Annotated in this window: 57 protein-coding genes (1 of these 57 only partly in view); 16 read left to right on the forward strand and 41 right to left on the reverse strand. The window is 54.5% G+C overall.

The window, feature by feature from the left end; translation table 11 throughout:
* The 3 genes from L384_RS09605 to L384_RS09595 form a co-directional block, all read right to left on the reverse strand.
* Positions 1–456 carry the 5' portion of an IbrB-like domain-containing protein gene (locus tag L384_RS09605; RefSeq protein ID WP_022650584.1) on the reverse strand. The gene continues 171 nt to the left of window position 1, outside the view, so 456 of the gene's 627 nt are visible here — the first part of the coding sequence; the start codon lies at positions 454–456; its stop codon lies off the left edge, out of view.
* Positions 441–1,664 carry a phosphoadenosine phosphosulfate reductase gene (locus L384_RS09600; RefSeq protein ID WP_023324302.1) on the reverse strand — a complete coding sequence of 408 codons (1,224 nt, stop codon included), beginning with the start codon at positions 1,662–1,664 and terminating at the stop codon, positions 441–443. Before L384_RS09600 ends, L384_RS09605 begins: the two co-directional genes overlap by 16 nt.
* A gap of 128 nt (positions 1,665–1,792) precedes the next feature.
* Positions 1,793–2,713 carry a DNA-binding transcriptional repressor CitR gene (locus tag L384_RS09595; protein WP_022650586.1) on the reverse strand — a complete coding sequence of 307 codons (921 nt, stop codon included), beginning with the start codon at positions 2,711–2,713 and terminating at the stop codon, positions 1,793–1,795.
* 621 nt (positions 2,714–3,334) lie between these two features.
* Here L384_RS09595 and ahpC point away from each other — a divergent pair.
* Positions 3,335–3,898: an alkyl hydroperoxide reductase subunit C gene (gene ahpC / locus L384_RS09590; RefSeq protein WP_003858764.1), complete on the forward strand. Its 564-nt coding sequence runs from the start codon at positions 3,335–3,337 to the stop codon at positions 3,896–3,898.
* Positions 3,899–4,140: 242 nt separating this feature from the next.
* Positions 4,141–5,706 (forward strand): alkyl hydroperoxide reductase subunit F, encoded by a 1,566-nt coding sequence (ahpF, locus tag L384_RS09585; protein WP_022650587.1) that lies wholly within the window; start codon positions 4,141–4,143, stop codon positions 5,704–5,706.
* A gap of 59 nt (positions 5,707–5,765) precedes the next feature.
* Here the strand turns inward: ahpF and uspG are convergent, their stop codons facing one another.
* Positions 5,766–6,194, reverse strand: a complete 429-nt coding sequence (gene uspG / locus L384_RS09580) for a universal stress protein UspG (RefSeq protein ID WP_022650588.1) — start codon at positions 6,192–6,194, stop codon at positions 5,766–5,768.
* Positions 6,195–6,375: 181 nt separating this feature from the next.
* Between uspG and L384_RS09575 the strand changes: the two genes are divergently transcribed.
* A complete protein-coding gene (locus L384_RS09575; RefSeq protein ID WP_023324303.1) occupies positions 6,376–7,614 on the forward strand; it encodes a zinc-dependent alcohol dehydrogenase in 1,239 nt (412 codons plus the stop codon).
* A gap of 10 nt (positions 7,615–7,624) precedes the next feature.
* On the opposite strand, the gene yldA is transcribed toward L384_RS09575, so the two are convergent.
* The gene (gene yldA / locus L384_RS22865) at positions 7,625–7,714 is read right to left on the reverse strand and encodes a small membrane protein YldA (RefSeq protein WP_015571155.1); all 90 of its coding nucleotides are present in this window, start codon (positions 7,712–7,714) and stop codon (positions 7,625–7,627) included.
* A 137-nt stretch (positions 7,715–7,851) separates the two neighbouring features.
* Positions 7,852–8,262 (reverse strand): nucleoside diphosphate kinase regulator, encoded by a 411-nt coding sequence (gene rnk / locus L384_RS09570; RefSeq protein WP_006809650.1) that lies wholly within the window; start codon positions 8,260–8,262, stop codon positions 7,852–7,854.
* A 262-nt stretch (positions 8,263–8,524) separates the two neighbouring features.
* Here rnk and L384_RS09565 point away from each other — a divergent pair, with 262 nt between their 5' ends.
* Together L384_RS09565 and L384_RS09560 are read left to right on the forward strand one after the other, a co-directional pair.
* A complete protein-coding gene (locus L384_RS09565; protein ID WP_003858756.1) occupies positions 8,525–9,145 on the forward strand; it encodes a flavin reductase family protein in 621 nt (206 codons plus the stop codon).
* Position 9,146: 1 nt separating this feature from the next.
* A complete protein-coding gene (locus tag L384_RS09560) occupies positions 9,147–10,001 on the forward strand; it encodes a helix-turn-helix domain-containing protein (RefSeq protein WP_023324304.1) in 855 nt (284 codons plus the stop codon).
* A gap of 3 nt (positions 10,002–10,004) precedes the next feature.
* Here the strand turns inward: L384_RS09560 and ptsP are convergent, their stop codons facing one another.
* From ptsP to dcuC, 7 genes are all read right to left on the reverse strand, one after another.
* A complete protein-coding gene (gene ptsP, locus L384_RS09555; RefSeq protein ID WP_023324305.1) occupies positions 10,005–12,500 on the reverse strand; it encodes a phosphoenolpyruvate--protein phosphotransferase in 2,496 nt (831 codons plus the stop codon).
* 22 nt (positions 12,501–12,522) lie between these two features.
* Positions 12,523–13,563, reverse strand: coding sequence for an aminopeptidase (gene ypdE, locus L384_RS09550; protein WP_023324306.1), 1,041 nt, complete (start codon positions 13,561–13,563; stop codon positions 12,523–12,525).
* Between the two features lie 2 nt (positions 13,564–13,565).
* A complete protein-coding gene (gene ypdF / locus L384_RS09545; RefSeq protein ID WP_023324307.1) occupies positions 13,566–14,648 on the reverse strand; it encodes an aminopeptidase in 1,083 nt (360 codons plus the stop codon).
* 11 nt (positions 14,649–14,659) lie between these two features.
* Positions 14,660–15,910 (reverse strand): PTS fructose transporter subunit IIC, encoded by a 1,251-nt coding sequence (locus L384_RS09540; RefSeq protein ID WP_003858745.1) that lies wholly within the window; start codon positions 15,908–15,910, stop codon positions 14,660–14,662.
* Positions 15,911–15,937: 27 nt separating this feature from the next.
* Complete coding sequence (locus L384_RS09535) at positions 15,938–16,261, reverse strand: PTS fructose transporter subunit IIB (RefSeq protein WP_017382483.1); 324 nt, start codon at positions 16,259–16,261, stop codon at positions 15,938–15,940.
* A gap of 171 nt (positions 16,262–16,432) precedes the next feature.
* Complete coding sequence (gene rna, locus L384_RS09530) at positions 16,433–17,242, reverse strand: ribonuclease I (RefSeq protein ID WP_023324308.1); 810 nt, start codon at positions 17,240–17,242, stop codon at positions 16,433–16,435.
* A 94-nt stretch (positions 17,243–17,336) separates the two neighbouring features.
* Positions 17,337–18,704, reverse strand: a complete 1,368-nt coding sequence (dcuC, locus tag L384_RS09525) for an anaerobic C4-dicarboxylate transporter DcuC (protein WP_017382481.1) — start codon at positions 18,702–18,704, stop codon at positions 17,337–17,339.
* A gap of 339 nt (positions 18,705–19,043) precedes the next feature.
* Here dcuC and L384_RS09520 point away from each other — a divergent pair, with 339 nt between their 5' ends.
* The 7 genes from L384_RS09520 to cspE all read left to right on the forward strand — a co-directional run bounded on the left by L384_RS09520 (position 19,044) and on the right by cspE (position 26,506).
* Positions 19,044–19,445: a hypothetical protein gene (locus L384_RS09520; protein WP_023315616.1), complete on the forward strand. Its 402-nt coding sequence runs from the start codon at positions 19,044–19,046 to the stop codon at positions 19,443–19,445.
* 53 nt (positions 19,446–19,498) lie between these two features.
* Positions 19,499–19,792, forward strand: coding sequence for a copper-binding protein (locus L384_RS09515; RefSeq protein ID WP_023324309.1), 294 nt, complete (start codon positions 19,499–19,501; stop codon positions 19,790–19,792).
* 11 nt (positions 19,793–19,803) lie between these two features.
* Positions 19,804–21,060: a TolC family protein gene (locus L384_RS09510; RefSeq protein ID WP_023324310.1), complete on the forward strand. Its 1,257-nt coding sequence runs from the start codon at positions 19,804–19,806 to the stop codon at positions 21,058–21,060.
* Complete coding sequence (locus L384_RS09505) at positions 21,057–22,256, forward strand: efflux RND transporter periplasmic adaptor subunit (RefSeq protein ID WP_023324311.1); 1,200 nt, start codon at positions 21,057–21,059, stop codon at positions 22,254–22,256. Before L384_RS09510 ends, L384_RS09505 begins: the two co-directional genes overlap by 4 nt.
* Entirely contained in the window at positions 22,253–25,369 is a 3,117-nt protein-coding gene (locus L384_RS09500; RefSeq protein WP_023324312.1) for an efflux RND transporter permease subunit, read from the forward strand. The genes L384_RS09505 and L384_RS09500 overlap by 4 nt, the downstream gene beginning before the upstream one ends.
* 161 nt (positions 25,370–25,530) lie before the next feature.
* On the forward strand, positions 25,531–26,106 hold the full coding sequence (gene pagP, locus L384_RS09495; protein ID WP_017382475.1) for a lipid IV(A) palmitoyltransferase PagP: 576 nt from the start codon (positions 25,531–25,533) through the stop codon (positions 26,104–26,106).
* 190 nt (positions 26,107–26,296) lie between these two features.
* Complete coding sequence (gene cspE / locus L384_RS09490; protein ID WP_002439184.1) at positions 26,297–26,506, forward strand: transcription antiterminator/RNA stability regulator CspE; 210 nt, start codon at positions 26,297–26,299, stop codon at positions 26,504–26,506.
* 219 nt (positions 26,507–26,725) lie between these two features.
* Here the strand turns inward: cspE and crcB are convergent, their stop codons facing one another.
* Positions 26,726–27,109: a fluoride efflux transporter CrcB gene (crcB, locus tag L384_RS0121135; protein ID WP_017382474.1), complete on the reverse strand. Its 384-nt coding sequence runs from the start codon at positions 27,107–27,109 to the stop codon at positions 26,726–26,728.
* Positions 27,110–27,176: 67 nt separating this feature from the next.
* Between crcB and L384_RS09485 the strand changes: the two genes are divergently transcribed.
* Positions 27,177–27,965 carry a deaminated glutathione amidase gene (locus L384_RS09485; RefSeq protein WP_023324314.1) on the forward strand — a complete coding sequence of 263 codons (789 nt, stop codon included), beginning with the start codon at positions 27,177–27,179 and terminating at the stop codon, positions 27,963–27,965.
* A 125-nt stretch (positions 27,966–28,090) separates the two neighbouring features.
* Positions 28,091–28,294, forward strand: coding sequence for a twin-arginine translocase subunit TatE (tatE, locus tag L384_RS09480; RefSeq protein ID WP_003858723.1), 204 nt, complete (start codon positions 28,091–28,093; stop codon positions 28,292–28,294).
* An 80-nt stretch (positions 28,295–28,374) separates the two neighbouring features.
* On the opposite strand, the gene lipA is transcribed toward tatE, so the two are convergent.
* The 14 genes from lipA to leuS form a co-directional block, all read right to left on the reverse strand.
* On the reverse strand, positions 28,375–29,340 hold the full coding sequence (gene lipA, locus L384_RS09475) for a lipoyl synthase (RefSeq protein WP_006809637.1): 966 nt from the start codon (positions 29,338–29,340) through the stop codon (positions 28,375–28,377).
* Between the two features lie 207 nt (positions 29,341–29,547).
* Entirely contained in the window at positions 29,548–30,501 is a 954-nt protein-coding gene (locus tag L384_RS09470; RefSeq protein ID WP_023315623.1) for a YbeF family transcriptional regulator, read from the reverse strand.
* A 291-nt stretch (positions 30,502–30,792) separates the two neighbouring features.
* Positions 30,793–31,434 carry a lipoyl(octanoyl) transferase LipB gene (lipB, locus tag L384_RS09465; RefSeq protein ID WP_022650601.1) on the reverse strand — a complete coding sequence of 214 codons (642 nt, stop codon included), beginning with the start codon at positions 31,432–31,434 and terminating at the stop codon, positions 30,793–30,795.
* 94 nt (positions 31,435–31,528) lie between these two features.
* Positions 31,529–31,792 (reverse strand): DUF493 family protein YbeD, encoded by a 264-nt coding sequence (gene ybeD, locus L384_RS09460; protein WP_003858718.1) that lies wholly within the window; start codon positions 31,790–31,792, stop codon positions 31,529–31,531.
* Positions 31,793–31,899: 107 nt separating this feature from the next.
* The gene (gene dacA, locus L384_RS09455) at positions 31,900–33,111 is read right to left on the reverse strand and encodes a D-alanyl-D-alanine carboxypeptidase DacA (RefSeq protein WP_003858714.1); all 1,212 of its coding nucleotides are present in this window, start codon (positions 33,109–33,111) and stop codon (positions 31,900–31,902) included.
* A 139-nt stretch (positions 33,112–33,250) separates the two neighbouring features.
* Positions 33,251–34,357 carry an endolytic peptidoglycan transglycosylase RlpA gene (gene rlpA / locus L384_RS09450; protein WP_023324315.1) on the reverse strand — a complete coding sequence of 369 codons (1,107 nt, stop codon included), beginning with the start codon at positions 34,355–34,357 and terminating at the stop codon, positions 33,251–33,253.
* Positions 34,358–34,373: 16 nt separating this feature from the next.
* On the reverse strand, positions 34,374–35,486 hold the full coding sequence (gene mrdB, locus L384_RS09445; RefSeq protein WP_015571139.1) for a peptidoglycan glycosyltransferase MrdB: 1,113 nt from the start codon (positions 35,484–35,486) through the stop codon (positions 34,374–34,376).
* A gap of 2 nt (positions 35,487–35,488) precedes the next feature.
* Positions 35,489–37,390 (reverse strand): peptidoglycan DD-transpeptidase MrdA, encoded by a 1,902-nt coding sequence (gene mrdA, locus L384_RS09440; RefSeq protein ID WP_015571138.1) that lies wholly within the window; start codon positions 37,388–37,390, stop codon positions 35,489–35,491.
* A gap of 28 nt (positions 37,391–37,418) precedes the next feature.
* A complete protein-coding gene (rlmH, locus tag L384_RS09435) occupies positions 37,419–37,886 on the reverse strand; it encodes a 23S rRNA (pseudouridine(1915)-N(3))-methyltransferase RlmH (protein ID WP_003858701.1) in 468 nt (155 codons plus the stop codon).
* 3 nt (positions 37,887–37,889) lie between these two features.
* Positions 37,890–38,207 carry a ribosome silencing factor gene (rsfS, locus tag L384_RS09430; protein ID WP_003858696.1) on the reverse strand — a complete coding sequence of 106 codons (318 nt, stop codon included), beginning with the start codon at positions 38,205–38,207 and terminating at the stop codon, positions 37,890–37,892.
* Between the two features lie 268 nt (positions 38,208–38,475).
* Entirely contained in the window at positions 38,476–39,141 is a 666-nt protein-coding gene (gene nadD / locus L384_RS09425) for a nicotinate-nucleotide adenylyltransferase (RefSeq protein ID WP_003858694.1), read from the reverse strand.
* Complete coding sequence (gene holA / locus L384_RS09420; protein WP_022650603.1) at positions 39,134–40,165, reverse strand: DNA polymerase III subunit delta; 1,032 nt, start codon at positions 40,163–40,165, stop codon at positions 39,134–39,136. The genes nadD and holA overlap by 8 nt, the downstream gene beginning before the upstream one ends.
* The gene (lptE, locus tag L384_RS09415) at positions 40,165–40,734 is read right to left on the reverse strand and encodes an LPS assembly lipoprotein LptE (RefSeq protein WP_022650604.1); all 570 of its coding nucleotides are present in this window, start codon (positions 40,732–40,734) and stop codon (positions 40,165–40,167) included. The genes holA and lptE overlap by 1 nt, the downstream gene beginning before the upstream one ends.
* A 14-nt stretch (positions 40,735–40,748) precedes the next feature.
* Entirely contained in the window at positions 40,749–43,331 is a 2,583-nt protein-coding gene (gene leuS, locus L384_RS09410; RefSeq protein WP_022650605.1) for a leucine--tRNA ligase, read from the reverse strand.
* A 214-nt stretch (positions 43,332–43,545) separates the two neighbouring features.
* Here leuS and L384_RS09405 point away from each other — a divergent pair, with 214 nt between their 5' ends.
* Positions 43,546–44,028 carry a zinc ribbon-containing protein gene (locus L384_RS09405; RefSeq protein WP_003858689.1) on the forward strand — a complete coding sequence of 161 codons (483 nt, stop codon included), beginning with the start codon at positions 43,546–43,548 and terminating at the stop codon, positions 44,026–44,028.
* A gap of 130 nt (positions 44,029–44,158) precedes the next feature.
* Here L384_RS09405 and L384_RS09400 read toward each other — a convergent pair whose 3' ends face one another.
* From L384_RS09400 to miaB, 13 genes are all read right to left on the reverse strand, one after another.
* Positions 44,159–44,638: an Hcp family type VI secretion system effector gene (locus L384_RS09400; protein ID WP_023324317.1), complete on the reverse strand. Its 480-nt coding sequence runs from the start codon at positions 44,636–44,638 to the stop codon at positions 44,159–44,161.
* 234 nt (positions 44,639–44,872) lie between these two features.
* Positions 44,873–45,148, reverse strand: a complete 276-nt coding sequence (locus tag L384_RS22780) for a hypothetical protein (RefSeq protein WP_032628170.1) — start codon at positions 45,146–45,148, stop codon at positions 44,873–44,875.
* A 126-nt stretch (positions 45,149–45,274) separates the two neighbouring features.
* Positions 45,275–45,658, reverse strand: a complete 384-nt coding sequence (locus L384_RS22785; RefSeq protein ID WP_255343907.1) for a hypothetical protein — start codon at positions 45,656–45,658, stop codon at positions 45,275–45,277.
* A 218-nt stretch (positions 45,659–45,876) separates the two neighbouring features.
* Positions 45,877–46,812: a pyrimidine-specific ribonucleoside hydrolase RihA gene (gene rihA, locus L384_RS09395; protein ID WP_023324318.1), complete on the reverse strand. Its 936-nt coding sequence runs from the start codon at positions 46,810–46,812 to the stop codon at positions 45,877–45,879.
* 119 nt (positions 46,813–46,931) lie between these two features.
* On the reverse strand, positions 46,932–47,657 hold the full coding sequence (locus L384_RS09390; protein WP_006809622.1) for an amino acid ABC transporter ATP-binding protein: 726 nt from the start codon (positions 47,655–47,657) through the stop codon (positions 46,932–46,934).
* A complete protein-coding gene (gltK, locus tag L384_RS09385) occupies positions 47,657–48,331 on the reverse strand; it encodes a glutamate/aspartate ABC transporter permease GltK (protein WP_003858686.1) in 675 nt (224 codons plus the stop codon). Before gltK ends, L384_RS09390 begins: the two co-directional genes overlap by 1 nt.
* Positions 48,332–49,072 (reverse strand): glutamate/aspartate ABC transporter permease GltJ, encoded by a 741-nt coding sequence (gltJ, locus tag L384_RS09380; RefSeq protein WP_015571133.1) that lies wholly within the window; start codon positions 49,070–49,072, stop codon positions 48,332–48,334.
* 155 nt (positions 49,073–49,227) lie between these two features.
* Complete coding sequence (locus L384_RS09375; protein ID WP_003858681.1) at positions 49,228–50,133, reverse strand: amino acid ABC transporter substrate-binding protein; 906 nt, start codon at positions 50,131–50,133, stop codon at positions 49,228–49,230.
* Positions 50,134–50,516: 383 nt separating this feature from the next.
* Positions 50,517–52,055: an apolipoprotein N-acyltransferase gene (gene lnt / locus L384_RS09370; protein WP_023315631.1), complete on the reverse strand. Its 1,539-nt coding sequence runs from the start codon at positions 52,053–52,055 to the stop codon at positions 50,517–50,519.
* Between the two features lie 5 nt (positions 52,056–52,060).
* Positions 52,061–52,939, reverse strand: coding sequence for a CNNM family magnesium/cobalt transport protein CorC (gene corC, locus L384_RS09365; RefSeq protein WP_003858679.1), 879 nt, complete (start codon positions 52,937–52,939; stop codon positions 52,061–52,063).
* An 84-nt stretch (positions 52,940–53,023) separates the two neighbouring features.
* Positions 53,024–53,491, reverse strand: coding sequence for an rRNA maturation RNase YbeY (gene ybeY, locus L384_RS09360; RefSeq protein ID WP_003858677.1), 468 nt, complete (start codon positions 53,489–53,491; stop codon positions 53,024–53,026).
* The gene (locus L384_RS09355) at positions 53,488–54,534 is read right to left on the reverse strand and encodes a PhoH family protein (RefSeq protein WP_003858674.1); all 1,047 of its coding nucleotides are present in this window, start codon (positions 54,532–54,534) and stop codon (positions 53,488–53,490) included. The genes ybeY and L384_RS09355 overlap by 4 nt, the downstream gene beginning before the upstream one ends.
* 163 nt (positions 54,535–54,697) lie before the next feature.
* Positions 54,698–56,122 (reverse strand): tRNA (N6-isopentenyl adenosine(37)-C2)-methylthiotransferase MiaB, encoded by a 1,425-nt coding sequence (miaB, locus tag L384_RS09350; RefSeq protein ID WP_003858672.1) that lies wholly within the window; start codon positions 56,120–56,122, stop codon positions 54,698–54,700.
* Between the two features lie 135 nt (positions 56,123–56,257).
* Between miaB and ubiF the strand changes: the two genes are divergently transcribed.
* Positions 56,258–57,433: a 3-demethoxyubiquinol 3-hydroxylase gene (gene ubiF, locus L384_RS09345; RefSeq protein WP_003858670.1), complete on the forward strand. Its 1,176-nt coding sequence runs from the start codon at positions 56,258–56,260 to the stop codon at positions 57,431–57,433.
* Positions 57,434–57,494 lie beyond the last annotated feature (61 nt).

The following is a 57,494-nucleotide window of genomic DNA, read 5'->3' on the forward strand; positions in this document are numbered from 1 at the left end:
GATCTGGTGGCGTCCACGCGCGCGGTTGTGACGAATAGTTGCCGCCATGCGATCGAACTTTTCCTGGCGCGCTTTACGCAGGCAGGTAACAGGGAGGTAACCTTTAAGCTGGCGCTTCAGGATCGCCCGGTTACTGCCGATATCATGACGGTGAAAACCATCGACAATTTCGTAGTGCTGTGGCGCATTTTCCGTCACAACGATAGGTTGTGTGAATCCATCCAGCTCCAGTGACTTGCTGAGCAGCCGCTTTTCCGGCGGCGCGACGTTATTTGGGTTGTAATCGTTAGCGGTGATGTTTGTCTTTTTTATCCACAATACGCAATCGACGGGCTGATCGCGAAAAGGGCTGATTTCATGTAATGCCTGACGAAACGCATTAATAGCGGCTATTCGCTCTTCTTCTGAAAGTGCCTGAAGGTACGTTTCCATTTCGGTGATTATTCGTTGTTGCATAAAATCCCCCATTCCTTGCGTTTTGCTTTCACTCTGTCGCTGTAGCGCTGATAGTGTTTAGGCTTATTTGGGCTAAACGAAAGTGCCCGGCACCAATAGTCATTGTTGAGTAAAACCTTACAAATGCGTCGCCAGGAAGGGATATCTTTTGCACCAATGTCACCCTCCTGCGTGTCGGGAATATCGTTCATGCCTCGCTTTTGATACCAGTGGAGATAAACCGCGATTTTGTTGCGGTAATGTTCCGCCGTATTTTGCGGCATGCTGTCGAGTAACAGCATGGCGTATTCGCGCCAGCCGAGATGGTCTGGTTTCAGGATCTTCCGGTGGCCATAAAAATGGTTATCGTGCCCGGCATAAATACCTCCGCTTCGCACGCCGCAGGCGCGTTCACACATCGCCGCCCAGCGTTCGGGTTCAATGACATGATAGAGCCACAAGCCCTGACGCTGTTCCGGGCCAAACGGTTCGCAGATGCGCATATAACGCGGCGGCACCCCCGCCTTGTACATCAGGTCGTATAACGGGTTATAGCAACATTTTGATTTCGCGAACCACGTCCAGATGTCGGCGGTTTTCCAGTCGTACAAGGGGTAGATATACCAGGCGTGCCCACCCGGGGCGACGGTCGTCCAGGGTTTATCGTCAGAAAAGCGCTGCTTACGCGCCGACGCGATAGCCAGAAAGCGGTTGTAAGATTCATCGGCGCGGATCCCCACCATGACGGCGGCAGGACGTCTTTGTGCATACCATTCGGCAAACTCGCGCACGAAGGCTTCAAACGTCATTCCCTGCTGATAAAAATCGAAATAGTGGTAATCGGTAATGGCATCTTCCGGTGGCTGGCGAACCCAGTTTGTCCCGGGTTCCCAGCACTGCCATTCAGGTTGAAACTGTGACAGGGCGTTCTGGGTCGTGAGCGGAAGCGCTACCCACCAGAACTGATGGATAACATCCCGATACAGCGTTCTCATCGTGTCAACATGCTGAATGGTTGAGGAGAATTGCGCTTCCCAGTCCAGAAAGATGACATCTATTTTTCGCTTTAATTGCCGTGCTTTCTGGGCAACGAGATGCAGCATCACGGTAGAATCTTTTCCACCGGAAAAGGAAACGCAGACTCTGGAGAAATTGTTAAGCGTCCAGTCTATGCGTTCCGCAGAAGCGTCTAAAACATTTTCCTGTAAAGGGATTTTATAGATCGACATGATTAATCGCGTCCTGCGTGTTAAATGTCTGGAAAAAAACAAAACGATATTATGGAATTATTTGTCCTTAATTTCACGGGGGAATTTTCTTCGGGTTGCCTTATTTGCATTCACCATGCAAATGTATTTTACGCAGACGGCGGAGAAACGCAGAGCTTATGCATTTTTTCAATGAATGTTGAAAAAACAGTGCTATTCAGTGATGAACGGCTGTAGAGCATATAGATCTTTAATTCAGGCAGCTCAAACGGTGGCTCAAGCCTTTTTAATTTCAACGGTTCTTTATATGTTTCATAGATCGACACCGGGATGAAGCCTAACAGATCAGATGAACAGACCATGGAGATGAGAGAGCTAAGGGAGTCCGTACGAAAAGCAATATTTCTTTCCGGAAACGCGTCATTTGCGCGACTCTGAAACTCTTTTACACCCGGATGAGCACTCTGGTAAAAAGTGAATTTCTCCTGGTATAGCACTTCCAGCGTGACTGCGTCAGCGAGCCTTGGGTGGTCTGCTCTACAGATTAAGGCTATCGGCACCGTGGTGAAGTGGGTGCAGACCACAGAGCGATTGTGGATAGGTGCGATAGAGAAGATGAGATCGGCCTTACGATAGGCCAACAAATCTTCCGCTGATTCGGAGGAAATGAGCATGTCTCTTTGCTCTATCTCATAATTCTCTTCAGATATTAAAAGCTTCAACGGTTCGAGCATCGAACCAGGAGACACCATTTGAGAGCAATAGATAACGAACTTTTTTTTGATGTCCGAGTGATGCATCATGTTGATCGTCTGCTCAAGCTGATTGAGATTTTTTTCCAGATGATGATGCAGGTTGGTACCTACCGTGGTTGGCGTAATTCCCTTCCCTGAACGGATAAACAGGGGGTCATTAAGCTGACCGCGCAGGCGTTGCAGCGACTGGCTGACGGCGGATGGCGTGATATAAAGCGTCTCGGCAGCCCTACTGATACTGAGGTGTTGGTAAATGCATTCGAAGATGACTAACAGATTGAGATCGAATTTTTTTAGGTCGTAGAGGTTTGCCATGTTTCGTCCTGAGTGAGTTGAGTTTGCTGTCGTTATCACATCCTGGAGTACGACAGAGGGAAGTTACCCTTTACAATCCGTGTGAATAACTCGCTTAATTTAAAATTTAAGTGATCTTAATATATCACGGCTTTGGATTATTGAAACATAACTTCAAGACTAATTAAGATAATTTTATCTTTAAAGTTTGATTGAATTATTTGAATGAAAAGTGGTGTTTATATATAGCGTGAAACCCATAATGAAATTAAATTTATAATCTTTCAGAGACCTCTTCGATACTGCCTATCACAGCCATAGGCAGGACTATCCCTCTTATGCATTGCTCAATGCGCGCAGGGGTGCTGTAATCAAAGCGCTGTTACGGCCTTGATACAAGGTATGTAGAGCGCAACGCAACGCCAGCTTCGGCTGGCACTGAATGTACCTGCGGGGAATTCAGGTATCAGGGCCGCCCGTTGAGGCGGCCTTTTTACTTTCAGGCTTTCCTGTAAAAGGTTCACCTTGCTGTCTTGTTGCTGTTGTAAGGTTTGGCTGATTGATTTGATAAAGCATACGCATTAGCCCCGATGGATAAAGTTGGTTACCTTACATCTCAACGAAAACACGGAGGAAGTACAGATGTCTTTGATTAACACTAAAATTAAACCTTTCAAAAACCAGGCGTTCAAAAACGGTGAGTTCATCGAAGTAACCGAGAAAGATATCGAAGGCCGCTGGAGCGTGTTCTTCTTCTATCCGGCTGACTTCACCTTCGTTTGCCCGACCGAACTGGGCGACGTGGCAGACCACTACGAAGAACTGCAAAAGCTGGGCGTAGACGTTTACTCTGTTTCTACCGATACCCACTTCACCCACAAAGCGTGGCACAGCAGCTCTGAAACTATCGCGAAAATCAAATACGCGATGATCGGCGACCCGACTGGCGCCCTGACCCGTAACTTCGACAACATGCGTGAAGATGAAGGCCTGGCAGACCGCGCGACCTTCGTTGTTGACCCGCAGGGCATTATCCAGGCTATCGAAGTTACCGCTGAAGGTATCGGCCGTGATGCATCTGACCTGCTGCGCAAAGTGAAAGCGGCTCAGTACGTTGCTTCTCACCCAGGCGAAGTGTGCCCGGCGAAATGGAAAGAAGGCGAAGCGACGCTGGCGCCATCTCTGGACCTGGTCGGCAAGATCTAAATTTCCGTCGTTTTTCACGCCATAGCTGCGTTGGCGTCGCCTGCTCACCCCGGTCACTTACTTCAGTAAGCTCCCGGGGATTCTCAGGCTAGCCGCCTTGCTCTGACGCGAAATACTTTGGAAATTGTTTCAGTCATGGGCGCTCCCCGCGCCCATTTCATTCCAGCACCATGATGCAAGTTGCATTCAGGCAGCCCGTATAAGGCGGCTTGCATGATGACGTTTTAAGAGAGGGAAGAATAATGCTCGACACTAACATGAAAACCCAGCTCAAGGCCTACCTTGAGAAACTGACCAAACCTGTTGAGCTGATTGCCACGCTGGACGACAGCGCGAAATCGGCAGAAATCAAAGCACTGCTGACAGAGATTGCTGAGCTGTCGCCGAAAGTGACCTTCAAAGAAGACAACACGCTGGCAGTCCGTAAGCCTTCTTTCCTGATCGCCAACCCAGGGTCTGACCAGGGGCCGCGTTTCGCGGGCTCTCCGCTGGGGCACGAATTTACGTCCCTGGTGCTGGCGCTGCTGTGGACCGGTGGTCATCCGTCAAAAGAAGCGCAGGCGCTGCTGGAGCAGATCCGCGATATCGACGGTGATTTTGAGTTTGAAACCTATTACTCGCTCTCCTGCCACAACTGCCCGGACGTGGTGCAGGCGCTGAACCTGATGTCAGTCCTCAACCCACGCATTAAGCACACGGCGATTGACGGCGGTACGTTCCAGAACGAAATCACCGAGCGCAACGTGATGGGCGTTCCGGCGGTTTACCTGAATGGCCAGGAGTTCGGCCAGGGGCGCATGACGCTGACCGAAATCGTCGCCAAAGTGGATACCGGCGCAGAAAAACGCGCGGCGGAAGAGCTGAACCAACGCGATGCTTATGACGTGCTGATTGTTGGCTCAGGCCCGGCGGGCGCGGCGGCAGCGGTCTACTCCGCACGTAAAGGGATCCGTACCGGTCTGATGGGCGAGCGTTTCGGTGGTCAGGTTCTGGATACCGTAGACATTGAAAACTACATTTCCGTGCCGAAAACCGAAGGCCAGAAGCTGGCCGGTGCGTTGAAAGCGCACGTCAGCGACTACGACGTGGATGTCATTGACAGCCAGAGCGCCAGCAAACTGGTTCCGGCGGCGGTCGAGGGTGGTTTGCACCAGATTGAAACGGCGTCCGGCGCGGTGCTGAAGGCGCGCAGCGTGATCATTGCCACCGGCGCGAAATGGCGCAACATGAACGTCCCGGGCGAAGATCAGTATCGCACCAAAGGCGTGACCTATTGCCCCCACTGTGACGGCCCGCTGTTCAAAGGTAAACGCGTCGCGGTGATCGGCGGCGGTAACTCCGGCGTGGAAGCGGCTATCGATCTGGCGGGAATTGTGGAACACGTTACCCTGCTGGAGTTCGCTCCGGAGATGAAAGCGGACCAGGTGTTGCAGGATAAGGTGCGTAGCCTGAATAACGTCGACATTGTGCTCAATGCCCAGACGACAGAAGTGAAAGGCGACGGCAGCAAAGTGACTGGTCTGGAATACCGTGACCGCGTGAGCGGCGATATCCACAGCGTAGCGCTGGCAGGGATCTTTGTTCAGATTGGCCTGCTGCCAAACACCACCTGGCTGGAAGGCGCTATTGAGCGTAACCGCATGGGCGAGATCATCATCGATGCGAAATGCGAAACCAGCGTTAAGGGCGTATTTGCGGCGGGCGACTGCACCACCGTGCCGTACAAACAGATCATCATCGCTACCGGTGAAGGTGCGAAAGCGTCGCTGAGCTCGTTTGATTACCTGATCCGCACCAAAACTGCATAATAAAAGAAAGCAAGACGACACCTGCAATGCCAGAGGCCACCTAAAGGTGGCCTCTTTTTTTATCTGACGACCATCACCGGAATGTGGGTGTGGCGGATCACGCTGGAGGCGTTCGACCCCAGCAGGTGAGTGGTGATGGAAGGGTTACGTGAACCAATCACTACCACGTCGGCATTTAATTCCCCGGCAAGCTCATTAACGGCGTCGCGCACGCTACCGAACCGGACGTGGGTTTTGATGCGGGAAGGATCGATGCTGAAGTGCCCGACCATGGTTTGCAGGCGCGTCTCGGCTTCGTGCTGTAAATGCTCTTCAAAACGACGCACATCAGCAGCGAAACGATGCAGGCTCAGGCTGGCAGAGCCCGGCAAAACATGCAGAAGATGAATAATTCCGTCCTGCTGCGCGAGAAATTCCGCGTGACGTATAGCCTTATCACTCAGTTCCATTTCAAAAACATCAACCGGCATAATGATTGTTTGATACATAACCGTTTCTCCTTGTTAATAAACGCTGAAATCATTCAACCACAAAATATAAATGGTTTCTGTAATCCCGACAGCACTTTTTTATCTCGCCAGGATAAATCTCAAAACAGCCGGATTCCGGGGCAGATCCCGAGAGGTAGCTACCCTTTTATAAGCTTACCCACACCCTTTCGGAGGTTGCATGAAAGCTCTCACCTATCACGGTCCACATCATGTTCGGGTCGATAATGTCCCCGATCCGGGCATCGAACAGCCTGACGATATCATCCTGCGCGTAACGGCCACGGCGATCTGTGGTTCTGATTTGCATCTTTATCGCGGAAAAATTCCCAAGGTCCAGCACGGCGATATCTTTGGTCATGAATTTATGGGCGAGGTGGTGGAGTGCGGGAGCGAAGTGAAGAACGTGCAGAAAGGTGACCGGGTGGTGATCCCGTTTGTAATTGCCTGCGGTGACTGCTTCTTTTGCCAGATGCAACAGTACGCGGCCTGCGAAAACACGAATCGCGGGCAGGGCGCGGCGCTGAACAAAAAGCAAATTCCCGCCCCTGCCGCGCTGTTTGGCTACAGCCATCTTTACGGCGGCGTGCCGGGCGGACAGGCGGAGTATGTGCGCGTCCCGAAAGGCAACGTGGGGCCGTTTAAAGTGCCTCAGCTGCTGTCTGACGACAAAGCGCTTTTCCTGTCAGATATTCTGCCTACCGCCTGGCAGGCGGCGAAAAATGCGCAGATTAAGAAAGGCTCCAGCGTCGCCGTATTCGGGGCCGGGCCGGTGGGGTTACTGACCATTGCCTGCGCGCGGCTTCTCGGCGCAGAGCAGATTTTTGTGGTTGACCATCATCCCTATCGACTGCGGTTTGCCCAGGAGCGCTACGGCGCGATCCCGATTAACTTTGATGACGATAACGACGCGGCGGAGAAAATCATTGAGCAAACGGCCGGACAGCGCGGAGTGGATGCGGTGATTGATGCCGTCGGGTTTGAGGCCAAAGGCAGCACCACGGAAACGATCCTCAGTAACCTGAAAATTGAAGGCAGCAGCGGCAAAGCCCTGCGCCAGTGCATTGCTGCGGTGCGGCGCGGAGGCGTGGTCAGCGTGCCGGGCGTGTATGCCGGTTTTATACACGGCTTCCTGTTTGGCGATGCCTTCGATAAAGGGCTGAGCTTTAAGATGGGGCAGACCCACGTCCATGCCTGGCTGGGAGAGCTGCTGCCGCTTATCGAAAAAGGGCTGCTTACACCGGAAGATATTGTCACCCACTATCTTCCGCTGGCTGATGCGGAGCGCGCCTATAAAATCTTTGAAAAACGGGAGGAGGAGTGCCGCAAGGTGATCCTGGTGCCTGGTGCAGACACCCCGGAGGCAGCGCAGCAGAAAGTGAAGGGACTGGTGAATGCCTTCCCCGGCGGCGTTGTGTGAGGTTCCTCACTCACCAGTGGCGCTCAAGGTATAGCACCGCCACGACGAGGATCGCCAGGATGATGAGAAAAACCAGTGTGATAACAAGTATCTCACCCATGACCGTCCCCACGGCACCACAACAGAGTAAGCGTGGATTAAGCGGTTTTTGTCCGATATAACACAATCGGGTGAATTTGCGGAAAGAGGATGCGGGTGCATCCTCTGTGCAAAGCGGGGTCGCTTGTTCAGAAGGGATTAACGCAGGTAATCGCCAGCGGCTTCGGGCTGGTAGAGCAGCTCAAGCACTTCCAGGTGAGCTGAGGCACCGCCAGGGAGTTCCCAGTGGATAGTATCGCCTGTGCGCAGTCCAAGCAGCGCCGCGCCCACGGGTGCCAGCACCGACAGTTGCGTGCTGCTGTCGGTCATCTGCGCCGGATAGACCAGCGTACGGGTGAGCTCCTCGCCGGTGGTCAGGTTGCGGAACTTCACCTGGCTGTTCATGGTGACCACATCATGCGGCATGGTCTCAGGCGTACACATCTGCGCCCGGTCTAGCTCTTCGTTCAGCGCATCGGCTACCGGCAGCGAGGCGAATTCTGGTTTCTCCAACAGTCGGTCAATACGTTCTGCGTCGAGTTCATTGATGATAATCGTAGGTCTGGACATTTTTACTCCATGTCGTTAATGCTGCGTGTAACGCAGAAACCAATCCAAAAGAAAACCCTCGCCGTCTGGCAGCGAGGGTTTAACTTAGCTGATGATACTGTCTGAAACCGTAAGTTTGAAGTGATGAAGGTCACAATCATGCGCCATATGAATTTTTGGCAATAAACCCGGCGTCCCGATTCACGCTGAACGGAAATTTCGTTACGCTGGAAAGACTGAACCCGGGCAATGCGCGTTGCAGCCCCAGCGTAGAGAGAGCGATATGTACTTTTACCAACCTTCTCAGGGGCACGGCCTGCCGCACGACCCGCTGAACGCCATTATCGGTCCACGTCCGATTGGCTGGATCTCATCCTGTGATAAGGCCGGTCAACTGAACCTTGCCCCGTACAGCTTCTTTAACTGTTTTAACTATCGCCCACCGATCATTGGTTTTTCCAGCAATGGCTGGAAGGATAGCGTGCGGAATATTACCGAAACGGGGGAGTTTGTCTGGAACCTCGCAACGCGCGATCTGGCCGAGGCGATGAATGAAACCTCCGCCACGCTCCCTCATGGCGAGGATGAATTTACCTTTGCCGGCCTGACGCCCGTAGCCAGCCAGCTTGTGAGCTCGCCGCGCGTGGCGGAAAGCCCGGTGAATTTCGAGTGTCGATTGTCACAGTGCATTCAGCTTACCGGCGCGGATGGGACACCGATTGATACCTGGCTGGTGCTCGGCGAAGTCGTGGGCGTCCATATCGCCGAGAGTTTGCTGGAAGAGGGGATTTATCAGACCGCGAAAGCGCAGCCCATTCTGCGTGCGGGTGGACCGACGGCCTACTATGCCATCAGTGATAGCCATCGCTTCGACCTGGTACGCCCGGATGCGCGCAGGGGGTAATATGCGCGCAACCCTGTTGCCCGCCGATCAGCAGTTTTTTGCCGATCTGTTGAGCGGCCTGGTGCTCAACCCACAGCAGTTGGGGCGAGTCTGGTTTGCTCATCGTGGCGCGTCTGACGCTATCGGAAGCGTGAGCCGCGACTGGCCACGGCTTGACGTCGTTCTTCGCGGGGAATATGGCAACAGACTGGTTGCCGGGCAGCAGCCCCTCCACCAGGGGGAAATGCTGTTTCTTCCCGCCCAGGCCGCCAGCGTCCCGGTGTTTGAACGACCGGTCATGCTGCTGAGCATTCTTTTCGCGCCGTCGTGGCTGGGGCTGGTGTTTCATGATACCCGGCACGGGCGATCCGTGCCTGCGCAGCGACACGTGGAGCTTCCTCACCCTGAACGAGGTGAGTGTGCCGCGATGCTGATGGCCCTGACGCACCTGAGCGCTTCCCCGCAGGACCAGGCTATTATTCAACCACTGGTGCTGAGCCTGCTGCACTGGTGCCGTAAAGTGGTGTCGTCGCTGCCTGAACCGGGAGTGTCGCGCGGGGATTTCCTCTATCAGAGCATTTGTAACTGGGTGCAGGAAAACTATGCTGAACCCCTGTCGCGGGACAGCGTCGCTTCGCTGTTTAATATTTCGGCTAACCATCTGTCACGCCTGTTCTCTCAACAGGGGACGATGAGTTTTGTGGATTACGTTCGTTGGGTGCGTATGGCGAAGGCGAGAACCATCCTGCAAAAATACCACCTGCCGGTGGGGGAAGTGGCGAAGCGCTGCGGCTATGCCGATAGCGACTATTTTAGCCGTCTGTTCCGGCGCCAGTTTGGCCTGACGCCGGGGGAGTATCGCGCACGCTTTCAGTGACAGTCAGAACGTGATTTCTGCGTTCAACAGATCCAGGATACTTTGCGGCGTCGTTGCTGCAAACAGCGACTCGCGAAACGTTTTATTGACCAGCTTCCGCGCCAGCTGGGAAAAGACCTTCACGTGATTAATCCCTTCCTGAGCGCCGAGCGTCAGCATGATCACCAGCTCGACGTCGCCCAAATCCGACTCCCAGTCAATCGCCTTGTCCAGACGGGCAATGCTGATGCTGGAGTGGCGTATCCATTGCGATTTGGTGTGAGGGATCGCCACGCCAAACCCGACGGCGGTGGTGACAATCTCTTCGCGCTGCCAGAGATCTTCTTCAAGCTCGAGCGGGTTTTCGGTCCTGCCATGAATCGCAAGATTTCCGCATAAGAATTGAAGCACCTGCTCTTTTGAGGTCAGCGGCTCATTGACCACGATAGTCTCCAGCGCCAGCAATGGACGCGGCGGCGCTTCCGGTGTGAAATCCGCCAGCAGGGCTTCAATCTCCTCTGCGCTGCGGCTGTCGCAGGCCTTATCTGCCAGCGCCCGGCAGGTCGCCATGTCCAGCTGACGCAACTGGTTTTTTACCGCAGGGATGCGCGGCCCGCTCATGCTGAACTCATCTAAGCCCAGCCCAAGCAGAAGAGGGAGGTAGCGCTGCTCTCCGCCAAGTTCCCCGCAAATGCCGACCCATTTCCCGTGACGATGCGCTGCGGTGACGATCTGGCGAACCATGCGTAAAAAAGACGGTGTGATGGGGTTATACAGCCCCGAAACGCGCGGGTTGTTGCGATCGACAGCGTAGAGATACTGAGTCATATCGTTCGAGCCGATACTGAAGAAATCCACCTCTTCGCAGAAGTGATCGATGATAAAGCAGACTGAAGGCACTTCAACCATGATCCCCAGCGGCAGGCGCGCGGTGTGACGTAACCCCTGTGAGGCCAGGGCGTCACGAACGTTTTGCAGCTCCTGTTTGATCCATAAAATCTGATCGAGGCTGTGCACCATCGGGATCATCAACAGCGCATTGCCGCTTGCGCCTGCGCGTAAGATCGCGCGCAGTTGGGTGCGGAAGAGATCGGCAAATTCGGGATAAATGCGAACGGCGCGATAGCCGAGGAACGGGTTTTCTTCCTGGGGAATGTTCAGGTAAGGGATCTGCTTATCGCCGCCGATGTCCATTGTGCGAAAGATGACCGGCTTGCCCTGCGCGGAGAGCAGCACCTGCTGATAGGCTTCGAATTGCTCCTGCTCGTCCGGCGCGGTGTCTCTGTCCATATACAGCATTTCAGTGCGAAACAGCCCGATACCCTGCGCGCCGCAGGTAAACGCCCCGGGCGCTTCCAGCGCGCTGCCGATGTTGGCGGCAATCTCTACCGGTACGTTGTCGCGGGTGAGCGCTGGAAGACCCGCATCTTTGATCTGCTGCTGGTGGCGTCGGTCGGCAAGGCGCTGCGCCACGCTGTAGTAATCATTCACCGCGTCGTTGGGTTCAACGACCAGCACGCTACAGATGCCGTCCAGAATGACCTCTTTTCCCATCAACGGCGCCAGTGAGGCGACCGTTAAACCACTCAGCACAGGCACGGAGGCCGCGCGTGCCAGGATCAGCGTATGCGACGTCCGGCCTGTTTTTTCAAGCACCATGCCTTTCAGGTACTGCGTGTCGAGGCTGAGAAACTGGCTGGGCGTCAGATCTTCCGCCACCAGAATAGTGGGGGCGCTGAGGGTGAATGCGGAGGTTTGCTGCAACTCCGGCCAGGTAATGTTAAGAAGCTGCTCGCTGATGTCGCGAATATCGCTGACGCGTTCACGCAGGTAATCGCTGGCGGAGAGTGACAGCTTTTCGCAGATCAGCTCCATATTACGAATGATCGCCTCCGCAAGGCTTAGCCGCTCCTCGGCGATCAGTCGGCGTATGGTGCCGCCAAACTCCTCATCCTGGATCAGTGAAAGATGCGCGCTGAGAATGGTTTTACTCTCGCCGTCTAGCCCGCGCAAGCGGTGGTTGAGCCGTTCGGCCAGCGTCGCCAGGCTGTGTTCCAGGCGAGTAATATCTTCCGGCGAGGCGGGGATCTGACAATAACGTTTGAGGTTATCGCTCTGCCAGCCTCGCAGAGTGCCAGCCCCGATGCCACTGGCGAGCGTAATGCCGTGCTGAAGATGGGGAGCAAGCCTTACGAGCGAGCGGGGCAGTGGATGCGCAACGTGCGGCGCGTCGCCGGAGGGAATACTGTCGCTGTCGATAAACGCGCCGGTGAGATATGCCTCCAGCACGCGTCGGGCCTGCTCCTCGTCGCCGCCGTTAATTTCCAGCACGCAGCTGTCATTAAACAGCGTACCGGTACTGATCAGCGCCAGCGAGCTTTTGGCATCCGCATGAGTGTGAAGCCTTCTGTTGATAAAACGGATATCGCTGCGCCATGCGCTGCACTGCTCTTTTAACGCCCAGGCCGGACGCGCATGCAGGCCGTTGGGCAGTGGGCAGAAAAATTCAATTGAAAGCATACTTCCTCCTGGCCGCGTGAGATCAGCATCTGAAGTCCGTCAGATGATCCACGGTCTCACGGTTCATGCCTGCCACAAGCGCGACAAGCAGTTGTTGGGTGTGATGAATGTCTTTTTCGTCGGCAATGGATGCCGCGCAGTGCCCGTGTCGGGTAGGGGGACCAAGCACAAGAGTCGGCACGCCAGTGCCGAAGAGATGGATCGCCCCGCCGTCCGTTCCGCCGTTGCTGAACATGTCTTTTTGCAGCGGGATCCCCTGCGAGCGCGCGATTGTCTCAGCCAGCGCAATCAGTTTGGCTGGGGCGATGAGCGTTTTGTCGTACAGCACCAGCATCGGGCCCGCACCGATCTGGCGATGGTTGGCGCTGCCATAATCGAAATTTTTTGACCAGCAGGCGGTATCCAGCACCAGCGCGATATCAGGATGAATGGCGCGCGTGGCGGTCTGGCCGCCGCGCAGGCCGACCTCTTCACTTGAGCTGGCCACCAGCCAAAGCTCGCAGTCGAGCGGCGTCTGGTGCAGCTCGCGCAGCAGCGCGATCAGCAGGTAACAGCCGAGGCGATCGTCGAAGGCTTTACCCATCACCCGATTGTGGGGAAGGATTTGAAAGGGTGTATCGAACGTCACGCGGTCGCCTGCGTCGATACCGGCGGCGAACACCTCCTCCGCCGACGTCGCGCCAATGTCGACACGCAAATTGTCAACGTTTTCTCCTTTCAGATCCCCATCCAGCAGTCCCGGTATTTTTTTCCCGTTACGCGTGGTGATGCGCACCGGCTGAAGGGTACGGGCCATCATGCGCACGTTGCCGATGGGCAGGACATCAATGGCCCCTTCGCGCGAGACGCTGCGCACCATAAAACCGACTTCATCCATATGGGCGCAGACCATCACCTTCGGGCCCCGGCTCTGGTTGACGCGGATAAGCACGGAACCCAGCCCATCAAACTGAACCTCTTTATGGTACTTTTGCGCCTCACTGAGCAGGATGTCGCGCACCTCTTGCTCTGAGGCCGCAATGGCGTCTGCTTCGCTCAGGGCGCGCAGTAAATCTCTGTCCACTCTTATTCTCCCGTCAGCAATAGCCGTTTGTCGAAGGTATAAAGCACCTCGGCGCCCGTTTCCGTCACCAGCACCACATCTTCAATTCGTACCCCGCCCAGGTGTTCAAGGTAGATCCCCGGCTCAACGGTCAGCACCATGCCGGGCTGCAACGGGGTGCGGTCGGTAGGGGAAAAACGTGGATTTTCATGAACATCAATACCAATGGCATGGCCGGTGTTATGCCCGAACTGCGGACCGTAACCTGCACGTTCAATCACGGAACGTGCGGCGCTATCGATCTGATGACAGGAAACGCCGGGGCGGATGGCATCAATAGCTGCCTGTTGTGCCGCCAGAACGATCTGGTACACCGCATAGAGAGGGTGTTCCTCCGGCGGCGTGTTTTGCCCGGCGACAAGAAAGGTCCTTGTCATATCCGAGCAATACCCCTGGTGTTGGGCGCCGAAATCAAGGGTGATCATCTCGCCAGACATAATCACTTTGTCAGAGGCTTTGCCGTGGGGCAGCGCACCGCGCGGCCCGCTGGCGACAATGGTGTCGAAAGAGGGCTTGTCCGCGCCCTCCTGCTTCATAAACCACTCCAGCTCGGCAGCGACTTCACGTTCGCGCATACCGGGCTGAATGAAACGCCGGATGTGCTGTGCGGCGCGGTCGGCAATGCCGCATGCTGCACGGATACGGTCGATTTCGTCAGCGGTTTTTATCTGCCGCAGCGCGTCAAGCGAGGTGCTGCAAAGGGCGGTATTCAGCGTATCGCGCCACAGCACGCCTGTTTGCCAGCTCACGTATTCACCCTCAAAGCCAAGACGGTTGAGAGCTTCCTTCGCAATAATCTGGTTCACCGCCTGCGCAAACGGGTTCTCCGTGTTAAGCAGATGCATCTCATAGCCCGCCGCTCGTGAAGCGATATCGCTGTAGTAACGGAAATCCACCAGGATATGTGCCGCGGTTTGTGTCACCAGCACATATCCCGAACCGGTTGAAATGCCCAGGTGCGGCTGTTTATTCTGGCGCGAAGAGATGAGCACGCCGTCCAGTTTTTCCGCAGCCAGCCAGGTACGAAGCCTTCTCAGTAATTCCATGGTTCACCCCGTTACAGCGTGTCGATAGCGAGTTTCCCGCGCTTGTGCAGACTGTTACGAATAATCACTACCAACAGCGCGGTGATCGCCGCCCCGACCACAATACTGAGCATGTACGCTCCCAGATTGGTGACCAGTGGCCACGCCCAGATCGCCGATTCAGGGAACCACTGCACGGCACCGAGCGCGGTGGCAGTCATTGCACCGGCGATCGCGCCCGCCATATACGCCGGCAGCGTCGCAAGCGGATTTTCCAGCAGGAACGGGATGGCCCCTTCACTGATGCCCATAAAGGCGAGGAACATGGCCGTTTTGCCTTGCGGATAAAGCTGCGGACTAAACAGGCGTTTGCCGGTCAGACGATGGTCAATCAGCGTGGCCAGCCCCAGACCAATGGGCGGAATAACAATCGCCACGGCGCGGGAGGTGATGGGCAGGACATGATCGGTTGTCAGCCCCAGGCCAACAAATCCCGCCGCTTTGTTAATGGGGCCGCCAAGATCAATCGCCGTGGCCGCCGCCATCCCGATGGCGTACATCATGGAGCCCGCCTGACCCGCCGCCAGCAGTACGGTCCGCATACCTGCATTCAGCCAGCCGCCAATCGGCGTGATGATGTAATACATCGCCAGCATCACAAACAGCGCCGAGAGGATTGGGATCAGAAAGGTGCTTTTAAAGGCCAGCAGATACTGTGGAACGTTAATGCGGCTATTCAGCCATTTGACCAGATAGCCTGCGGCTATGGCGATAATCAGCGCGCCAATAAACGTGGAGGGCACGGGTTTGGTGGCAAGCCAGGTCAGTTTTTCCGCATCAAAGTTCAGCACCAGCGTCGGCTGCGTGGCGACAAGGCCACCGATAAACCCGGCCGGGAAGGCCAGTTTTCCGCCGATAGAGTTGGCGACAAAGGCGGCAAACATTGGGATGGCGAAGCTGAACAGCAGCCCGCCGAACGATTCAGTCAGATAGCCAAATTTCAATAGCGAGAGATTGAAACCGGTGAATTTGCCTGAGTTAAGCGCGTCGAGAATACCGGTGTCAGGCGGGATCTCCAGCCAGACGTAGGCGATAAGCTGTGAAATGGCGAGGATAACCCCGCCCATGATAAGTGTTGGCACCATGCGGGATATCCCCGACATAATGTGCTGTGGAAGCTCTTTCCAGAAAGACGCACCGGCGGCAACCGGTGCGGATTTGATGGCAAGTGTGTCACCCTCGTGACTGTCCGGGCGAACCGCGCTGCGTTTTTTAATAGCCATGACGAAAACCCCTGGATGTGAAGATTATTATTGTTCTGCTGCAATCATCTCTTCGATCTCTTTCAGGGTGCCTGCCGCGTTTTTAATGGCGTCCTGAAGCGTAATCTCATACACGTCGCGCGTTTCGAAGCGTTCATTGTCTTCCGGGGTGATCGCGATGGCGTGGATGATAATGTCAGCGTCGGCAATATCCTGCGGGGTCAGGCGATTCTGGATCCCGTCCGCGCCCTGGGTTTCAATTTTTACCTCATAACCGGCTTCCGTCGCCGCGTCTTCCAGCGCCTGGGCTGCCATGAAGGTATGTGCCAGGCCCATCGGGCAGGCGCACAGTGCAATCAGTTTTTTAGCCATGTGAAATTCCTCCTGTAGATAACGCCACGATTATGACAGGGAGGTTTCAGTGATGTTTACCGGATTAATAATGCTTTTGCTGGAAAAATGATGCGTGTGAGCGGAAGTGTGAGGTTAATCGTCATATCACGAAACCAATGAAAACCGGGCAAAAAGTTGCCCGGCGCAGCATCAGTAACCGGCTTTATCAATGACAAACTGTTTGCCGCAGTTGCCCGGATGCGGCTGTGGCGCAAAGGAGCCGGCAGAGAGTGGGTTGTTGATGGTGCTGGCGTTCAGCGAGATCTGCATTTCGGTCAGATAAGCCGGATTGCCGTGGCAGGTAAGCTTGAACGCTTTTACGCTCTGTTTTCCCCAGCTTTTGGCCACGGCTGCATCGAAGTCGCTGCGGCGGACGCTTTTGCCATAGTTTTCCGCCAGAAATTTTCCTGCCGCGCTGTGCTTCACTTCCTGGTTCATGCGCACCATGGTGCCGAAGTAAGCGTCGGGATCAAAACCAAAGCAGACGCCGTGTTTCGCGTATTCATAACGTTCAAGGCAGGAGTTGCCGCCCGCGCCGGGCATCACGCTGTTCAGCTTCGCCGCGCCCGTTAGCGATAGTCCGGTCTCTGCGGCGTCACATTTGCGGCTGGCTTTTGCTTCCGGCATATTCGGAACCGGACGAGTGGCGCAGCCGAAGCGCATCCAGCGGCGTTCATCCACTCCGCGAGCGGCAATCGATTTCGGCAATGCTGGCCATAAGCCGTGGACGGTCAGAAAATCGGTTTTGTTGCTGCTCTCTTTTTGCAGGCGACACTCTTCCGGTTCGTCACGGTTACGTTCGACCATGCTCTGGCAAAATCCGGTTTGCCAGGAAAGGGCCAGAACGTAGCGATCGAAATCGCCGTACTGGGTTGGCTTAAGCGGATCTGCCTGAATTGAGAAGACACAGAGTGCAAGCGCTACTGCGCCAGACGGGATAACGATATCCTTCCTGAACATTTGCTTTCCTGATTGGTTGGGCGCGATTAATTTCTGGGGGTTATTAAAGCACAAAAAGCGCCCGCAGGCGCTTTTTGGAAATCAGGAATTTCGCTTAGGCAGCGCCGGGAACCAGTACTTCGGTGGCGATAATAACGATAATCAGGCCAACCAGCACCGGCACTGACGTGCGTTTTACCACTTCAAACGGAGAGATTTTCGCCATCCCCGCAACCGCAACCACCACGCCCGATACCGGAGAAATGGTACGACCCAGGTTGGAGGCCTGAAGCATTGGAATGGACAGGTAAGCCGGGTTGATGCCGGAGGAGTGTGCCAGCTTAGGGATCATCTCAACAAAGGCGTAGAACGGCGCGTTACCGGAGCCGGTGGTCATCGCCGCCAGCATGGTCAGCACCACCAGCACCAGCATCAGGATAATGCTGGCCGAGCCGAACGAGGTGGCGATAGAGATCAGGCTCTGAATAAAGCCGATGGTGCTCAGCCCCTGGGCAAACACCCCCGCGGCAACCAGCAGCATCACCACGCCCGCGAAGGCATCCGCCATACCGCGGAAGGCTACTTCCAGACCCGTGAACACTTTCTGGGTGTTAAAACCACGAACGAACTCCAGGATGGCCGCCAGCAGCATACAGATCACCAGGATAGTGATGATGTGCAGCTGCGGGCCCCATTTGCCGTCGAAAATAAGCACGCCAATAATCGGCGTGAAGGGCAGGATGGAATAAAACGCCGGGGCGGTAGTGGTGATTTCGCTGACGTCCATCATTTCGTGGCTGACGTTCTCTTTCTTATCGAGATAGCGCTGCCAGAAGAAATGCGCCACGCCCATGCCGAGAATAGCGGTGATGGAGATCGGCAGTGTGGTTTTGAAGGCGAAGTCAATTAGCGACATTTCCGCGGCTTTCGCGGCCAGCACTACGTCACCGGAAGTAGGGGAGAGAATAATCGCCGCCGGAGAGGCGCAAATAGCCGCCGCTGCACCACGGCTGATCCCGACGTTAACCATTACCGGGAATAAAGTTGCCATTAACAGCACGCCAAGGCCCGTTGCTGAGGAAACGGCTAATGACATCAGACAGGCCAGGAAATAGGCCGCGACCATCAGCAGATAGGGGGAGTTAATATATTGCAGCGGCTTAGAAGCCAGCTTTACCACCATATCATTCGCGCCGATATGGGTCATATAGGCAGCAAATCCGCAGAGCATCATGATCATCATGCCCAGATCGCCGCCGCGGCTCATCAGCAGAATTTTTATATATTCCACAATATCGGTAGCGGTATATCCGGTACTGGCTTCGCTGGCGGGTAAAACCTGATGACCCATTAGCGCGCTAATGATCAGCAGCGTCAGGCCGCCGACAAATAGCACGCCGGTGGCTGAGTAACCTTTAATGATGTAGCGTGCTACACCGACAATGACCACGACTCCAATGAGGAGTTCGAGAAAAGTAAGCATGATTTCCCCTGTTTCCTTGCTGCCCGAGAGACAAATAATCAATAAAAAAGAAGCTGAAATGTGCCGAATAAATGTCCAGTCCTTGCTGATTAAAATCAAGAAAGAGACTACTAAAGGCACTGATGACGATATTTTTGCTAGCCCTGCGTCATTTATATTAAGACGTTATTGACCTGATGAATAGATATTATATGTCATTAAATTGATGGTGAAGTGTTAAGGTTTTGAGTATTACTTGCCGACAATCGATTTAAAACGTAAATCTCTTTAAAACCACTTCTCTTTCATTCTTTTGCCTGCTTATACTCGGTTCACTTTCTCCTGTCCGACGATCTCAATATGTACGCCAGCTGGACATATCGCCTGCGCTTTATCAAAAAACATCTGCTGATGTTTTTGCTGGCGTTTGGCTGGCTGTTGATCCAGACTCAGGTGGCCGTCGCCTCCCATCAATGTTCAATGGATTTGCGCGGTGAGGTGGCCACTATCCAGCACATGGAGATGATGGCGCAACCGGGGCCGCATTATGCTGCCGGTGCTTCACCGCTGTGTGAAAAACATTGTGTGCCGGATCAGGTACAAAAAGATCCTGCCCAGCCGCATCTGGTGGCGCTGCCTGCCGCCATGACCCTGACCTTAACGACCCCAGAGTGCTCGTCTGCAAGCCATTCTGCGTGGTCCGTTACCCCTCCTGCTGTGGGGCCGCCGGCAACGATCCGCTATTGCCGGTTTCGGGAGTAAAAACCTGTTAATTCGTTGATTTTATTTACTTAACGTTTAACAGGAGTTTTATCATGCGTACCGTATTCCTTTCCGCGCTGGTTGGCGCGTCCGTATCTTTCGCTTCTTATACCGCCCAGGCAAACCAGACCTGGCAGGGCCGCGGCGTGGTTCAGTCGATCTCTGACAGCGCCGTCATGCTCCGGCACGAGGCCATACCGGAACTAAAATGGCCAGCAATGACCATGCCGTTTACTTTATCTGCCGGCGCTACGCTGAATGGCGCCAAACCGGGGGATGAGGTGACCTTCACGCTTCAGCGTGCGGGTGACGGTTTCCAGATTATCTCGCTGACGCCAGCGCGCTAAGCGAGGTCACCATGAAACAACACACACTGAGCCTGTGGCTCGGTGGGGTGTTGTTCGGCCTGTTAACCTCCGCCGCGCAGGCGGAGCCGTGGACGCTCGAACACACCCTGACCGAAGCCCAGCGCTACTCGGCAGAACTCTCCGCCAGCCGTAACGAAGCGCAGGCGCTGGATGCAATGGCGGTTTCCGCCACGCAATTACCTGACCCAAAACTGAAATTCGGCATCGAAAACGTGCCGGTACAGGGCAGCAACGATCGGCGGCTGACGCGCGAAGGGATGACCATGCAGAAGGTTGGCATCATGCAAAGCTACGTCAGCTCAGAGAAGCGGGAACGTAAAGCGCAGACCTTGCAGGCGCAGGCGCGAAGCGTGCTGGCAAAATCCGAAGCCGTCCGCGCCGCGCTTCAGCGTGATACCGCCCAGGCCTGGCTGGATCTGGCGCTGGCCCAGCAGGCACTGAACACGGCCAGAACGCTGGTCCGTGAAACGGAACGTCAGCGCGGCGTGCAGAAGGCGAGCGTCGGGGCGGGAAGCGCAACGCCAGACAGCGTACTGGCCCTGCAAATGATCCTCAGCGCCATGCGCGACAAAGAGACGCTGGCGCAGCGGGATGTGCAGCTGGCGCAAAGCCGCCTGCTGGAGCTAACGGGGCACGCTATAACGGAGGTTCGCGGTCCGCTGCCGCGTTATCAGCGTCTTCCTGCCAATGAAAAAACGTTGCAGGAGGGGATCGTCAGGCACCCGGAAGTGGAGGCCGCGCGACGTGAAGCAGAGACCGCGAAAGCGCGTTCAGCGCAATCTGCCGTGGCGGCGATACCCGATGTGGATGTGGAGGTCTATTACGCCCACCGCGCTGAAGGCTATGACGATATGGCTGGCGTGATGTTCAGCGTGGATCTGCCACTGTTCCAGTCAAAACGTCAGGACAAGGATTACGCCGCCGATGTTTCCCGCTCTATGCAGGCGGTGGATCAACTGACGCTGCTCAAGCGCGAACACATTGCCCAGGTGCAAACGCTGGTGGCGCAGTATCAGGCTGCGCAAACGGTGTGGCAGCGACAGCGGGACGAGGTACTACCGTTGCAGCGTCAACGGCTGGCGGTACTGACGGCGCAATATCGCTCTGGACAGTCGGCGCTTCCGGCCCTGCTGGAGGCGCGTCGTGGCGTACTGGATACGGAACTGGCGGTGAACCAGGCGGAGCGCGAAATGGCGCGAACCTGGGCTGCCGTGAACTGGCTGATCCCGCAGGAGCTGGCGCAATGAAAAAAACAACGTTAATGGCGATTGCCATCGCGATAGCTGCCGCTGGCGGCTATTTTGTCGGACAGAAGCAGACGCATCAGCCGGCTGCGGCTGCACAACCCTCTGAACGTAAGGTGCTTTACTGGTACGACCCCATGGTACCCGGTCAGCGCTTCGATAAGCCGGGTAAATCCCCCTTTATGGATATGGATCTGGTCCCGCGCTACGCTGATGAAGCGCAGGCGGCGTCAGGCGTGGCCATCAGCACTCAACAGCAGCAAAACCTGGGGATGAAAACCGCCAACGTTGAGATGCGCCAGCTGGTTTCGCCGTTCTCGGCCTTTGCCACGGTTGCAACGGATGAACGTAACGTCTCGGTGGTGTCAGCTCCGGCCAATGGCGTGGTGTCAAAATTGTTTGTTAATGCACCGCAGCAGCAGGTGAAAGCCGGAGAGGCGCTGGCGCAACTGTGGATCCCGCAATGGACCACCGCCCAGCAGGAGTATCTCGCAGTTCGTCAGCTTGGCGATGCCGCATTGACCCGCGCCGCACGCGAGCGGCTGGCGTTGCAGTTTATGCCGGAAGAGGTCATTCGTTTGCTGGAGCGTAGCGGCAAGCCGCAGACCACGCTCATCCTGCGCGCTGACCGGGCCGGCTATGTGGTGAAGCTGGACGTGCGGGAAGGGGCGCAAATCACCGCAACGGCGCCGCTGTTTGAGATCGCCAGGCTCGATCCGGTCTGGCTGGTGGTCGATTACCCGCAAACGCAGGCGCAGTCTCTGGCAGTGGGCAGCAACGTGGTCGCAACGTCAGAAAGCTGGCCGGGGGAGCAATTCCACGGCACGGTCAGCGAATTGCTGCCGCAGATGGAGACGACCACGCGAACCCTGAAAGCCCGTATCGTGCTGGAAAATTCCGCACATAAGCTGAAGCCGGGTATGTACCTCTCCGTCAGGCGTGCGGAAGAGATGAAAGGCCCGCCGGTGCTGGCGGTGCCGGAAGAGGCGGTGATTAACAGCGGAGAGTCTGCGCGTCTGCTGCTGGCTACCGGGGACGGTTATTTCCGGCCTGTGACGGTGACAACCGGCCTGACGGCGCAGGGCTGGACGGCGATCCTGTCCGGGGTCAAACAGGGCGATAAGGTGGTGACGTCCGGGCAATTCCTCATTGATTCCGAAGCCAGCCTGCGTAGCGTGATGCCGGAGGTGACGCCATGATTGCCGCTGTGATTCGCGCCTCGTTGCGTAACCGCCTGCTGGTGATCCTGGCCGCACTGATGATGGCCAGCTGGGGCTGGTGGGCGGTGCAGCGCGCGCCGCTGGACGCGTTGCCCGATCTGTCTGATGTGCAGGTCATTATCAAAGCGAGTTACCCCGGGAAAGCGCCGCAGGTGATTGAAGATCAGGTGACCTGGCCGCTGACAACCTCCATGTTGTCTGTGCCGGGCGCCAAAACCGTGCGCGGTTTTTCAATGTTTGGTGACGCTTATGTGTATGTGCTGTTTGAGGATGGCACCGATCTCTACTGGGCGCGATCCCGGGTGCTGGAATATTTAAGCCAGGTACAGGCGCAGTTTCCGCCGGGCGTGAAGGTGTCGCTGGGGCCGGATGCGACGGGCGTCGGCTGGATCTACGAATATGCACTGATCGACCGTAGTGGAAAACACAGCCTGGCAGATCTGCGGGCCCTACAGGACTGGACGCTTAAGTTCGAGCTTAAGACGGTACCGAATGTATCTGAGGTGGCAAGTATTGGCGGAATGGTGCGTCAGTATCAGATCGTGGCGGACCCGGCGAAAATGCGCGCGCTGAATATTACCCACAGCCAGCTATCCGGCGCGGTGCAGGCCGCCAATAAGGAGAGCGGCGGCGCCCTGCTGGAGATGGGCGAAGCGGAGTATATGGTGCGGACAACGGGCTATTTGCGCTCGCTGGAGGATTTTCGCAATGTGGTGATCGCTACCCGCGATGGCGTACCTGTCCTGCTGAAAGATGTCGCCACCATTGGCATTGGCCCGGAGATCCGCCGGGGTGTGGCGGAGCTTAACGGTGAAGGGGAGGTCGCTGGCGGCGTGATCGTGATGCGCTACGGGCAGAACGCGCTGGAAACGCTTCATGCGGTAAAAGCGAAACTGAGCGAGCTGCAAAAAACGCTGCCGCAGGGCGTCGAGATTGTTCCGGTCTACGATCGTTCCACGCTGATTGAGGACTCGGTCAAAACGCTGACGCACAAGCTGCTCGAAGAGTTTGCCGTGGTGGTACTGGTGTGTGCGCTGTTCCTGTACCACCTGCGCTCCGCGCTGGTGGCGATGGTCTCTCTGCCGCTGGGGATCCTCGGGGCTTTTGTGGTGATGCACTATCAGGGCATTAACGCGAATATGATGTCGCTCGGCGGGATCGCCATTGCCATCGGGGCGATGGTGGATGCCGCAATTGTGATGATTGAAAACATGCACAAGATGCTGGAGCAGTGGCGGCATGATAATCCGGGCAAGGAGCCCGCGCCGGGGGAATACTGGCGTCTGGCGGAAAAGGCGGCGGTTGAAGTGGGACCGGCGCTGTTTTGCAGCCTGTTAATCATCACGCTGTCATTTATACCGGTTTTTTCGCTGGAAGCGCAGGAGGGGAGAATGTTCTCGCCGCTGGCGTTCACCAAAACCTGGTCGATGGCCGTGGCCGCCGGGCTTGGGATCACCCTGGTGCCGGTGCTAATGGGCTTTTTCATTCGCGGGAAAATCCCGGATGAGAAGGCAAACCCGATCAACCGCCTCCTGATCCGCCTGTATGAGCCGCTGCTGGACAAGGTACTGACCTTCCCGAAAACGACGCTGGCACTGGCATGTCTGCTGCTGATCGCCACGCTCTGGCCGCTGAGCCGCCTGGGAAGCGAATTTATGCCGCCGCTGGATGAAGGAGATTTACTCTATATGCCCTCCACGCTGCCGGGGATCTCTGCTCGCGAGGCATCACGGCTGCTTCAGCAGACGGACCGCTTGATCAAAAGCGTCCCGGAGGTGGCGAGCGTGTTTGGCAAAGCCGGTCGGGCAGAGTCGGCAACCGATCCCGCGCCATTAACCATGCTGGAAACAACCATCCACTTTAAGCCCCGCGAGCAGTGGCGGCCAGGAATGACGCCGCAAAAGCTGGTGGAGGAGCTCGATAAAACCGTGTCGCTGCCGGGCATTGCCAATGTGTGGGTGCCGCCTGTCCGTAACCGTCTGGACATGCTGGCAACCGGGATCAAAAGCCCGGTCGGCATTAAGGTGAACGGCAATAATATTGCCGACATTGAGCGTGTGGCCCGGCAGATTGAGCAGGTGGTGAAGGACGTTCCGGGCGTCTCCTCTGCGCTGGCGGAGCGTCTGGAAGGCGGGCGCTACGTGGATATTCGTATCGATCGGCAAAAATCCGCGCGCTACGGCGTTTCCGTCGATGAACTGCAAAGCCTGGTCTCCACGCTGGTCGGGGGCGATAACATTGGTGAGGTGATCCTGGGACGCGAGCGGTATCCCATCAACCTGCGTTATCCCCGCGATTTGCGTGATAACGTCGACGCGTTGCGGGTGTTGCCGGTAGTGACCGCCAGCGGTAGCCAGGTGGCGCTGGGGGAATTGGCCGATATCGTCGTGACGGAAGGCCCACCGATGCTAAAAAGTGAAAACGCGCGCCTTTCCAGCTGGATCTATGTTGACTTGCGCGGGCGCGATCTGAAGTCCGCCGTGGATGAAATGCAAAAACGGGTGGGAGAGAAGGTGGTATTGCCGCAGGGCGTGTCTCTCTCCTGGTCCGGGCAGTTTGAATATCTGGAACGGGCGACCGAGAGGCTCAAAATAGTTTTACCTGTCACGCTGATGATTATATTCGTCCTTTTATGGTTAACCTTCAGGCGGATATCAAATGTCCTGATAATAATGGGGACATTGCCGTTCGCGCTTATTGGGGGCGTGTGGTTATTGTGGCTGCTTGAATATAATTTGTCAGTGGCGGGGGGCGTTGGCTTTATCGCCCTCTCCGGGGTGGCGGCAGAATTCGGCGTAATTATGGTTCTTTATTTGAATCATGCGATCGATAAATATCACAGGCTGGAGCCAGAAGGGGGAAATACGGTGCTGATGCGGGCGATCCACGAAGGTGCCGTGCTGCGCGTGCGTCCGAAGGTGATGACGGTCGCCACTATTATGGCAGGACTGCTGCCCATCATGTGGGGGAGTGGGAGTGGCTCGGAGGTGATGCAACGTATTGCCGCGCCGATGATTGGTGGCATGGTAACGGCACCGTTATTGTCGATGTTAGTTATTCCCGCACTCTACAAATTGTTACATCAACGTTAAATATGTCAACTGCATGTGCTTATTCAGGCATGCAGTTTATGTATCCTCAGATTATTCCCAGGAACGGGATGGTAATTAGGAATAACACCCATGCTGTTAAGCGTTCATTCAAGTATTCTGTGTTAAGGTCTGCACCGAATACTAAATATGGTAATGGCATTGTGATTGTACGAATTAAATTCCCCCTGATTTTGTTGTTTATTATTGGGCAGTTATCGTTTGCGTCTGCTGTTAATGCAGACAGCAATACAGCGGATAAAGGCTGGTTCACCACCTTCACGGATAACGTCGCGCAAACATGGAATGAACCTGAGCATTACGATCTCTATATTCCGGCCATTACGTGGCATGCACGTTTCGCCTACGATAAAGAAAAAACAGACCGTTATAACGAACGTCCGTGGGGGGCCGGCTTCGGTCAGTCTCGCTGGGATGAAAAAGGTAACTGGCATGGCCTGTACCTGATGGCGTTTAAGGACTCCTACAATAAATGGGAGCCTATTGGCGGTTACGGCTGGGAAAAAACCTGGCGTCCGTTATCAGACGACAACTTCCGTCTCGGGCTGGGCTATACGGCAGGGTTTACGGCGCGTGATAACTGGAAATACATTCCTGTTCCGGTACTGCTGCCGCTTGCCTCCATTGGTTACGGTCCGGCGACGTTTCAGATGACCTACATACCGGGTACCTATAACAACGGTAACGTTTACTTTGCCTGGATGCGGTTTCAGTTTTAACTGAGTTTTTCTGCTAAATCGGCCAAAAAATGCACAGGCATGGAAATGTAAAGAATAAAAATCGGACAGCGAAAATTAACGCGACTTTTGTCACTTTTTATCAAAGATCCGCTGGACAAAACGCCTCACAATTGTTGTACTGATACCCGACACAGCATTTGTGTCGTTTTTTAATGTAAAGGTAATTTTGATGTCTAAGATTAAAGGTAACGTTAAGTGGTTTAATGAGTCCAAAGGATTCGGTTTCATTACTCCTGAAGATGGCAGCAAAGACGTGTTCGTACACTTCTCTGCAATCCAGTCTAATGGTTTCAAAACTCTGGCTGAAGGTCAGCGCGTAGAGTTCGAAATCACTAACGGTGCCAAAGGCCCTTCTGCTGCTAACGTAATCGCTCTGTAATTCAGACGCGTCAGCAAGAATTTCAAAACCCGCTCAATGAGCGGGTTTTTTTCGTTCTGAATCAACCGATAAGATAGATCTTCAGGAAGCTGGCGACGATCGCGACGCTTAGCAATACCATACCCACGCCTAAGAGATTTTCTTTCATGCTATCACCCTCGTTCAATATTGAGCCAAGAGTGACAGAGAAAAATTAAGCCAACATTAAGGTTGCAGTGCTTAATGTCCGCTGGCGGAGGAAAATAACCAGAATGCGATCGCAGTCATCGCAAACGAGCCAAGCATGTTAACGGCAATGTTCGTCAGCGCCCAGCCCATCCGGCCTTCCTGAAACAGAAACACCACCTCCGCAGAGAAGGTAGAAAACGTTGTTAAGCCGCCGCAGAAGCCGGTTGTAATCAGAACCTTCCACATAGGGTCGATGTTGGTCATGCGATTAAACCAGGCCAGCCCCATCCCAATAATAAACGCCCCGATCAGATTTGCCGCCAGTGTCCCCATCGGAATGGCCTGATGCAGAGGGTTAAACCGCATGCTTAAGAGCCACCGCGCAACGCTACCCGTGCCTCCACCAATAAAAACGGCTATAAGTAGTTGTAACACTGTCAATACCTGCTATTTGCTGTGTAAGTGCGTCGAGTGTAACGCTGTTTTTGACCGGGAGACAATTATGTATGTTGCAGTAGGGCAGTTCGCGGTGACGCCGGACTGGAATGAAAACGCGGATAAATGCGTCTCCCTGATGCATGCGGCGAAGCAAAAGGGGGCGTCGTTGCTGGTACTTCCCGAGGCGTTACTGGCCCGTGATGATGGCGATCCGGACCTGTCGGTAAAGTCTGCGCAAACGCTGGAAGGGGCGTTTCTGAAACGACTGCTGGCCGAAAGCGTTGGCAACACGCTCACCACCATATTGACGGTCCATATTCCGTCCTCGCCGGGGCGCGCGGTGAACACGCTGGTGGCGATACGTGAGGGTGCCATTGTCGCGAGCTACGCCAAACTTCATCTGTATGATGCGTTCAGCGTTCAGGAGTCGCGCCTGGTCGATCCGGGGAGTGTAATTCCGCCGCTGATTGAGGTGGAGGGTTTTAAGGTTGGCCTGATGACCTGCTACGATATCCGTTTTCCCGAGCTGGCGCTGAACCTGGCATTGCAGGGGGCGGAGGTGCTGGTTCTGCCCGCCGCGTGGGTCAAAGGACCGCTTAAGGAGCATCACTGGGCGACGCTGCTGGCAGCACGCGCGCTGGATACCACCTGTTACGTGGTAGCCGCGGGTGAATGTGGTAACAAAAATATTGGGCAGAGCAGGGTTGTCGATCCGCTGGGGGTGACGGTTGTTGCGGCAGCGGAGACGCCTGCGTTATTGCTGACGGAGATAATTTCAGCCCGAATAGCGCTTGCGCGGCAGCAATTACCTGTTCTGCGCAACCGCAGGTTTGCGCCACCGCAATTAATGTGATGTTTTTTTCAACAATGCTTGATTCACCTTGTTACAGATTGCTATTGTGTGCACGCGCCAAATGACCGTTAATACGTTCAGGTTTTTTGGCGGAATGCAGCCTGTTTCATGTAAAGAAGGTATTTATGGGTGAGATTAGTATTACCAAACTGCTGGTGGTTGCCGCACTGGTCGTCCTGCTGTTCGGTACCAAGAAGTTACGCACGCTGGGTGGAGACCTGGGTGCTGCCATTAAGGGCTTTAAGAAAGCAATGAACGATGACGACGCGGCAGCGAAGAAAAGTGCCGAAGATGACATCACTGCACAGAAGCTTTCACACAAAGAGTAATGGCAATGCTGCAAGGCTTGCATAAAAAAACCGGCTCACGAGGCCGGTTTTTTGTTTTACTGTAAATAAATTTTACAGCTTTATTTCACTTCTTCGCCCTTCGCCTGCATATCGGCGTGATAAGAGGAGCGAACAAACGGACCGCACGCGGCATGGGTAAAGCCCATCGCCATCGCTTCGGCTTTCATTTCATCGAACTCATCCGGGCTTACGTAACGCTGTACAGGCAGGTGGTGACGGCTTGGCTGGAGGTACTGGCCCAGCGTCAGCATGGTGACGCCGTGGCGGCGCAGATCGCGCATCACTTCAATGATCTCAGCGTTGGTTTCACCCAGGCCGACCATCAGACCAGACTTGGTTGGAATATGCGGATGGGCTTCTTTAAAGCGTTCCAGCAGCTTCAGCGACCAGTTGTAGTCTGCACCGGGACGTACCTGACGGTAGATACGCGGTACGTTCTCCAGGTTGTGGTTGAACACGTCTGGTGGCGTCGCGGTCAGGATATCGAGCGCGCGATCCATACGGCCACGGAAATCCGGCACCAGCGTCTCAATCTTAATGTTCGGGCTTTTTTCGCGGATGGCGGTAATACAGTCAGCAAAATGCTGAGCACCGCCATCGCGCAGATCGTCACGGTCAACGGAGGTAATAACAACATAACGCAGCGCCATATCGGCAATCGTCTGCGCCAGTTTTTGCGGTTCGTTAGCGTCTGGCGCAACGGGACGGCCATGGGCAACGTCACAGAACGGACAGCGGCGGGTGCAGATGGCACCCAGAATCATAAATGTCGCGGTACCGTGATTGAAACATTCAGCAAGGTTAGGGCACGAGGCCTCTTCACAGACAGAGTGAAGACCATTTTTGCGCATCGCCGCTTTGATCCCCTGGATACGCGAAGAGTCGGCCGGAAGTTTGATTTTCATCCATTCCGGTTTTCTTAACAGCGCCTCGCGCTCTGTAGCCACGTTTTTAACCGGGATAAGGGCCATTTTATCGGCATCGCGGTATTTAACACCGCGTTCCATCACAATGGGTTTACTCATAGCGTGCGTGTTCCAGTTGCGAATATCGAAGGAAAGCGTTTCAATTCAAGGGAATGTTGTAATTATCAACTATTTTTGAACGAACGACAGGCAGTATATCATTTAAAGGGGCGATAAAGCAGCCTGCCAGGTCGCCAATTTGTAAAATAGTTGTTGTTTTGTGCCTTTTGCCCCGCTTGCGGCAGGGGCTTGCGCTGAAAGGCGGGATCAGAAAGCCTGGCGGATCACGTTAATGACGTTTTCCAGCACCGGATCGCGCAGGCTTAGCTTGTTGTAATGCAGTGAGATTTCAACAGATTCCGTCGTAAGTTGACTCAATGGAATGCTCTCCAGCGGCCAGCATTTTTGAAGCAAAGCGAAGAGACGCACAGGCATAATACAGAGCAAATCGCTGCTGCCAATCAGGGCCGCGAGGGTAAACATATTGTAACTGCTGAAGCTGATCAGACGGTCCGGGAACAGTTCGTCAATACGCTGGCGCAGCGGATCCGGGCCCTGCCCCTCGGACATAAAGGTTGCATGTTCATAATGACGCAAATTTTCAGGCGTCAAAGGTGCGCTCAATACAGGATGATTCTGACGACAAACGAGCGCCAGAGAGTCGGTATAGAGAACGTTATGCCCTAATGCTCTGGCCGCGAAGCTGTTGCTGTCGATGATCAGGTCCGTCTGGAATTGCGCCAGCTGAGTTTCCGGATCGTTAACGGGCACGTTGCGGATCAGCAGCTGTGGCGCATGCTGTTTAACAGCCTGGTAAATAGCGGGCATGACCAGAACGCCCACAGAGGGAGAGGTGCCTATGGTGATGGTTCGTTGCTTATCGTAACTGCCGGTGAGATCCAGCGCGCCCAGAATCGATTCCAGACCCTGGCTGATGTACTCATGCAGATGGGTTGCGTACGCGGTGGGGGTTACGCCCTGGCCTTTACGAATAAATAAGGGATCGGGAAATATCGCGCGTAATTTTTGAATTGACTGGCTAATAGCAGAGGGTGTGAGATTAAGAATTTTCGCAGCATTAACGATACCTTTGTGGACATATACCGCCTCAAAAATAGTCAATAAATTGAGATCAATATTACGTAAAGTCCGGAAAATTTGCGGCTTATCTTCGCCGCTGGTTTCATTCAGGCGTTTGGCTGGTAAATTAGTAGGCTCCACGCTCTTACTCCGTATCCATTCACAATATGAATGATAGTTGAATTTATTTATTATGCTTGCAGAGATTCGTAAAGTGTTTCGTAAGTTTCCCTTGTTTATCGAAAACAAGCAGTTGGGTGATTATCACGCACGTTACACGATACCCGGTGATGGTACTATTAAGGTTCTAATTAATATGGGACGCTAATATATGGGCGACTCGAAAATATAGAATATGCGGTTTATTGTAAAGCGTAAATGCGGCAATTAAGCAGTGGTTGGTCAAATAACCGAACCACTGCCGGAAGTGTGTTAAGCAGCAATATATTCGTAGTCAGGATTGTTAAGCAGCGCTAAAAACTTCTTCAGAAGCACGGGGCGGATATTCTCAGGCGTGGCGGTAGCGACCCACTGGCGCATTTGCGTCATTTCCATACCCGCATACCCGCATGGGTTGATGCGCTGGAAAGGGGTCAGATCCATATTGATATTCAGCGCCAGCCCGTGGAACGAGCAGCCTTTACGGATACGCAGCCCCAGCGAACAGATTTTCTTTTCTCCCACGTAGACGCCCGGGGCATCGGCGCGAGGATGAGCGTCGATACCGTACTCAGCGAGCGTGTTCACCACGGTCTGTTCCAGTAAGGTCACGAGCTCACGTACGCCCAGCTTTCTGCGTTTCAGGTTAAGCAGGACATACATTACCTGCTGGCCCGGGCCGTGGTAGGTTACCTGTCCACCGCGATCGCTCTGGATCACCGGGATATCACCCGTCATCAATAAATGTTCGGCTTTTCCTGCCTGGCCCTGAGTAAACACCGGCATGTGTTCAACCAGCCAGATTTCATCAGGGGTGGTGTCATCGCGCATATCGGTAAAGTCATGCATAGCCTGAGAGACTGGCTCGTAAGGCTGTATCCCAAGATGGCGAACAAGAATTTTATCCTGGTACAAAAGGACGTCTCCGAAGACAAGGGAGAATAGGTAACGCGGAGTATATCACAGCGGGGAAGTGGGTTACCCGGCAAACCGGGTAACCGCAGAGGGACTACAGCACCATACGAACAATTTCGATATTGCCGAGCTCTTCGTACAGCGTCTCAACCTGCTCAATGTGTGTCGCAGTGATGGTGATTGAGACCGAGTGGTAATTACCTTTGCTGCTCGGTTTGACTGATGGAGAGTAGTCGCCCGGCGCATGGCGCTGTACCACTTCAACCACCTGATCAACCAGCTCAGGTTTCGCCAGACCCATTACTTTGTAAGTAAAAGGGGTAGGGAATTCAAGCAGTTCGTTAAGTTTGGTTTTCATGTCAGCTCCGGCGTGTGTGTAAAAAATAATAACTCCCGCCACGGGGCGGGAGTTTTACTGATACGTAGTATATGGGGATCAAAATCACACTTTCAAGTGTTCAATTTTTAACCAAACCAGTGATGGAACATCAGCTTAATGTAATCAATGATTTTGCCGAAGAAATTGCCTTCAGGAATCTCCTCCAGCACCACCAGCGGGCGTTGATCGATGGTTTTGCCATCCAGCTGGAAGTTGATAGTACCCACGACCTGATTCTTTTGCAGCGGGGCGTGCAGCTCGGTGGTATTCAGCACATAGCTGGCTTTCAGATCTTTCATACGACCGCGTGGGATAGTCAGATAGAGATCTTTGTCCACGCCCAGGGAAGCGCGGTCGTTATCGCCAAACCAGACAGGTTCAGAGGCAAATTCTTTACCGGCTTTCAGCGGGTTCACGGTTTCGAAGAAGCGGAAGCCCCAGGTCAGCAGTTTTTTGCTTTCCGTTTCGCGTCCTTTAAACGTACGCCCCCCCATCACGGCAGAGATCAGACGCATCTGGCCTTCAGTGGCGGAGGCCACCAGGTTATAGCCAGCTTTGTCGGTGTGGCCGGTTTTGATACCGTCGACGTTCAGGCTGTTGTCCCACAGCAGGCCGTTACGGTTGGTCTGACGAATGCCGTTGAAGGTGAACTCTTTCTCTTTGTAGATAGAGTACTCGTTTGGCACGTCGCGGATCAGCGCCTGACCGATCAGCGCCATGTCACGTGCGGAGCTGTACTGACCCTCGGCGTCCAGGCCGTGAACGGTCTGGAAGTGGCTGTTTTTCAGACCCAGCGCGGAGACGTAGCTGTTCATCAGGCCCACAAACGCGTCCTGGCTGCCCGCGGCAAAATCAGCCATGGCCACGCAGGCGTCGTTACCGGACTGCAAGTTGATGCCACGGATAAGCTGAGAGACCGGAACCTGCATGCCAGGTTTCAGGAACATCAGCGATGAACCTTTGAACACGGGGTTGCCGGTTGCCCACGCATCGTTACCGATAGTCACCAGGTCGGTTTCTTTGAATTTGCCTGCTTTCATAGCCTGGCCGATAACATAGCTGGTCATCATTTTGGTCAGGCTGGCCGGATCGCGGCGGGCATCGGCGTTCTGTTCTGCCAGAACTTTGCCGGAGTTGTAATCAATCAGGATGTAGGATTCCGCGTCGATCTGCGGAACGCCAGGGATCATGGTCTTGATGTTCAGGTCATCCGCGTGAGCTGCGGAGAACGCAGCAGCGCAAAGGGCCGTGGTCAGCGCCATGCGCTGCACAAAACGAGCAGAAAAAGTGGTCTTCATGGTCAGAACTACGACATCCGTGATGGAATTAAAAAAAGTGCCTTACTATAGCAAATGCTATACGGGCAGGCATCCGACTTTCATCATGAGAGTGTTAACGTGGTTTACACAAACTGACATTTCGGATACCACCGAATAATTATTTTGCAACAGCGATAAACGACTGGAGCTGCGCCTCGCTCTGCAAACGCTGTTGCAGGGATGCTGCCTGCGATTTGCTGGCAAACGGACCCATCTGGATACGCCATACCGCACCGTTTTGCTCAACGCGGCCTGGCACGCCAAACTGTTTGCTTAAACGCTGCTGATATTGCTCTGCACGGGTCCGATCGCTGACAGCGCCAACCTGAACCACGTAGCTGCCGCTCGCCGTCGCAGGCGCCGCAGTCTGCGTAGCAGCAGGCGCGGTCACCGGGGCGGGTTGTGCAGCGGGTGCAGCAACGACGGGCGCAGGCGCTGGGGCAGGTTCATTTGATTCAATCACGCCCGGCGCTAACGTGGTGGGTGCGCCAAGGAAACCACTGCTTTTCACCGGGGCGCCTGTCGCGTCTTCACTTTGCAGCGTATCGTTGCTGATGGCGCGCACTTCACCCTGCGGCTGCGCGGGCACTGCCGGCGTTGAAGCGCCCCCCATACCACCGCTCAGATCCGGGCGAGCGGGCAGGGCATAGGTCTGTTTCGCGACCGTGGTACAGGCCGTGCCCGGGCCAGACAGCGAACCATCCTGCGCCACGATAATTGGGTCGATACGCACTTTAGTATTGTTTGAGGTGTTCAGACGGTCGGCCGCCGCGCGGGACAGGGAGATGACGCGATCGCTGCCGTAAGGACCGCGATCGTTGATACGCACCACGATCATTCGGCCATTCGCCAGGTTAGTGATGCGTGCATAGCTCGGGACAGGCAGCGTCGGGTGTGCAGCCGTGATCTGCATCGGATCGAAGGTTTCACCCGACGCGGTCAGGTTGCTGCCGGGCTCAGCGTCATAGATGGCAGCAAAGCCAGCCTGGCTGAATCGGGAAGGATCCTGAACGATTTTATAGCTTTTACCGTCGCGCTGATAATCCTGATTCACGCTGGCGTTCAGCGGTTCATAAACGGGATCGGCACCGCTAATCTCGACAATCGGGCCATTACAGACCGCAGGCTGCGGCGGCGCGACGGTTGCCTGTTGCTGACCATCATCACTTGTACAGGCGGCAAGTAAACTTGCTGCGATGCAGATCCCCAGCCACTGCTTACGCATTGCGATCCCCTTATTTTTATACGCTTTTGGACAACATTTTCCTGTGGGTATGGATCGACATGACGATACCAAACCCGGCCATCAACACGATCAGTGCCGAGCCCCCGTAACTCACCAGCGGCAGCGGTACGCCGACAACCGGCAGAATCCCACTCACCATACCAATATTTACGAAGACATAAACGAACAAAATCAACATTAATCCGCCTGCCATCACGCGACCAAAGGTGGTTTGGGCGCGTGCGGCAATCCACAAACCTCGCATGATCAGCAGCACGTAGAGTGCAAGCAGAACCAGGATGCCAACCAGCCCTAACTCCTCAGCCAGAACGGCAAAGATAAAGTCGGTGTGGCGTTCCGGTAAAAATTCGAGCTGCGACTGCGTACCGTGCAGCCAGCCTTTGCCGCGCAGGCCGCCGGAGCCAATCGCAATCTTCGACTGAATAATATGATAGCCTGCGCCCAGCGGATCGGTCTCGGGATCGAGCAGCATCATAACGCGCTGACGCTGGTAATCATGCATCAGGAAGAACCAGAGGATAGGGATAAACGCGGCAACCAGCACCACGGCGATACCAATCAGACGCCAGCTCAGGCCGGACAGGAACAGGACGAACAGGCCGGAGAGGGCGATAAGAATCGAGGTACCGAGGTCCGGCTGTGCGGCCACGAGCAGCGTCGGCAGGAAAATCAGCACCAGCGCAATGGCGGTATTTTTCAACGACGGCGGGCAGACGTCGCGGTTAATAAAGCGCGCCACCATCAGCGGGACGGCGATTTTGGCGATTTCCGACGGCTGGAAGCGGACAATCCCCAGATCCAGCCAGCGCTGTGCCCCCTTCGAGATGGCGCCGAAAGCATCTACTGCCACCAACAAAATGATACAGAAAATATAGAGATAGGGCGCCCAGCCCTCGTACACGCGCGGCGGTATTTGCGCCATCACCACCATAATAACCAGACCCATGGCGATCTGGCCGATTTTACGCTCCATCATGCCGATATCCTGGCCGCTGGCGCTCCAGATAACGAGGGCGCTATAGACCAGCAGAGCCAGCAGAATCAGCAGCATGGCTGGGTCGATGTGGATCTTGTCCCACAGCGATTTTTTATTCGGATTATCCGTCATGATTATTGGTCCTCCGCCGCAGCGGCTGCCGGGTTTTCAGCTGGCAGTTCGGTGTTGTTGTCACCCAGCATGATGTGGTCGAGGATTTGACGCATGATGGTACCCACCGCCGGGCCTGCGCCGCCGTTCTCCAGAATCATCGCCACCGCAACCTGCGGGTTATCATAAGGGGCAAACGCCGTCATGAGCTTGTGGTCACGCAGACGTTCGGCAATTTTATGTGCGTTGTAAGTTTCATTCGCTTTAAGACCGAAGACCTGAGCCGTACCTGATTTCGCGGCTACCTTATACGGTGCGCCAGCGAAATATTTGTGCGCCGTCCCGTTAGGGCGGTTGGCTACACCGTACATGCCGTCTTTCGCGATTTCCCAGTATCCGGAATGAATGTCACCCACTGGCGGCTCGTGCGGCTGTATCCATGGCACTTTTTTGCCGTCTTCAACGGTGCTTTGCAGCAGGTGCGGCACTTTCACGACGCCATCGTTGATGAGGATCATCATCGCCTTGTTCATTTGCAGCGGCGTTGCCGTCCAGTAGCCCTGGCCGATCCCCACCGGAATGGTGTCACCCTGATACCAGGGTTTTTTAAAGCGCTTCAGCTTCCATTCGCGGGTTGGCATGTTGCCGGAACGCTCTTCCGCCAAATCTATACCGGTGTAATGCCCGTAGCCGAACTTGCTCATCCATTCAGACAGACGGTCAATACCCATGTCGTAGGCGACCTGATAGAAGAAGGTATCCGCCGACTCCTCCAGTGATTTGGTCACGTTCAGATGGCCGTGGCCCCATTTTTTCCAGTCGCGGTAGCGTTTCTCAGAGCCAGGCAACTGCCACCAGCCGGGGTCAAACAGACTGGTATTACGGGTGATGACGCCCGCGCTCAGCGCAGACACGGCGACATACGGTTTAACCGTTGAAGCTGGAGGATAAACCCCCTGCGTCGCGCGGTTTACCAGCGGCGTGTTTGGATCGTTGAGCAGGCCGGAGTAATCCTTGCTGGAGATGCCATCCACGAAGAGGTTCGGATCGTAGCTTGGCATCGAAACCATCGCCAGAATGCCGCCGGTACGCGGGTCGGTCACAATAACCGCAGCACGGCTACCCGCCAGCAGCGTCTCGATATACTGCTGTAGCTTCAGGTCGAGCGTCAGATAGACGTCATGCCCCGCCTGCGGGGGCACCTCTTTCAGTTGCCGGATCACGCGGCCACGGTTGTTAACTTCAACCTCTTCATACCCGGTCTGACCGTGCAGTACATCTTCGTAATAACGTTCGATCCCCAGCTTGCCAATATCATGGGTTGCGGCGTAGTTAGCCAGCTTGCCGTCTTTATCAAGGCGTTCGACGTCTTTATCGTTGATTTTGGAGACGTAACCAATGACGTGCGTCAGCGCGGAGCCGTAAGGATAGTAGCGGCGTTTATAGCCTTTGACTTCCACTCCGGGGAAACGGTACTGGTTAACGGCAAAACGGGCGACCTGCACTTCCGTCAGGTTGGTTTTTACCGGAATGGAGGTGAAGCGGTGAGAACGTGCGCGCTCTTTTTTGAACGCAGCGATATCGTCATCAGTCAGGTCGACAACGCTTCTCAGCGCGTTCAGGGTATCCTGCACGTTATCCACTTTCTCGGGCATCATCTCTATCTGGTAGATGGTGCGATTAAGCGCCAGCGGCGTGCCGTTACGATCGTAGATAATGCCGCGGCTGGGCGCGATGGGCACCAGCTTGATACGGTTTTCGTTTGAGCGGGTCTGGTAATCGGTATAGCGGACAATTTGCAGATTATAGAGGTTGGCGATCAGCACGCCGGTAAGCAGCAAAATCCCCGTAAAGGCGACCAGCGCCCGGCGCACAAACAGCGCGGACTCAGCCGTATAGTCGCGAAAAGAATTCTGTAGTTTCATCCGCTGCTTAAATTACCCTGGTCAGTCATTACTCGCGGTGATAAGGGTGGTTGGTAGTGATGCTCCATGCGCGATACAAACTTTCTGCCACGAGAACCCGTACAAGCGGGTGGGGCAGCGTCAGCGCCGAGAGTGACCAACTTTGTTCTGCTGCCGCTTTGCAGGCGGGAGATAACCCCTCTGGTCCGCCAATCAACAGACTGACGTCCCGACCATCCTGCTTCCAGCGCTCCAGTTCGTGCGCCAGCTGCGGCGTATCCCAGGGTTTGCCCGGGATATCGAGGGTCACGATGCGGTTTTTGCCTGCGGCAGCCAGCATCAGCTCTCCCTCTTTATCGAGAATACGTTTGATATCTGCGTTCTTGCCGCGCTTTCCTGCTGGGATCTCCACCAGTTCGAACGGCATATCTTTTGGGAAACGACGCAGATACTCAGTAAAACCGGTTTGTACCCAGTCCGGCATTTTGGTGCCGACGGCGACCAGTTGCAACTTCACGCATTAACCCCAGAGTTTTTCCAGCTCATACAGGCGACGGCTCTCTTCCTGCATGACGTGGACAATCACATCGCCGAGATCGACAACCACCCAGTCAGCGGTCGCTTCACCTTCAACGCCCAGCGGAAGCAGCCCTGCCGCGCGCGATTCCTGAACAACATGGTCAGCAATCGAAACAACGTGACGAGTTGAGGTGCCGGTGCAGATGATCATGCAGTCGGTGATGCTGGATTTACCCTTAACGTCGATAGCGATGATGTCCTGACCTTTCAGGTCATCAATTTTGTCGATAACAAAATCCTGGAGTGCTTTACCCTGCAAGTTTTCCCCCTGGGTGAATGAGATTGTACAACTATGAATTCGTGGCCAGTCAGTATACCTGAACTGACGCCAGTCGCGGGACAAATGTCACCGCCCGGCTTTTGAAGGCGGGTATCATCCCACCCTCCGCCTGAGATTGCATCGCCATTTTTGTAAAACAATTTCTGTAAAGCAGCGATCGGCGGGAAAGTCTGGCAGCGGAGGATATCAGTATGGCTTAGCCTGTCAAGGCAGGATAATCATTAACGGACAATTTCGCCGGCGATGCTCAGACATCTGTACTTTTCTGATACAGACCGTGCGCATGGATATAGGCCAGCACGGGCGAGGGGAGGAGATCGTCACAGTCTAAACCCTGCTGGAGACGCTCGCGGATGAGGGTCGCGGAAATATCAAACCACGGCGTTTCAGCGAGGTAAATTTTCCCGGCGGGGAGACTGTGCAGGTCTTCTATATTGTCCGTCAGATGTGCGTCAAGCCACTGCTGATGCTGCGCGTCGCGCATGGTCAGCGGGTAGCCCGGACGGCGGCAGACCAGCAGATGACTGTTTTCCAGAATGGTTTCGTACTGGTACCAGCTGGGAAAGTTGAGCAAGGAATCCTGGCCGATGATAAACGCCAACGGTTTCATGGGCCCCTGCTCAGCGCGCCACTCCCGCAGCGTTTGCGATGTCCAGGAAGGGGTATCTCTACGCAGTTCACGCTCATCCAGTGTGAAGAGAGGCTTATCGGCGATAGCCAGCGCGAGCATCGCTTTACGCTGCTCGCTGGTTGCTTCTGGCTGAGGACGGTGCGGCGGAACATTGTTGGGCATGATGATCACCCGCTGCAAGCCAATCAAATTCGCGAGGATTTCTACCGGCTTAAGATGCCCATAGTGCACCGGGTCGAAGGTCCCGCCATACATTGCCTGTAAAGAATGCATATCACCCATCGATAAATACGTCTGCCAGCGCCTTATGGCAGAGCAGCAAAGAGAGACTCTCCAGCTCCGCCCAGACAGACTGACCGTAATCCTGTTTTAACGTCAGTTCGGCGCGCATCAGAAGTTGCACTGCCTGACGCAACTGCTCCTGGCTCAGGCGGTTTATCGCCTCCGTGGTCATCGCCCGACGGTTTTGCCAGACGCGATGTTTGTCGAATAAGGCGCGCAGGGGCGTGTGTGCTGACTGGCGTTTAAGGTTGTTCAGCAGCAGTAATTCGCGCTGGAGCGTACGGAGAAGGATGACCGGCTCACTCCCTTCCAGGCGCAGCTGTTGCAGGATGTGCAGAGCACGTTTACTTTTCGCCGACAGCAGCGCATCAACCCAGTGGAAGGGGGTAAAGTGCGCGGCATCATTCACCGCCTGTTCCACGCGCGGCAGCGTCAGCTTGCCATCGGGCCACAGCAGGGCGAGCCTGTCCAGCGCCTGCGCCAGTGCCAGAAGGTTGCCTTCGTAGCAGTAGCACAGGAGCTGACTGGCGGCCTCATCCAGCTGCAAATTGTGCTGCTTTGCTCGCGCGGCAACCCATTTTGGCAGATGCGCCTGCTCTGGAGTCTGGCAGGAGACAAGCACCGCACTGGGGGTTAGCCGGGTAAACCAGGCAGCGTTTTCCTGCGCTTTTGTGAGTTTGTTGCCGCGTACGATAAGCAGCAGATCGCCGTGTAACAAACTCACCAGCATAGCCAGCTGTTCATTGATGGCAGCGTTAGGACCATTCTCAGGCAGCAGGATCTGGATTGTCTGACGAGAGGCAAACAGGCTCATGGCCTGACAAAGCGAGAAGATAGCGTTCCAGTCGGTACTGTTATCGATCTGGAACGTATGATGCTCATCGAAACCCTGCGCGGCTGCCGCATGGCGAACCGCATCAAGGCTTTCCTGTAGTAACAGGGGGTCGTTGCCGAGTAGCAGATAGGCCGCGCGCAGCCCTTCGTTGAGCTGCGCGCGGAGTTGTTCAGGATACAACCTGATCATCAGTTACCCAGAGACGTTGGCATATCCGGCGTGCTGGCATCCGGTGTTTCGATAACGTCAGCGCCTTTTTTCGTCGACGCGGCAATGGCAGGCAGCCTGCGGATCAGCTGTTCCGCGGCCTTATCATACATTTCCTTGATGATAATCTGCTGTTCGGCGTCTTTTGCCAGCGCCGTCTGCGGGTTATCGAAGAACGAGCGGTAGACTTTGGTATTGATAGGGTAAATATCTTTACCTGGCATCAAGACGGCCGCATCAACGGTTAGCACCATCTGATATTCCGCCGTCCGCCCATCCTGGAAGATCGAGGCCGTATCTTGTGACAGCGTTGATTTCAGGACACGGAGCGAAGGAACATCCTGACGTAGGGTTCCCTTCTCGATCAGCTTAACATCGTTCAAACGCAGCTGGTTACGAATGGCCCGGCTCAGCGGTCCGTTCGGATCGGATGAGTCGAAGATCATCGTTTTCATCTGCGCAGGCACTGCCGTGGTGTTGCGCAGGTGCCAGCCGCAGCCAGCGGTGACAAGCACCGCCAGAGATAAGAGTATTGTTGCCAGTTGTCGCACGTTTCCTCCCGCGCTTAGCCAACGACCAGATTCAGCAGTTTACCAGGTACGTAGATCACTTTACGTACGGTAACGCCCTCAAGGTATTTAGCGACCAGATGCTCCTGGCCTGCGCGCTCGCGAACCTGTTCTTCGGTTGCGTCGACCGCGACGGTAATTTTACCGCGCACTTTACCGTTAACCTGCACCACCACCAGCGTGGTGTTTTCCACCATAGCGGATTCATCCGCCACTGGCCACGGCGCATTGTCGATATCGCCTTCGCCTTTCAGTTCCTGCCACAGGGTAAAGCTAACGTGCGGCGTGAACGGGTTCAGCATGCGAACGACCGCCAGCAGCGCTTCACGCATTAACGCGCGATCCTGCTCGCCATCCTGCGGGGCTTTCGCCAGCTTGTTCATCAGTTCCATAATAGCCGCAATTGCGGTATTGAAGGTCTGACGACGACCAATATCATCGGTGACTTTCGCAATAGTTTTATGAACATCACGACGCAGCGCCTGTTGATCTTCAGTCAGTGCAGCTACGTTCAGCGCTGGCGCATCGCCCTGAGAGGTGTGCTCGTAAACCAGTTTCCAGACGCGCTTCAGGAAGCGGTTGGCCCCTTCAACGCCGGATTCCTGCCACTCAAGGGTCATATCTGCCGGGGAGGCGAACATCATGAACAGACGCACGGTATCCGCACCATAACGCTCAACCATCACCTGCGGGTCGATGCCGTTATTTTTAGACTTGGACATCTTGCTCATGCCGGTATAAACCAGTTCATGACCTTCAGCGTCTTTCGCCTTCACGATACGGCCTTTCTCGTCGCGCTCGACAATCGCATCAACCGGAGAAACCCAGTTACGCTCGCCGTTCGCGCCAACGTAGTAGAACGCATCTGCCAGCACCATACCCTGACACAGCAGCTGTTTTGCCGGCTCGTCGGAGTTGACCAGGCCTGCGTCACGCATCAGTTTGTGGAAGAAGCGGAAGTAGAGCAGGTGCATGATGGCGTGTTCAATGCCACCGATGTAAATGTCTACCGGCAGCCAGTAGTTTGCTGCATCAGAATCCAGCATGCCTTCTTTGTACTGCGGGCAGGTGTAGCGCGCATAGTACCAGGAGGATTCCATAAAGGTGTCAAAGGTGTCGGTTTCACGCAGCGCTGGCTGACCGTTGACGGTGGTTTTCGCCCACTCAGGATCGGCTTTGATCGGGCTGGTGATGCCGTCCATGACCACGTCTTCCGGCAGGATCACCGGCAGCTGATCTTCTGGCGTTGGCATCACGGTACCATCTTCCAGCGTCACCATTGGGATTGGCGCACCCCAGTAACGCTGACGGGAAACGCCCCAGTCGCGCAGACGGTAGTTCACTTTACGCTCGCCCACGCCCAGGGAGGCCAGCTTGTCGGCGATGGCGTTGAAGCCCTCTTCAAAGCTCAGGCCGCTGAACTCACCGGAGTTAAACAGGGTGCCTTTTTCAGTCAGCGCTTGCTCAGAGAGATCGGGTTCAGAGCCGTCAGCAGCAAGAATAACAGGCTTGATGGTCAGGCCGTATTTGGTGGCAAATTCGTAGTCGCGCTGGTCGTGACCCGGCACGGCCATCACGGCGCCTGTGCCGTATTCCATCAGTACGAAGTTGGCGGCCCAGACAGGGATCGCTTCGCCCGTCAGCGGGTGGATCGCTTTGAAGCCGGTATCAACGCCTTTTTTCTCCATCGTCGCCATGTCGGCTTCGGCCACTTTCGTGTTGCGGCATTCGTCGATAAAGGTCGCCAGTTCTGGATTGTTTTCTGCCGCTTTCTGCGCCAGCGGGTGACCTGCGGCCACGGCCAGGTAGGTCGCGCCCATGAAGGTGTCCGGGCGGGTGGTGTAGACGGTCAGGGTCTGATCGTAGTTCTCAACGTTGAAGGTAATTTCCACACCTTCGGAACGGCCGATCCAGTTGCGCTGCATGGTCTTAACGGTATCTGGCCAGTGGTCCAGATTGTCCAGATCGTTCAGCAGTTCGTCAGCGTAGGCGGTGATTTTGATAAACCACTGCGGGATCTCTTTACGCTCTACTTTGGTGTCGCAGCGCCAGCAGCAGCCATCGATAACCTGTTCGTTCGCGAGAACGGTCTGGTCATTTGGGCACCAGTTAACGGCAGAGGTCTTCTTGTACACCAGGCCTTTTTTATACAGCTCGGTGAAGAACTTCTGCTCCCAGCGGTAGTATTCCGGGGTACAGGTTGCCAGCTCGCGGCTCCAGTCATAGCCGAAGCCCAGCATTTTCAGCTGGTTTTTCATGTACGCGATGTTGTCGTACGTCCACGGAGCCGGTGCCGTGTTGTTTTTCACCGCCGCGCCTTCAGCAGGCAGGCCGAACGCATCCCAGCCGATAGGCTGAAGAACGTTTTTGCCCAGCATGCGCTGGTAGCGTGCAATCACGTCACCGATGGTGTAGTTACGCACGTGGCCCATGTGTAGTCGACCAGAAGGATAGGGAAGCATCGACAGGCAGTAATACTTCTCTTTGCTCTCGTCTTCGGTTACTTCAAAGGTGCGCTTCTCATCCCAGTGTTGCTGGACTTTTGATTCTATCTCTTCCGGGCGGTATTGCTCTTGCATGGCAGCCAGTGGTCCTGTGTTCAATACAGCTACAAATGTAGCCAATGGATGTGGTAATTCAGATCCGCATAGCATAGCCCAAACGCCCGCGTCAAAACAGCCTTTCACGCAAATGCACTTTGCAGGAATTTACCGGGTCTGTGCTTCACCTGACAAAGCGGCGACGAAATAAGGTCTATTATTAGAGACAGTTACTTACCCGGGAGGCAAAATGATGAACAAGGTTGCTCAATTTTACCGTGAACTGGTAGCGACTCTGACGGAACGGCTGCGTAACGGCGAGCGTGATATCGACGCGCTGGTCGAACAGGCACGCGCACGCGTGACGCAAACGGGTGAGTTAACGCGAACCGAAGTGGAAGAGGTAACGCGCGCCGTGCGCCGCGACCTGGAGGAGTTCGCGCGAAGCTATGAAGAGAGCCAGGACGAGATCGCCGACAGTGTTTTTATGCGGGTCATTAAAGAGAGCCTGTGGCAGGAGCTGGCGGATATTACCGATAAAACTCAACTGGAGTGGCGCGAGGTGTTCCAGGATTTAAACCACCACGGTGTCTATCACAGCGGCGAAGTAGTGGGGCTGGGGAACCTGGTGTGTGAGAAGTGCCACCACCATATCGCCGTTTATACGCCGGAGGTGTTGTCGCTGTGTCCGAAGTGCGGGCACGACCAGTTCCAGCGTCGGCCGTTTGAGCCGTAGGTAAAAGCAAAACTGTTTGCACCCTCTCCCTGTGGGAGAGGGTCGGGGTGAGGGCATCAGGCCGCAGAATAATAAGCCAGCCGCTCCGCCAGTAAATATCCAAACGTTTCACGAAAGATTTCCACCCTCTTTAGGCTGTGACCCTTTCATTCCACGAGTCTTTGTACATTATGTTTCCTTCAGTGTACTTCCATTCTATAGACTCATAGCGAATTTCAACTTCTTCCATATGCTTACTTGCAATACCTACTGGAAATAGAACGGGGGAGATTTGAGTTATCTTTACATTTTCCAGCTTTATATTGAAATATTCCAGTTCTATTCCTGCATCATTAATTTTATACATTTTTATTAAAGCTTCTTTCAGTATTCTTCCTTCGCATACGGCTCTGAATAGATAGGGTGTGAGCCGGTCTATCTCTTTTTTAAATCTAATCGGTACATGAAGACGTGTTCCAGTCAGTTTCCCTGTATTATGGTCTGTAGGAATCCATACCGAATGATTAAAGGACTTAAGCTCAGTGGAACCCAATCGTGATGGCATTAAACACTCTCCTGTCAAAGGTGAGCCATTGTCATCGATGAGCCAAATATGTGCCGGGATAGTCATTTCATTCTTTTCCGTTGTAAAAAAATATTAGTGAAAATGTCAGTGTTACTATCAAGGCGATAATTCCAAATGCAATTTTGTTATTATCGACAAAAATAGAAACCAAAATGGAGATTATGGCTATAAGGAAAATTATTCCACAGCCTAAAATATTGTTGATGCAATCATCTTTGATACTATTATAAAAACGCCTGATACATCTTCTTAATAGATTATTCATCAAATTAAGCATTTTCACATCATTCTCTTAAGTGCTCTGACAATTTCTTCATCAGATGCTGTGCTAATATTTAGATAGCAAGACTTCATGATCATGGGTTCGATCAAGAAATACATCATTTCTAACCCCTCTCTATATAAGGCGTTATAAAATATTGGGCAGAAATTTTTTAGATTATCTGCGCTATCAGCAGCACGTTGTACAATCCCATAAATATTCAGTCCTCCTATGACCCACCCAACTCTGCTTCCTATTTTTTTCATTAATGCATTCTGAACAGATAAATTCATTTTGTTTCCGTAGCATATATATGATGTTATAAAGTAAATCAAACCATTTTTGAAATGTATTTAATGGAATAGTTTTTGGCGAATGGCGTTAAGTTTTCAAGGATTGTTTTCTTTTCTACATCGCTTTTATTTTTTAAGAGGGTTTCTATATATATTCAACATTCGAAATATAACATTTCTATGTTTGACTAGTTCATATAGAGCGCAAATAAATCTGACATCTTCAGAACCAAGTTTTTTACAAACATCTTGATAATTTTCTGTAAGACAGGATGTATAATAAAGTAAGCGTGTTGTGGCATCGCCAAGACCATTTACATAATCTTGTACACCTTCTTTAACGCCTATTAACGCTTTATCTAACCGCACAGCTAGCTCTTTGTCAGTTCCAGGTTGCTTGATAATTTCTTCGCTGTAATACATAACGTGCTCCCTTGCTATGTTCATTCGATCATCGAACATGTCCTTGCGAAGCAAAGTGATGTTTATTTCACTTTTGAAAATATCCATAAAAGAATTCATTGTTTTTATTTGAGGAGTGAATCAGTAGCAAGTAATAATAATTGTGACAAATGGGTGGGGCTAATGGTTTAGCTATTATCAAATAAAAGCGTTCTGTTTTTTCTTGCTTGTTTTATTTAATGAAGTTTTTAGTATGAGGGAGGCATGATAAGGGCATTAGGCAGCAGAACCGCCTAAAATGCCCAATAATGTACTGTTTTTTCGGACTACATATAATAAGCCAGACGCTCCGCCAGCAAATCCACAAACGCTTCCCGATCGATATCCACCATCACCGTGGTATTCGGCTTGTTTCCCGTCAGCGAGTAATAGTCCACCACCGTCATTCCCTGGGTATATTTCCCCTGTGTTTCCACACCAACCCAACGCTCGACCGTGGTAAACATTTCCGGCTTCAGTAGCCAGGCGATGGTGCATGGGTCATGCAGCGGGGCACCGTGGAAGCCCCACTTCTCGGCTTTGTGATACTCCATAAAGAAATCGAGCAGCTCTGCCACGGTTGTTGCAACCAGGTTACCCACAGAACGGAATCGTTCGATGTCCTGCGCCATAATTTGTGCGCGGTGGGTAACGTCCAGCCCCGCCATCACAATCGGCAGGCCCGACTGGAAGACGATTTCCGCGGCTTCCGGGTCAACGAAGATGTTGAACTCTGCTGCTGGCGTCCAGTTCCCCAGCCCCATTGCCCCGCCCATGATGACGATACGGGCGATGTTGCTGTGCAGTTCAGGATGGCTGTTCAGCAGCAGCGCAACGTTGGTCTGCGGGCCGGTCGCCACCAGCGTCACGGGCTCTGCGCTCTCACGCAGCACCTTCGCCATGAGCTCGACGGCAGTGCAGTTTTGCGGTGCGAAATCCGGCTCCGGCAGCGCCGGACCATCCAGCCCACTTTCACCGTGAACGTTATCCGCAATGATCAGCTCGCGCATCAGCGGCTTAACGGCGCCACCTGCGACAGGAATATCGGTGCGTTTCAGCAGCGTCAACATGCGCAACACGTTTCGCAAGGTTTTATCCGGCGTCTGGTTTCCGGCGGAGGAGGTGACAGCTTTTACGTCCAGTTCAGGGGAAGCAAGAGCAAGGACGAGTGCGATCGCGTCATCATGACCCGGATCGCAGTCGAGAATAATTGGCTGTGCCATAGCGTTCTCCATTTTCAGCATTATTTGTGACAAGGTTAACGCTGTGATGTGAAGCCGAATAGAAAAAGAGATCTAAAGCGTGAAGCAGTGCGCAATCCGCAGATTGCGCACTAAAAAGATTAATGCAGGATTTTGGCGAGGAAGTCTTTTGCACGTTCAGATTTAGGATTTGCGAAGAACTCTTCTTTTGGTGAGTCTTCAACAATTTTCCCTTCATCCATGAAGATCACGCGGTTGGCCACTTTACGGGCGAAGCCCATTTCGTGCGTCACCACCATCATGGTCATCCCTTCGTGCGCCAGCTCCACCATGACGTCCAGTACTTCGTTGATCATCTCAGGATCGAGCGCGGACGTCGGCTCATCAAACAGCATAGCCACCGGATCCATGCACAGCGCACGCGCGATTGCCACACGCTGCTGTTGGCCGCCCGAAAGCTGCGCCGGGAACTTATCCGCATGTGCAGACAGCCCGACGCGTTCCAGCAACTTCAGGCCCTTTTCGCGCGCCGCTTTTTTGTCGCGCTTCAGCACTTTCACCTGCGCCAGCGTCAGGTTCTCAATGATGGAGAGGTGAGGGAACAGCTCAAAATGCTGGAACACCATCCCTACGTGGGAGCGAAGCTGGGCAAGGTTGGTTTTGCGGTCATTCACTTTGGTGCCGTTAACGACAATCTCGCCCTGCTGGACAGGTTCCAGCCCATTAACGGTTTTGATAAGCGTGGACTTACCGGAACCGGACGGACCGCATACCACCACCACATCGCCTTTTTTCACTTCTGTTGAGCAGTCGGTCAGCACCTGAAAGTGCCCATACCATTTAGAAACATTTTTCAGGGAAATCATTATACCGTCCTTTTCTTCAGCCAGCTGACCAACAGCGATGCGCTTAAACTAATCACAAAATAGACCCCGCCCGCGAAGAGGATCATCTCAACCTGCGTTCCGTCACGTTCGCCAATGGTGGAGGCGGTACGGAAGAAGTCTGCCAGACTCAGCACGTAGACCAGGGAGGTATCCTGGAACAGGACGATGCCCTGCGTCAGCAGCAGCGGAACCATGGCGCGAAACGCCTGCGGCAGAATAATGAGCTTCATAGACTGCCAGTGCGTCATACCGAGCGCCAGCGCAGCGCTGGACTGCCCGCGCGAGATACTCTGAATACCGGCGCGGATGATCTCTGAGTAGTAGGCGGCTTCAAACATGGAAAACGCCACCATGGCAGAGATCAGGCGGATATCGGTCTTTGGCGACAGTCCCAGTACGTTCTGTAAAAAGCCGGGAACAATCAGATAAAACCACAGCAGCACCATGACCAGTGGAATGGAGCGGAACACGTTAACGTAAGCCGTGGCAAACCAGGCGAGCGGCTTAAAGCTCGACAGGCGCATCACAGCCAGCAGGGTGCCCCAGACAATACCGACGATAATGGCGATAACGGTGATCTTTAAGGTGATTGCCAGTCCATCCAGCAGATAGGGCATGGAGGGAACAATGGAACTCCAGTCAAAATCGTACATTTATTTGCCCCCCAGATTGCCCGGCAGGCGTACTTTGCGTTCAACCAGGTTCATCACCAGCATGATGAATGCGTTAATCAGAACATAGGCGAGCGTGATCGCCGTGAAGGATTCCCATGCGTGAGCGGAATAATCCAGCAGTTTGCCCGCCTGCGCCGCCATATCTACCAGACCAATGGTTGAGGCGATAGCCGAGTTTTTTACCAGGTTCATCATCTCGGACGTCATCGGCGGAACGATGACGCGGTAAGCGTTCGGCAGCAGTACGTAACGGTAGGCCTGAGGCAGAGTCAGGCCCATCGCCAGTGCCGCATTCTTTTGCCCGCGCGGCAGTGACTGTATGGCGGCACGTACCTGCTCGCAGACGCGCGCAGCGGTGAACAGCCCCAGACACAGCATAGAGGAGACAAAAAATTGTACGTTAGGATCCAGCTCGGCCTTAAACCACATGCCGAGATCTTCCGGCAGCAGTTCCGGGATCACCAGATACCAGGTAAAGAACTGCACGATCAGCGGAACGTTACGGAACAGTTCCACATAGAGCGTGCCAATTGAAGAGAGAAAACGGTTAGGGACGGTACGCAGAATACCGAACAGCGAACCGACAAGAAACGCGATAATCCACGCCGTTATCGATAACGCAACGGTAACCTGAAAGCCGCTCCACAGCCAGCCGAGATAGGTGGTGTTGCCGAACGGGGCTTGTTGCAGAAAGATGCCCCAGTTCCAGTCAATTGACATAGTAAACTCCAGAAAAAAAAGGGTAGCAGCGCTACCCTCGAAGATTGGTGAGAAGCTCAATTTTTGCGCTGAGTGGGGAACGACCACTCAACGTATAGTCTGTCCATGCTTCCCGACAATCGAGAGGGCAGGAGATCCCGCCCCTGTCGTTCTAATTAGTTAAGAGCTTTGTCGTTTGGTGATTTGAACAGCGCTTTCATGTCGTCAGACAGTTCAAAGTTCATGTTCAGGTTTTTTGGTGGAATTGGGTTCTTGAACCATTTGTCGAACCATTTTGCCGCTTCGCCGGAGGTTTGCGCCTGAGCGATGGTGTCATCGATCAGTTTCTTGAAGTCCTCGTCACCTTTACGCAGCATACAGCCGTAGGCTTCTTTCGACTGGGCGGTACCGACGATTTCCCAGTTGTCTGGTTTCTTCGCCTTGGCGCGCTCGCCTGCCAGCAGAGCGTCATCCATCATAAACGCGACGGCACGGCCGCTTTCCAGGGTACGGAAGGAGTCGCCATGGTCTTTCGCGCTGATGATGCGCATGTCCATTTTCTTTTCGTCGTTCAGCTTGTGCAGCAGCACTTCGGACGTGGTACCGGAGGTCACGACAACCGCTTTGCCTTTCAGGTCAGCAAAATCTTTGATGTCGCCGCCTTTCTTCGTCAGCAGGCGGGTGCCCACAACGAAGATGGTGTCCGAGAACGCGGCCTGTTTCTGACGCTCAAGGTTGTTGGTGGTTGAGCCACATTCAAAATCAAATGTGCCGTTTTGCAGCAGAGGAATACGGTTCTGTGAAGTGATGGGGATCAGCTTCACTTGCAGGTCAGGTTTGTTCAGCTTTTTCTTCACGGCTTCAACGATGGCGTTGGAGTAATCCTGTGAATAGCCCACGACTTTTTGCGTGTTGTCGTAGTAAGAGAACGGGACAGAAGATTCACGGTGGCCGACCACGATCACGCCGTTTTTGGCAATCTTGTCGAGAGTGCTTCCTGCTGCCGGAGCGTCTTCAGCGTGGACAACCCCCGCAGACATTCCCATAACCAGCATTGCTGTGGCCAGTTTACGTAATTGCATACCCAACTCCTTTCTTATCAGCGCCAGTGACGCATAGATACCCATTGTGATGTTGTTATATCTCGCGCAATGCGAGTGCAGTGTTATGCAAGCTTGTTAACATTTAGTCTGGCTTAATGTAAAGATTTTGCTGCGTTATTGTTTATTTTTGCGAAGCGCGCCGCACCATTCAGAGGCAATAATCCCTCGTTGCACCGTTTCGGTGCTACCGATGATCTACGCTGGTGCGACAAGGTTGCATGTTAAGCCAGACAGCGTTGATGTAAGTAAACAAAGCAACAGGCGTGCCAGAATTGAAGTTTGGGAGGAAATTGTCGGGCGGCGCCGGCGCCGGAGAGCAGGCCGGGTAAGGCGTAGCCGCCACCCGGCAACAGAAGGTAAGGTTATTTACGACGCTGACGCAGGCTCATCAGCACTGCGCCAAAGCCGAACAGCACGGTCAAAATCCACAGCGGCCAGTTCCCGGTGCGCGCGTAAGGGGTGAGCCCGGTAGTTGGCGTGACGTTAGTAGTCAGCACCTCACGGGTAAATTGCGGGATCATGGCCTGGATTTCACCCTGCGGACCAATCACGGCGGTAATGCCGTTATTGGTGCTGCGCAGCAACGGACGCGCCAGCTCCAGAGAACGCATTCTCGCCATCTGGAAGTGCTGCCACGGGCCAATCGATTTACCGAACCACGCATCGTTTGAGATGGTCAGCAGATAGTCGGTGTCCGGGCGGAAATTATCGCGCACCTGCTCGCCGAGGATAATCTCGTAGCAAATGGCGGCCGTCAGGGCAAAACCGTGCGCATGCAGCTGCGGCTGAACGTAAGGGCCCCGGCTGAATGAGGACATCGGCAAATCAAAGAACGGTGCCAGTGGGCGCAGAATAGACTCCAGCGGAACAAATTCGCCAAACGGTACAAGGTGGTTTTTGTTGTAACGATTGGTGGAGGTATAGCTGTATTCGCTGCCCTTACCGAGCGTAATGATCGTGTTGTACGTGTCATAGCGGTTCTGCTGATTGAGACGCGCATCCACAATTCCGGTGATCAGCGTACTGCCGCGTGCGCGCAGCAGATCGTCCATCATCTTCAGGAAGGGCTGCTGATTGATCTCCAGGTCTGGGATCGCAGACTCAGGCCAGATGATGAGCTGCGATTTGCCCATCACCTTTTCAGTGGCGTTGGCGTAGATTTTCAGCGTGTTCAGCAGCTGATTCTCATCCCATTTCAGGGACTGCGGGATATCGCCCTGGACCAGAGAAACCTGCGTGGCGCGCGCGGGCTCCAGCGTAAACCACTGGATATAACGCAGCGGGAAGGGCAGGGCAAACAGGATTAACGCGGCAACCAGCGGCTTCCAGTTACGTGTCACCAGGGCCAGCACCAGCAGGCCGCTGACGATCATCAACAGGAAGTTGATGGCTTCCACGCCCATGACCGGGGCCAGGCCTTTCAGCGGGCCGTCTACCTGGCTATAGCCGAACTGCAACCACGGGAAGCCGGTCAGTACCCAGCCGCGCAGAAATTCGGTGATTTGCCAGACAACGGGTGCCGCTATCGCCACGCGCAGCCAGGTCGTTTTTGGCCACAGGCGAGACAGGATGCCCGCGAACAGGCCAGTGTAGAGCGAAAGATAGGCGGCGAGCAGCACAACCAGGAAGACGTTAACCGGCCCCGGCATTCCGCCAAATTGCGCGATACTGACGTAGACCCAGTTGATACCAGAGCCAAACAGTCCCAGCCCCCAGAAGTAGCCGATGGCCGCGGCCTGTACCGGACGACGGTTCAGGGTAAGCCCCTGTAGCCCCATCAGGGAGAGAATAGCGGCTGGCCAGATATCGTAAGGAGAAAAAGCCAGCGTACCGCTGGCTCCGAGTAACAGCGCCAGCAGCAAACGGACGCGCTGGCGTTCAAAGAGTGGGGCAAATGCCATTTACATTAATCTTCCAGTTTTGGCACCGGTGAGTCGTCCGGCATTCTGACGTGAACCTGAATAATACGTCGGCTGTCAGCCATTGCGACCTTGAACTGGTAACCATCGATGTCAACGGTTTCACCGCGGGCCGGAAGATGGCCGAAGGCCTGCATCACCAGACCACCAATGGTGTCCACTTCTTCATCGCTGAAGCTGGTGCCAAAGGTATCGTTGAAGTCTTCAATGGAGGCCAGCGCGCGCACGGTCCAGGTGTGGCGGCTCAGCTGACGGAAGTCGATATCCTCTTCTTCGTCATACTCGTCTTCGATTTCGCCCACGATCAGCTCAAGGATGTCTTCGATTGTGACCAGACCGGAAACGCCACCAAATTCATCAATAACAATCGCCATGTGATAGCGCTGGGAGCGAAACTCCTTCAGCATCCGATCCACACGCTTACTTTCCGGCACAACCACGGCCGGGCGTAACACCTTTTCCATACTGAAGGCTTCGGCATCGCTGCGCATAAACGGCAGCAGATCTTTCGCCATCAAAATCCCTTCAATGTGATCTTTATCTTCGCTGATGACCGGGAAACGTGAGTGAGCCGATTCGATAATCACATCGAGGCACTCGTCCAGCGTCTGGTTGCGTTTCAGGGTAATCATCTGCGAGCGGGGGATCATGATGTCGCGGACGCGCTGGTCGGCGATGTCCATCACCCCTTCGAGCATTTCGCGCGTATCTTCGTCGATAAGGTCGTTCTGCCCGGAATCACGAATCAGCTCCAGCAGTTCATCACGGTTTTTCGGTTCGCCGTGGAAAAGCTGGTTCAGAATGAGGGAGAAAAATCCCTTTTTAGTGGTTGTCGTGTCGCTACTGTGTGAATTGTCGTCGCTCATGGCGTTTGTTAAGGGTTCTCTTGTTAGTTCAACGTTAACCGCCGCGCTATGTCCCTGCGCGGCGGCATGGTAGTCAGTGACTGACTATTCTTTCTCGGCAATGTACGGATCCTCATAGCCCAGAGCAAGCATTATCTCTGTCTCGAGGGATTCCATCTCTTCCGCTTCGTCATCTTCAATATGGTCGTAACCCAGAAGATGCAGGCTACCGTGCACCACCATGTGTGCCCAGTGCGCTTCCAGCGGCTTTTGCTGCTCTTTGGCTTCCTGCTCAACCACCTGACGGCAGATGATCAGATCGCCCAGCAGCGGCATCTCAATGCCCGGAGGGGCTTCGAACGGGAAAGAGAGCACGTTGGTCGGCTTATCTTTCCCGCGGTAGGTCAGGTTGAGCTCATGGCTTTCTGCTTCATCCACCAGGCGAATCGTGACCTCTGATTCTTCCTGAAACTGGGGGATAACGGCATCCAGCCATTTCTGAAACTGTGCCTCTTCTGGCATGCCGGAATTATCTTCACAGGCCAGCTGTAAATCGAGGATCACCTGACTCATTTCTGTTCATGCTCCTGCGCTTCGCGCTTACGTTCTGCGGCCAGTTCGGCCCTGCGCTTCTGATCTGCCTCTTCCCAGGCCTCATAAGCGTTAACGATACGCGCGACCACCGGATGGCGTACCACGTCTTCACTGTGGAAGAAGTTGAAGCTGATTTCCTCTACCTCGGCCAGGACTTCGATGGCGTGACGCAGACCCGATTTGGTGTTACGCGGCAGGTCAATCTGGGTGACGTCACCGGTGATAACCGCTTTCGAGTTAAAGCCAATACGCGTCAGGAACATCTTCATCTGTTCGATAGTGGTGTTCTGGCTCTCATCCAGAATGATGAACGCGTCGTTAAGCGTACGGCCACGCATGTAGGCCAGCGGGGCCACTTCAATCACGTTACGCTCGATGAGCTTTTCAACTTTCTCGAAGCCGAGCATTTCGAACAGCGCGTCATACAGCGGGCGCAGATACGGGTCGACCTTCTGGCTCAGATCGCCCGGCAGGAAGCCCAGTTTTTCACCGGCTTCAACAGCAGGGCGGGTCAGCAGGATACGGCGGATCTCCTGACGCTCAAGCGCATCGACCGCAGCAGCAACGGCCAGATAGGTTTTACCCGTACCCGCCGGGCCCACGCCGAAGGTGATGTCATGGTCGAGAATATTGGCGATGTACTGCGCCTGGTTCGGGGTACGAGGCTTAATCACGCCGCGTTTAGTTTTGATGTTGATGGCTTTGCCATAGTCCGGCACGCTCTCCGCGCTCTGCTCAAGCACGCGCGCCTCTTTGATGGCCAGGTGGATCTGTTCAGGTTCAATGTCCTGGATCTCACCGCGCATCGGGGCGGTATCAACATATAGGCTGCGGAGAATATCTGCCGCGGCGTTGACGCAGATTGGGCGTCCGGTGAGTTTGAAATGGTTATCGCGACGATTGATTTCGATACCCAGACGTCGCTCCAGTTGTTTGATGTTGTCATCAAACGGCCCGCACAGGCTCAGCAGGCGAGCGTTGTCTGCGGGCTCAAGGCTAATTTCACGCGTATCTATGTTCAAACTGTTCCTCTTTAATTGGTTAACTGACCTGTGGCCACACGGCGTAATAAAACGGTCATTACCGAAATTATTCACGCCACAGAATAAAGGCGCAAGCGTTGCGGTAGATATTGGGGGTGATGAGAGGAAATACAAGGCCTGCCGGACAGGCAGGCCAGGAGGATCACGGCTGGTAAATACCTACGCCAGAGTCGTTGACCTTGCGGGTGCGAGAGATAACGGATTCCGGAGTCTGTGCAATTCGCAGACCCATTTCATCCTCAGTGCGTACCACCTTCCCGCGCAGCGAGTTCGTGAGCACTTCGACAATCTCGACGTCCACAAACTTACCGATCATGTCCGGGGTGCCTTCAAAATTCACCACGCGGTTATTTTCGGTTCGACCAGACAGTTCCATGATGCTCTTACGGGAGGTGCCTTCCACCAGAATACGCTGGACAGTGCCGAGCATGCGACGACTCCAGGCGTTGGCCTGCTGGTTGATACGCTCCTGTAGAATATACAGACGCTGCTTTTTCTCTTCTTCCGGTACATCATCAACCATATCGGCCGCAGGGGTGCCCGGGCGCGCAGAGAAGATAAAGCTGTAGCTGACGTCGAAATTCACCTCGCCGATGAGCTTCATGGTGCGCTCGAAGTCATCAGCGGTTTCGCCAGGGAAGCCGACGATAAAGTCGGAGCTAATCTGGATATCCGGGCGCGCTTCACGCAGCTTGCGGATGGTGGACTTATACTCCAGCACCGTATGTGGACGACCCATCAGGTTCAGCACGCGGTCAGAGCCGCACTGGATAGGCAGGTGCAGGAAGCTCACCAGCTCTGGCGTATCGCGATAGACGTCAATAATGTCGTCGGTAAATTCCATCGGATGGCTGGTGGTAAAACGAATGCGGTCGATGCCGTCAATCGCCGCCACCAGACGCAGCAGTTCAGCAAAGCTGCCGGTGGTACCGTCGTAGTTTTCCCCGCGCCAGGCGTTCACGTTCTGCCCCAGCAGGTTCACTTCGCGAACGCCCTGCGCGGCAAGCTGCGCGATTTCAAACAGGATATCGTCTGCCGGGCGGCTCACTTCTTCACCGCGGGTGTAAGGCACCACGCAGTAAGTACAGTATTTGTTGCAGCCTTCCATGATGGAGACGAAGGCGGTCGGGCCATCAGCGCGCGGCTCTGGCAGACGGTCAAATTTCTCGATCTCCGGGAAGCTCACGTCAACCACCGGGCTACGGCTGCCGCGAACCTGATTAATCATCTCTGGCAGGCGGTGCAGGGTCTGAGGGCCAAAAACGATATCCACATAGGGGGCTCTCTGGCGGATCAGCTTACCTTCCTGCGATGCGACGCAGCCACCCACGCCAATGATCAGGTCCGGATTTTTCCGTTTGAGAAGCTTCCAGCGGCCTAACACATGAAAGACTTTTTCCTGTGCTTTTTCACGAATTGAACAGGTGTTCAGCAGCAGCACATCGGCTTCTTTCGCATTTTCAGTCAGCTGGTATCCGTGGGTGGTATCCAGCAGATCGGCCATCTTCGATGAATCGTATTCGTTCATCTGACAGCCCCAGGTTTTTATATGGAGTTTTTTAGTCATCGACTTGCTCAGCTCAGGATTGCAAGCCGCGTATTGTAATGCTTTGGTGCGGTTGTGACCAGTATGAAGGTTGTCAACCTCAGGGCCGCAAAAATCCGGTAAACTTAAGGCATTCTTCAATAAGGAATAGTGACCATGACACTCCTGAACACCGAAGTTGCCGTTGTTGGCGGCGGTATGGTCGGCGGCGCACTGGCGCTGGGGCTGGCGCAGCAGGGATTTGACGTAACCGTTATTGAACAGGCGGCTCCGCCGGCATTCGATCCTGCCAGCCAACCGGACGTGCGTATTTCCGCCATCAGCGCGGCCTCTGTTGATCTGCTTCGCGGGCTGGGCGTCTGGGAGGCGGTGCTGGCGATGCGCGCGCATCCTTACAGCCGTCTCGAAACCTGGGAGTGGGAAAATGCTCACGTGTCGTTTGATGCCGCCGAGCTGAAACTGCCGCGCCTGGGCTATATGGTGGAAAACAACGTGCTCCAGCAGGCACTCTGGCAGGCGCTGGAGGCGCACCCGAAGGTGACGCTGCGCGTGCCGGACTCGCTGAAAGGCCTGCATCGTCATGAGGGCGGGTATCTCCTGACGCTGGACAACGACGATGAGCTGGCCGTAAAGCTGGTGGTGGGAGCGGATGGCGCGAACTCGCAGGTCAGGCAGATGGCAGGCATTGGGATCCATGCCTGGCAGTACCAGCAGTCCTGCATGCTGATCACCGTTCAGTCAGAAAACGCGCCGGGCGAAAGCACCTGGCAGCATTTTACGCCGAACGGCCCGCATGCATTCTTACCGCTGTTTGATAACTGGGCTTCGCTGGTGTGGTACGACAAACCGGCGCGCATTCGACAGTTGCAGGGGCTGTCCATGGATCAGTTGCAGCGCGAAATCCGCCAGCACTTCCCGAGCCGTCTGGGCAACGTGACCCCGGTTGCCGCCGGCGCATTCCCGCTGATGCGACGCCATGCGTTGCAGTATGCCCGTGAAGGACTGGTGCTTGTGGGGGACGCGGCGCACACCATTCATCCGCTGGCGGGGCAGGGGGTGAATCTGGGATACCGTGACGTCGATGCGTTACTGGATGTGCTGGGTAACGCTCGCGCCCACGCGGAAGCCTGGGCCAGCCATCAGGTTCTGAAGCGCTACCAGACGCGCCGTATGGCGGATAACTTCATTATGCAGTCGGGGATGGATCTGTTCTATGCCGGGTTCAGCAATGATGTTGGTCCGGTGCGTATAGTGCGCAATATTGGATTGATGGCAGCGGAACGAGCCGGTGGTCTGAAGCGTCAGGCCCTGAAGTACGCCCTCGGACTCTGATCTTTATTCCCTCTCCCCGTGGGAGAGGGTTAGGGTGAAGGCATCAGGCCGCACTATTCTG

It is taken from the genome of Enterobacter sp. MGH 38, assembly GCF_000492855.1.
Lineage (GTDB): Bacteria > Pseudomonadota > Gammaproteobacteria > Enterobacterales > Enterobacteriaceae > Enterobacter > Enterobacter hormaechei_C.

Bases quoted from the DNA above. Each gene is read 5' to 3' on its own strand.
- L384_RS09375 (WP_003858681.1), bottom strand. From the start codon at position 50,133: ATGCAATTACGTAAACTGGCCACAGCAATGCTGGTTATGGGAATGTCT.
- miaB (WP_003858672.1), bottom strand. From the start codon at position 56,122: ATGACTAAAAAACTCCATATAAAAACCTGGGGCTGTCAGATGAACGAA.
- L384_RS09565 (WP_003858756.1), top strand. From the start codon at position 8,525: ATGTACTTTTACCAACCTTCTCAGGGGCACGGCCTGCCGCACGACCCG.
- L384_RS09500 (WP_023324312.1), top strand. From the start codon at position 22,253: ATGATTGCCGCTGTGATTCGCGCCTCGTTGCGTAACCGCCTGCTGGTG.
- gltJ (WP_015571133.1), bottom strand. From the start codon at position 49,072: ATGTCAATTGACTGGAACTGGGGCATCTTTCTGCAACAAGCCCCGTTC.
- mrdA (WP_015571138.1), bottom strand. From the start codon at position 37,390: ATGAAACTACAGAATTCTTTTCGCGACTATACGGCTGAGTCCGCGCTG.
- tatE (WP_003858723.1), top strand. From the start codon at position 28,091: ATGGGTGAGATTAGTATTACCAAACTGCTGGTGGTTGCCGCACTGGTC.
- L384_RS09400 (WP_023324317.1), bottom strand. From the start codon at position 44,638: ATGACTATCCCGGCACATATTTGGCTCATCGATGACAATGGCTCACCT.
- leuS (WP_022650605.1), bottom strand. From the start codon at position 43,331: ATGCAAGAGCAATACCGCCCGGAAGAGATAGAATCAAAAGTCCAGCAA.
- rihA (WP_023324318.1), bottom strand. From the start codon at position 46,812: ATGGCACAGCCAATTATTCTCGACTGCGATCCGGGTCATGATGACGCG.
- lnt (WP_023315631.1), bottom strand. From the start codon at position 52,055: ATGGCATTTGCCCCACTCTTTGAACGCCAGCGCGTCCGTTTGCTGCTG.
- gltK (WP_003858686.1), bottom strand. From the start codon at position 48,331: ATGTACGATTTTGACTGGAGTTCCATTGTTCCCTCCATGCCCTATCTG.
- L384_RS09600 (WP_023324302.1), bottom strand. From the start codon at position 1,664: ATGTCGATCTATAAAATCCCTTTACAGGAAAATGTTTTAGACGCTTCT.
- L384_RS09510 (WP_023324310.1), top strand. From the start codon at position 19,804: ATGAAACAACACACACTGAGCCTGTGGCTCGGTGGGGTGTTGTTCGGC.
- L384_RS09390 (WP_006809622.1), bottom strand. From the start codon at position 47,657: ATGATTTCCCTGAAAAATGTTTCTAAATGGTATGGGCACTTTCAGGTG.
- holA (WP_022650603.1), bottom strand. From the start codon at position 40,165: ATGATCAGGTTGTATCCTGAACAACTCCGCGCGCAGCTCAACGAAGGG.
- cspE (WP_002439184.1), top strand. From the start codon at position 26,297: ATGTCTAAGATTAAAGGTAACGTTAAGTGGTTTAATGAGTCCAAAGGA.
- L384_RS09520 (WP_023315616.1), top strand. From the start codon at position 19,044: ATGTACGCCAGCTGGACATATCGCCTGCGCTTTATCAAAAAACATCTG.
- ptsP (WP_023324305.1), bottom strand. From the start codon at position 12,500: ATGCTTTCAATTGAATTTTTCTGCCCACTGCCCAACGGCCTGCATGCG.
- L384_RS09485 (WP_023324314.1), top strand. From the start codon at position 27,177: ATGTATGTTGCAGTAGGGCAGTTCGCGGTGACGCCGGACTGGAATGAA.
- L384_RS09595 (WP_022650586.1), bottom strand. From the start codon at position 2,713: ATGGCAAACCTCTACGACCTAAAAAAATTCGATCTCAATCTGTTAGTC.
- rna (WP_023324308.1), bottom strand. From the start codon at position 17,242: ATGTTCAGGAAGGATATCGTTATCCCGTCTGGCGCAGTAGCGCTTGCA.
- L384_RS09540 (WP_003858745.1), bottom strand. From the start codon at position 15,910: ATGGCTATTAAAAAACGCAGCGCGGTTCGCCCGGACAGTCACGAGGGT.
- dcuC (WP_017382481.1), bottom strand. From the start codon at position 18,704: ATGCTTACTTTTCTCGAACTCCTCATTGGAGTCGTGGTCATTGTCGGT.
- ybeY (WP_003858677.1), bottom strand. From the start codon at position 53,491: ATGAGTCAGGTGATCCTCGATTTACAGCTGGCCTGTGAAGATAATTCC.
- L384_RS09575 (WP_023324303.1), top strand. From the start codon at position 6,376: ATGAAAGCTCTCACCTATCACGGTCCACATCATGTTCGGGTCGATAAT.
- ybeD (WP_003858718.1), bottom strand. From the start codon at position 31,792: ATGAAAACCAAACTTAACGAACTGCTTGAATTCCCTACCCCTTTTACT.
- lipA (WP_006809637.1), bottom strand. From the start codon at position 29,340: ATGAGTAAACCCATTGTGATGGAACGCGGTGTTAAATACCGCGATGCC.
- dacA (WP_003858714.1), bottom strand. From the start codon at position 33,111: ATGAAGACCACTTTTTCTGCTCGTTTTGTGCAGCGCATGGCGCTGACC.
- rnk (WP_006809650.1), bottom strand. From the start codon at position 8,262: ATGTCCAGACCTACGATTATCATCAATGAACTCGACGCAGAACGTATT.
- mrdB (WP_015571139.1), bottom strand. From the start codon at position 35,486: ATGACGGATAATCCGAATAAAAAATCGCTGTGGGACAAGATCCACATC.
- ahpF (WP_022650587.1), top strand. From the start codon at position 4,141: ATGCTCGACACTAACATGAAAACCCAGCTCAAGGCCTACCTTGAGAAA.
- ubiF (WP_003858670.1), top strand. From the start codon at position 56,258: ATGACACTCCTGAACACCGAAGTTGCCGTTGTTGGCGGCGGTATGGTC.
- nadD (WP_003858694.1), bottom strand. From the start codon at position 39,141: ATGGGTGATATGCATTCTTTACAGGCAATGTATGGCGGGACCTTCGAC.
- L384_RS09505 (WP_023324311.1), top strand. From the start codon at position 21,057: ATGAAAAAAACAACGTTAATGGCGATTGCCATCGCGATAGCTGCCGCT.
- L384_RS09515 (WP_023324309.1), top strand. From the start codon at position 19,499: ATGCGTACCGTATTCCTTTCCGCGCTGGTTGGCGCGTCCGTATCTTTC.
- L384_RS22780 (WP_032628170.1), bottom strand. From the start codon at position 45,148: ATGAATTTATCTGTTCAGAATGCATTAATGAAAAAAATAGGAAGCAGA.
- rlpA (WP_023324315.1), bottom strand. From the start codon at position 34,357: ATGCGTAAGCAGTGGCTGGGGATCTGCATCGCAGCAAGTTTACTTGCC.
- L384_RS09535 (WP_017382483.1), bottom strand. From the start codon at position 16,261: ATGGCTAAAAAACTGATTGCACTGTGCGCCTGCCCGATGGGCCTGGCA.
- uspG (WP_022650588.1), bottom strand. From the start codon at position 6,194: ATGTATCAAACAATCATTATGCCGGTTGATGTTTTTGAAATGGAACTG.
- yldA (WP_015571155.1), bottom strand. From the start codon at position 7,714: ATGGGTGAGATACTTGTTATCACACTGGTTTTTCTCATCATCCTGGCG.
- L384_RS22785 (WP_255343907.1), bottom strand. From the start codon at position 45,658: ATGGATATTTTCAAAAGTGAAATAAACATCACTTTGCTTCGCAAGGAC.
- ypdF (WP_023324307.1), bottom strand. From the start codon at position 14,648: ATGGAATTACTGAGAAGGCTTCGTACCTGGCTGGCTGCGGAAAAACTG.
- L384_RS09560 (WP_023324304.1), top strand. From the start codon at position 9,147: ATGCGCGCAACCCTGTTGCCCGCCGATCAGCAGTTTTTTGCCGATCTG.
- ahpC (WP_003858764.1), top strand. From the start codon at position 3,335: ATGTCTTTGATTAACACTAAAATTAAACCTTTCAAAAACCAGGCGTTC.
- corC (WP_003858679.1), bottom strand. From the start codon at position 52,939: ATGAGCGACGACAATTCACACAGTAGCGACACGACAACCACTAAAAAG.
- L384_RS09405 (WP_003858689.1), top strand. From the start codon at position 43,546: ATGAACAAGGTTGCTCAATTTTACCGTGAACTGGTAGCGACTCTGACG.